Below are 57,671 nucleotides of genomic sequence, written 5' to 3' on the forward strand. Positions count from 1 at the left end.
CGTGCCACACGACCCGCAGGCTGGACGCGCCGTCCACCCGGGCCGCCTCGATCAGCTCGGTCGGCAGCGCCCCCACCAGGTACTGCCGCATGAAGAACGTACCGAAGGCGCTGACCAGGGTCGGCAGGATCACGGTCTGCAGATGGTTCGCCCAGTGCAGGTCCGTCATCCACAGATACAGCGGTACGACGGCCAGCTGCGGCGGGATCATCATGGTGCCGATCGTCAGCAGCAGCAGCGTGGAGGAGAAGCGGAACCGCAGCTTGGCGAAGGCGAACCCGGCCAGCGTGGAGAACAGCACCGTGCCGGCGGTGATCGTGGCCGCGACGAACGTGGTGTTCACCATCGCGGTGCCCATGCCGGCCTGGTCCCAGGCGGTTTCCAGGTTCTTGAACAGGTTGCCGCCGAACCACAGCGGCGGCGGCGTCTGCGCCAGCCGGGTGTTGGTGCGCGAGGCCGCGATCGCCGTCCACACCAGCGGGGCCAGCGAGACCAGCGCGAACACGACGAGCACGACATAGGTGACCGGGCCGGCGTGCAGCTGCTTGCCCGCGCCCATCACCCGGCGCCGTCCCTCGCGCGGGGCGGTCTTGCGCGGCAGAGTCAGGTCACTGGTGGTCATTGAGCCTTCCTCAGCCGACGGGAGACCAGCAGGTTGAGCGCGGCGACGACCAGCAGGAGCAGCAGCATCGTCCAGGCGATCGCGGACGCCTTGCCGAGGTTGCCGATGATGAAGCCCTGGTCGTACATGTACAGGCCGAGGGTCTGGAACTGGTGCTCCGAGCCGCCCTTGGAGCCGCTCACGCCGCCGAACAGCAGCGGCTCGCCGAACAGCTGGGTGGCGCCGATGGTGGAGACGACGACGGTGAACAGGATCGTCGGCCGCAGCATCGGGATCGTCACGTGCCGAAACTGCTGCCAGCGGTTCGCGCCGTCGATCGCCGCCGACTCGTACAGGTCGGCCGGGATCGCCTGCATCGCCGCCAGGTAGATCAGCGCGTTGTAGCCGGTCCACCGCCAGATCACGATGGAGGACACCGCCAGCTGCGAACCCCAGTCGGACTCGTGCCAGTTGACGGGCTTCTGGCCCAGCAGATCGAGGACCCAGTTGACGATGCCGTTCTTCTCCGGGGAGAACAGCAGCGCGAACACCAGCGTCGCGGCGGCCACCGAGGTGGCGTACGGGGTCAGCATCACCACCCGCCACACGGTCGAGCCGCGCAGCCTGAAGTTCAGCAGATGCGCCAGCCAGAGCGCGGCGGCGAGCTGCGGCACGGTGGAGATCAGCCCGATGGTGAAGGTGTTCTCCAGGGCGTTCCAGAAGAACTCCGAGGACAGCAGCTGCTTGTAGTTCTCAAGCCCCGCCCAGCTCTGCCCGTCCAGGTCGGACAGCTGCACATGGTGCAGCGAGTACCAGGCGGTGTACAGCAGCGGCACCAGCGAGAAGGCGCCGAAGATCACGAAGAAGGGGGCGATGAACGCGTACGGCGACGCCTTCATGTCCCAGCGGTACAGCCGGCTGCGCCAGGAACCGGGGCCGCCGGGCGGCGTACCGCGACCGTGAGCGCCCCGGGCCGCGCCCGGCTGGGAGCCGGGCGCGGCCTCGGCGCTCGACGCGGGGTGCGCGAGAGCCTGGTCGGAGCTGGTCACTGGCCGAGCACGTCCTTGACTTCCTTGGTGGCCGCTTCCCAGCCCTGCTCGGGCGTCTTGCCCTTCTGCTCGACCTGGACGATGCCGATGTCACAGATCGCGGTGTCGATCGGCTTGTCCTTCGCGCCGAGCGGCTGCGCCGGGATGGTCTTGGCCGCGTCGGAGAAGATCTGCGTCAGCGGGGCGTTCGAGAAGTACGCCAGGGTGTCGGGCTGCGGCTTCAGGGCCGCGTACGCCGCCGGGGAGGACGGGAAGCTGGCCTGCTTGGCGAAGACCTTCGCCTGCTGCTCGGGCGCGGTCAGCCACTTCGCCAGCTCGATGGCCTCCTTCTGGTGCTTGCCCGCCTTCGGCACGCCGATGAAGGAGCCGCCCCAGTTGCCGGCGGTCGGGGCCGCCGCCACGTCCCACTTGCCGCTGCCGGCCGCGCCGGACTTCTCCTGGATGTAGCCGATCATCCAGGCCGGGCAGGCCACGGTGGCGAAGGTGCCGTTGGCGAACGCCTGGTCCCACGGCTTGTCGAACTGCTTCAGCTTGGCCGACATGTCGCTGGTCGCCACGCCCATGGCGGCGTTCCAGGCCTTCTTCACGCCCGTGGACTTGTCGTAGACGACGTTGCCGTCCTTGTCGTAGTTGCGCTCGGTCTCGCCGCCGAGGACCGCGTTGTAGACGGAGGAGGCGGAGTCGACGAACTTGGTGCCGCTCGGGGCCTTCTTCATGTACTGCTTGCCGAGGTCGACGTACTTGTTCCAGTCGCCCTTCCACAGCGCGGCGAGCTTGGTGCGGTCGGTCTCCAGGCCGGCCTTGGCGAACAGGTCCTTGCGGTAGCAGACCGCCATCGGGCCGATGTCGGTGCCGAGCCCGATGAGCTTGCCGTCCTTGGTGGTGGCCTGGGCGTTCTTCCAGTCCAGCCACTGCGACTTGTCGACCTCCTTGCCGAGGTCGACGAACTTGTCGGCCTGGGTCTGGACGGCCTCGGTGACGTTGCCGATCTCGATGGCCTGGACGTCGTCGGTGCCGGAGCCGGCCTGGAGGCGGGTGAGCACCTTCGGCCAGTAGACGTCGGTCTTGGTGGTGACGTTCTCCTTAATGACGATGTCCGGGTGGAGCTTCATGTACTCGTCGTACAGACCGGCCTGCTTGTAGCCGAAGACGCCGAAGGTGCCGACGGACAGCGTCACCTTGCCCTTGGCGTTCCCCCCTCCGCCGCCGCCGTTGCCGTCGCTCGACGAGTCGTCGTCGTCACTGGCGCAGCCTGCCAGCAGTCCCGTGGTGAGTACGGCGACGGCCGTCAGGGCCGTCAGCCGGTGGGACCGGCGGGTACTCGTGCGCATTGCGTCCTCCTGTTGCCTGACGTGCCGACCCCCCGGCCAACTGCATCGGTTGGGCCCGTTCGTGCTCGCTGCGGCTCGGGCGGGGAACGTGCGGGACGTGTATGTGTCAGGTACTGTGGGAGCGCTCCCACAAGTGATGTGTTGAAGAGTCGTGGGTTCGTGCGGGGGTGTCAAGGGCACGGACACGGAGAAGTGCGTTCAGTTATCGGGCTGTTAACTGGAGTTGAGGATTCCGGCGGAGGTGTCACGGGGCGGTCACCTCCCGTGGCGGGGCTGTTAGATTCCAGGCCAGCGGGACGACGACAGCGGGAGGCGGAGCGCATGGCAGGCCACGGAGCGCGGGGACGGAGCGGGGGCCGGCCCACCCTCGAAGAGGTCGCCGCGCGCGCCGGTGTCGGCCGGGGCACGGTGTCCCGGGTGATCAACGGCTCACCGCGGGTCAGTGACGCCACCCGCGCCGCCGTCGAGGCCGCCGTCGCCGAGCTCGGTTACGTCCCCAACACCGCGGCACGCGCCCTGGCCGCCAACCGCACCGACGCGATCGCCCTCGTCGTCCCCGAGCCGGAGACCCGCTTCTTCGCCGAGCCGTACTTCTCGGACATGCTGCGCGGTGTCGGCGCGGAACTCACCGACACCGAGATGCAGCTCCTGCTGATCTTCGCGGGCAACGACCGCGAGCGGCGGCGGCTCGCCCAGTACCTGGCCGCGCACCGGGTGGACGGCGTCCTGCTGGTCTCCGTGCACGCCGACGATCCGCTGCCCGACCTGCTGGACCAGCTGGAGATCCCCGCGGTGATCAGCGGCCCCCGGTCGGCCGGGGAGACCCTGCCGTCGGTGGACTCGGACAACTACGGCGGCGCCCGGCAGGCCGTGGAGCACCTGCTCTCCCGGGGCCGGACCCGGATCGCCCACATCACCGGCCGCCTCGACGTCTACGGCGCCCAGCGGCGCGTCGACGGCTACCGGGACGCGCTGCGGGACGCGGGCCGGGAGGTCGAGGAACGGCTCATCGAGCCCGGGGACTTCACCGAGGAGGGCGGCCGGCGGGCGATGACGAGCCTGCTCGCCCGGTGCCCCGAACTGGACGCGGTGTTCGCCGGCTCGGATGTGACGGCGGCCGGGGCGCGGCAGGTGCTGCGGGAGGCGGGGCGGCGGATCCCGGAGGACGTGGCGCTCGTCGGGTACGACGACTCGGCGATAGCCCGGCACATGGATCCCCCGCTGACGAGCGTGCGGCAGCCGATCCAGGAGATGGGGCGGCGGATGATCGACCTGCTGCTGACCGAGATCGCGGACCGCCGGCCGGCGGTCTCCCGGGGGCTGGAGCGGCGCCGGGTGGAGCTGCCGGCGGAGCTGGTGGAGCGGGCCTCGTCCTGAGCGGGGCCGGCGGCGGTCGCGGGGGCGGCTACCGCCGCAGCCGCCAGCGGGTCTCGCCGTCGTACTCCTCCTCGGTGGGCTGAAGACCGGCTGCTCGCGCCACGGCCGCCGAGGCGAGGTGAGCGGGGTGGATGTGGGCGACGACGGTACCGATCGACGGCTGCCGGCTCAGCCAGTCCACCAGCCCGCGCGCGGCCTCGGCGGCGTAGCCGTGGCCCTGCCAGGGGGTGCCGACGACCCAGGCGACGGAGGCTTGCGCGGCCGGTGTGTCCACCGTGGCCTGCACGGTGCCGATCAGCCGGTCCTCCGCGCGCAGCCGCAGCACCCAGTTGCACCAGGAGACCGCGGGGTCGGGCGAACCGGCGACGAGACGCTCGTAGCGAGCGCGCAGCGCCTGCCGGTCGAGCGGTGTGCCCCCGATGAAGGTGTGCAGAGCGGGGTCGGACAGCACCGCGGCCATCTCCACCGCGTGCTCGGGGAGCAGCGGTACGAGGTCCAGGCGGCTGGTGCTGAGCGGCTCGGCGTACAGGGCGGCCCCCCGGTGGAAGCGTCGGTGAACGCAATCAGCCGGTGACCTTACGCGAAGGTCACCGGCTGATTACTCAGGGTGAGTGACGGGACTCGAACCCGCGACATCCTGGACCACAACCAGGTGCTCTACCAGCTGAGCTACACCCACCATGACCGGTGCCTGGGATTCTGTCGTTTCCCCGACCGGCCGAGAAAAAGTGTACAGGGTCCGAAGGGGTGCTCGCGCCCGCCTTTCGCGGCGCCCCTCCGTGGGACCCCGTCAGCCCTGCTGAGCAGGCAGTACGTGCTTGGCCGCGATCGTCTTGGCGGTGTCGGAGTCCGGGCCGGGCTGCGGAACGAAGATCGCCTCGCGGTAGTAGCGCAGCTCGGCGATGGACTCGCGGATGTCGGCGAGGGCGCGGTGGTTGCCGTTCTTCTCCGGACTGTTGAAGTACGCCCTCGGGTACCAGCGGCGGGCCAGCTCCTTGACGGAGGAGACGTCGACGATCCGGTAGTGGAGGTAGTCCTCCAGGGTGGGCATGTCACGCAGCAGGAAGCCGCGGTCGGTGCCGACGGAGTTGCCGCACAGGGGCGCCTTGCCGGGCTCCTTCACGTACTCCTTCACATACGCCAGGACCTGTTCCTCGGCGTCCTTCAGCGTCGTGCCGTTCGGGAGCTCCGCGAGCAGCCCGGACGCGGTGTGCATCTGACGCACCACTTCCGGCATCGTCTCCAGGGCGCGGTCCGGCGGACGGATGACGATGTCGACGCCTTCGCCGAGCACGTTGAGCTCGGAGTCGGTGACGAGGGCGGCCACCTCGATGAGCGCGTCGTCGGACAGCGAGAGGCCGGTCATCTCGCAGTCGATCCACACCATGCGATCGTTCATGCGTCTCACCTTACGGCGCGCGGTGCCTGCGGCGCCGGGCCCGTCTTCGTCTGCGGGTGCCTGCGGCGCTGGTGCCGTATTTGTCTGCGGGTGCCTGCGGCGCTGGTGCCGTATTTGTCTGCGGGTGAGTGGGTGGCTGGTCGCGCAGTTCCCCGCGCCCCTTGGGTGGGTACAGCCGCGGGCAGTCGTGCCTCCCGCAGTGCCTTAAGGGCCTGGGAGGTGCCCCCAGGGCGGCGGGCGCGGCGGTGCCCCGTCGCGCCGGGTTGCGCAACCAACCCCCGGCCCGGTGCAACGCCGAGGGGTCCGTGGGGGGCGGCCTCCCCCCACGGACCCCAGGGCTCAGGACCCGCTTCTCTGTCCCGGCAGGGACAGCGCTCCGACCGGTGTGCGGCGGGCCTGCAGCGGTACCGGGTTGTCCGGATGCAGTGCCGGCGCCGGCGCCCCGGGTTGGCCGACCGCGGAGGCCGGCCCGGGCTGCTGGAGAGCCGGCTGCGGCTCACCCTCGCCCGGCCGGTCGCCCTGCGGGCGGCGGGCCCGGTACGCGGCCCGGTACGCCGCCGGAGACGAGCCCAGCTGGCGCCGGAAGTGGCCGCGCAGTGCCACCGGCGAACGGAAGCCGCAGCGCCCCGCGACCTCGTCCACCGAGTAGTCCGACGTCTCCAGCAGGCGCTGGGCCTGCAGCACGCGCTGGGTGATCAGCCACTGCAGCGGCGCGCTCCCGGTCAGCGAGCGGAAGCGGCGGTCGAACGTGCGGCGGCTCATGTACGCGCGCGCGGCCAGCGTCTCCACGTCGAACTGCTCGTGGAGGTGTTCCAGCGCCCAGGCGACGACCTCGGCGAGCGGGTCGGCGCCGATCTCCTCCGGTAAAGACCGGTCGAGCGTAGCGCTCCTGACCGCCGCTGCGGCGCGGTGGGACCACCAGGCGGCGGGCGAGCGCGCCGGCCGCCTCGTTGCCATGGTCCGTGCGCACGATGTGGAGGCACAGGTCGATGCCGGCGGCCGTGCCGGCTGAGGTCAGCACGTCGCCGTCGTCGACGAACAGCTCCCTCGGATCGACGTGCACCGACGGATAGCGCTTGGCCAGCGTCGGCGCGTACATCCAGTGCGTGGTCGCCGGGCGGCCGTCCAGCAGTCCGGCCGCGGCCAGCACGAAGGCGCCGGTGCACAGGCCGACGATGCGGGCACCCTCCTCGTGCGCCCGGCGCAGTGCGTCGAGCGCTTCCTCCGGTGGCGGTGAGGTGATCGAGCGCCAGGCCGGCACGACGACCGTGCCCGCCCGGGAGATCGCCTCCAGGCCATGCGGTGCGGTGAGTTCCAGGCCCCCTGTGGTCCGCAGCGGGCCTTCCTCGCCCGCGCAGACCAGCAGCCGGTAGCGCGGAACGCCGGCGTCCTGGCGGTCAACCCCGAACACCGACAGCGGAATGGAACTCTCGAAGATGGGGCCGCCGCTGAACAGCAGCACCGCGACGATCTCCTTGCGGCGTCGCCCGGAGAGTTTCCGGGCCGCGTTTTCCGGCGCGGCAGTGGAGTCGTGGCTCATCCTGCTAAGCCCCCCTCGGTGGTCGCGGCTCCTCGGTTGTGTCGCTCCTGCACGTTTCCCCTCGGTCCTGCACGAGTCCCCCGCCGTAAGACAAGATCGAATCTACTGTGTCCCGCCAAGCCACGGTGACCGGTTCGCCACCCCGCTGATTGTCGACATGACAACTTGGCGTAAAGCATTCGATCACGAAGCGTTGCACTCGGGGAGGGCGCAGGGAAGTGCGCCTTGTCGCAGTGGCCAATCCACGTAGGGTGCGCGGGGGTGCTGAGACCCTTTCCTTGCAGGTCGAACGGGGGGTGGGGGCGGTCGGGGGTGCTCGTGAGCGGTATCAAGAAGTTGGCTGAAAAGAGACGGGTCCGTGCGCGGAAACCGGTCAGCTGACCGGTGTGTTTCGCTCAGTGTGCGCCGGGGGCGCGGAGTGCCGCCCTCCGCGGTGCGTCCCCGTGCCGGTGCGCTGGTGGCGCCCGCGATGCGCCGGGGGTTCGGGGTCGGCCCGGACCTCCGGGTCCGCCGGCCGGGCCGCGTACCGCTCGGAGCGGCGCAGCAGCAGACGGCAGACGGCGGTGACGGCCGCCAGGCCCAGCGCGGTGCCGGTGGCGCCGCCGAGGGAGGCGCCGTACCAGAGCAGCACCACGGGGACCAGGACGCAGCTGAAGGCCGCCCAGCGGACGACATCGGTCGAGGTGTCCTCGGTGCGGGATGCGGGCATGACGCCTCCTGGAGTCGATCACCTGGTTCAACGCCTGTTCGACCCGTCGGTCACCGTGGGGGAGCGCGGGATGATCGTCTGGTCGACGTCAGCGGATCTCGTGCAAACCGCCTGTACGAGGCAGCAACCATTGCGTTACGGGCGCCGACTCGTGCATGCTCCGGGGAACCCCGCCGCGCAGGCGCGGGATCTGGGCGAAGGAGGCGTGCCGCCGTACCCTTGGGGGTATGGGGTTGGGAAGATGTTTCCCGGACACAGCTCCGCCGCACACTGTCGTCCCCCATAAAGGATCACTACGCCGAGACAGTCATGGCCGGTCACGAATTCTTCGAACCCGCGGACCGCAAGCGGCCGCTCGCCGACCCGTCGGCGATGGAGCCCCTGGCGGCGGAAGAGGCACGCCACCCCTGCGATCCCGCCTTCAAGCACGGCGTGGTCGTCGGCTTCGACGGCTCGATGTCGAGCGAGCGTGCGCTGGCGTACGCGATCGGCATGGCGCAGCGGTCCCGTGCGGGTCTGATCATCGTCCATGTCGCCAACCGGCTGCCGACCACGGTGTGGGCGGGCTGTGAGCCACCGGTCTTCGTGGACGTCCCGGATCACCGCACCGAGGTGCTCGGTCTGGAACTGGCCTGTGCGGACTACCTCGCCGAGGTGCCCTGGATCCTCGTCGAGCGCGGCGGCGACATCTGCCACGAACTGGAAGAGGTCGGGCGGGAGTACGAGGCGGACGCGATCGTCGTGGGCTCCACGCACGGCATCGTCGGCCGGATCTTCGGCTCCGTCGCCGGCCGGCTCGCCAAGCGGGCGAAGCGGCCCGTGATCGTCATTCCCTGACGTTTCCCGTTTCCCGCGCCGGTGTTCACGGCGCGTCAACCTCCCTGTGCGGTGCGTGAAGTTACTCGCGCGTTCCAGGTGTTTGTGCGGTTGTGAAGGGCATATACCGGTCACCGCACAACTGCACATGCATGAAGGGAGCCCGCCGTGGACAACGACGTCTCTGCGGGAAGCGTCAGTACTTCCGTGGTCGGCCGACTCGCCCTCGGAATCACCCTGTTGGCGTTCGGCCTCGGTACGACCGGGGTCATCGACGGCGTGGCGACGTCCGACGCCGTGTCACTGGCCCACTACGTGGGCGGGGTCGCACTGTTCCTCGTCGGGCTGCTGGCCCTGCGCGACGGCGCCGCCGGCGTGGGGTACGTCGCTCTCGGCGCCCTGTGGTTCACCTGGGCCGTCTCGGGGCACGGCTCGGCCAACGCGGCGGGACTCTTCCTGCTGCTGTTCGCCCTGGTGGCGCTCACGTTGACCCTCGCGGGCGGCGACACCCTCGGGCAGGCCGTGCACGGGCTGCTGTTCCTGGCGATGCTCGTGCTGGGCGTGGCGGCCTTCGCCGACAGTTCCGCACTGACCAAGGTCGGCGGCTGGATCGCCGTGGCCTCCGGCGCGGTGGCCTGGTACGCGGCGACGGCGGCGCTGGCCCACTGGCCGACGGCTCTTCCGGGGCGCGCTGCGGGCCGGGGGGTGACGGCCACCGGTTAGCTGCGCCGGCTGGGGAGTTGGGCGGCTCCCCGGCGTTATGAGCGGACCCCTGGTGACGTTTGGCATCACCCAGGGGTCCGTTCTGTTGTTCAGCCTCTGCGGGAGCGTTGTGGCTGGTCGCGCCCACGCGGCGGAGCCGCATATCGATACAGCCCCGCGCTCTCCATGGGGCGCCCTACTCGACCGTTACCGACTTGGCCAGGTTGCGGGGCTTGTCGATGTCGCGGCCCAGGGCCTTGGCCGTGTGGTAGGCCAGGAGTTGGAGGGGGATGCCCATCAGGATCGGGTCGAGTTCGTCCTCGTTCTTCGGGACGACGATCGTGTGGTCGGCCTTCTCCTGCGGCTGGTGGGCGACGGCGACGATGCGGCCGCTGCGGGCCTTGATCTCCTCCATCGCGGCGCGGTTCTTCTCCAGCAGGTCGTCGTCGGGGACGATGGCGACCGTCGGCAGGGCGGGCTCGATCAAGGCCAGCGGGCCGTGCTTGAGCTCGGAGGCGGGGTAGGCCTCGGCGTGGATGTAGGAGACCTCCTTGAGCTTCAGGGAGGCCTCACGGGCCACCGGGTAGCCCCGGACGCGGCCGATGAAGAGCATCGAGCGGGCCTCGGCGAACTCCTCGGCCAGCTTCTTGATCTCGTCCTCGTTCTCCAGCATCTCGGCGATCTGCGCGGGCAGCTTGCGCAGGCCCTCGATGATCCGCTTGCCGTCGCGCACGGAGAGGTCGCGGGTGCGGCCGAGGTGCAGGGCGAGCAGCGCGAAGGCGACCGTGGTGTTGGTGAAGCACTTCGTGGAGACCACGCAGACCTCGGGGCCGGCGTGCACGTAGACGCCGCCGTCGGCCTCGCGGGCGATGGCCGAGCCGACCACGTTGACGACGCCGAGGACGCGGGCGCCCTTGCGCTTGAGCTCCTGGACGGCCGCGAGGACGTCGTAGGTCTCACCGGACTGCGAGACGGCGATGTACAGGGTGTCGGGGTCCACGACCGCGTTGCGGTAGCGGAACTCCGAGGCCGGCTCGGCGTCGGCGGGGATGCGGGCCAGCTCCTCGATCATCTGGGCGCCGATCATGCCCGCGTGGTACGAGGTGCCGCAGCCGAGGATCTTCACGCGGCGGATGCGGCGTGCCTCGCGGGCGTCCAGGTTGAGGCCGCCGAGGTGCACGGTGGAGAAGCGGTCGTCGATGCGGCCGCGCAGCACGCGGTCCACGGCGTCGGCCTGCTCGTGGATCTCCTTGTGCATGTAGGTGTCGTGGCCGCCCATGTCGTAGGAGGCGGCCTCCCACTCCACGGTGGTGGGCTCGGCCGTGGTGCGGGTGCCCTCGGTGGTGTAGGTGCGGAAGTCGTCGGCCTTGAGGGTGGCCATCTCGCCGTCGTCGAGGGTCACTATCTGGCGGGTGTGGGCGACCAGCGCGGCGATGTCGGAGGCGACGAACATCTCCTTCTCGCCGATGCCGAGGACGACCGGCGAGCCGTTGCGGGCGACGACGATACGGTCGTTGAAGTCGGCGTGCATGACGGCGATGCCGTAGGTGCCCTCGACCAGGCGCAGCGCGTCGCGGACCTTGTCTTCGAGCTTGTCGGCCTGCGAGCGGGCGATGAGGTGGACGAGGACCTCGGTGTCCGTCTCGGAGAGGAACTCGACGCCGTCCGCCTCCAGCTTGCGGCGCAGGTCGGAGGCGTTGTCGATGATGCCGTTGTGGACGACGGCGACCTTGCCCTCGGCGTCCAGGTGCGGGTGGGCGTTCACGTCGGAGGGGGCGCCGTGGGTGGCCCAGCGGGTGTGGGCGATGCCGGTGGTGCCCTTGAAACGCGCCGGGACCTTGGCCTCCAGGTCGCGCACCCGGCCCTTGGCCTTGACCATCTTCAGGCCGGCGGTCTTCGGGGAGCTGACCACGATGCCCGCGGAGTCGTAGCCGCGGTACTCCAGCCGCTGCAGACCCTCCAGCAGGAGCGGGGCGACGTCACGCTTCCCGATGTATCCGACGATTCCGCACATATAAAGGTATTCCTCAGCCGTAGACGATGCGGCGCAGCTGCCGGAGCGACAGCTCCGGGGGCGCCACCGCGCGATACTTCAGGTCCGCCGCGATCCGCTCGAAGATCGTCGTGTTCACCAGGCCCTGGGCCTGGAGCTCACGGTGGCGGCGACGGACGAAATCCTCGGTCGTCTCGTCGAAAAACGCGAGCACGTCCTGGATCACCCGCAGTGCCTCGCCCCGGTTCAGGGGCGTGGTCCGCGTCAGATGATCAACGAGTTCGTCGTGCACCCGATGATCCTGGAGTACCGGCAAGGGTTTCGCAAGAATCTTGCCCGATTTCGGGCAAGCGCCTGTTGAAACTCTCATGAGCGGCTGTTCGGCGGCCGTCCATCCGGCGTCCCGATTCCCGTTGCCTGAGCAGACGAGTTTCAGACGTCATGGACATACCTCGTATGGGAGTACCGGACCAGCTCGCCGACCGCATGAGCATGGCCGAACAGCACGAGTACCTGCGGTCGAGGTTCTCCCGCCGCACCATGTTCCGCGGCGGCGCCGTCACCCTGGGCGCCGTGGTGGGTGGCGCGTTCGTGACGGGCGCCACCGCGCAGGCCGCCGTGCCCACGCAGCGCACGGCCCCGGCCGCCGAGACCGTCGACGGCGCCCTGGTCGCGCCCTTCGGCCGCCACCTCGCCTACGGCAACGACCCGCGCACCGAGATGACCATCTCCTGGCAGGTCCCGGTCGCCGTCAAGAAGCCGTTCGTCCGCATCGGCGCGCACCCCTGGGACCTCTCCCGCAAGATCGAGGCCGAGGTCCGCACCCTGTACACCCCGGCCGGCGTCGGCGCGAGCGGCGACCACACCCAGTACTACCTGCACGCCCAGCTCGCCCACCTGCGCCCCGGGCGCACCTACTACTACGGCGTCGGCCACGAGGGCTTCGACCCGGCCGAGTCCCACCTGCTGGGCACCCTGGGCACCTTCACCACCGCCCCCGCCCACAAGGCGCCCTTCACCTTCACCGCCTTCGGCGACCAGGGCGTCAGCTACCACGCCCTGGCCAACGACGCGCTGATCCTCGGCCAGAACCCGGCCTTCCACCTGCACGCCGGCGACATCGCCTACGGCGACCCGTCCGGTGCCGGGAAGACCACCGACGCCGGCTTCGACGCGCGCACCTGGGACCAGTTCCTGTACCAGACCGAGTCGGTCGCCAAGCAGGTCCCGTGGATGGTGTCGTACGGCAACCACGACATGGAGGCCTGGTACTCGCCCAACGGCTACGGCGGCGAGGAGGCCCGCTTCACGCTGCCCGACAACGGGCCGGACAAGAAGAACCTGCCGGGCGTCTACTCCTTCGTCTACGGCAACACCGCGGTCATCTCGCTCGACCCCAACGACGTCTCCTACGAGATCCCGGCCAACCTGGGCATCTCCGGCGGCACGCAGACCACGTGGTTCGAGGGCCGGCTGAAGGAGTTCCGGGCGGCGAAGGACATCGACTTCGTCGTCGTCTTCTTCCACCACTGCGCCTACTGCACCTCCACCGCGCACGCCTCGGAGGGGGGTGTGCGCCAGGAGTGGGTGCCGCTGTTCGAGAAGTACCAGGTCGACCTGGTCATCAACGGCCACAACCACCAGTACGAGCGCACCGACGTCATCAAGGGCGACCAGGTCGCCAAGAAGCTGCCGATCGGCGGTACCGCCTACCCCGAGACCGAGGGCGTGGTGTACGTCACGGCGGGCGCCGCGGGCCGCAGCCTGTACGCGTTCACCGCGCCGGACTCCTACGAGGGCCACGAGCACGAGGTCGACTCCGTCGCCTCCTTCGTCAACCTCAAGGGCGGCAAGCAGAACGAGACCGTCGCCTGGTCCCGGGTGCGCTACCTGAACTACTCCTTCCTGCGCGTGGACGTCGAGCCCGCGCCGACAGGCCGCTGGACCACCCTGAAGGTGCAGGGCATCGCCGAGACCGGCGACCGCATCGACCACTTCACGGTGGCCCGCCGGGCCAAGTAGCCCCGTCGCGCACGCAGGCGGTCCCGGTCACATACGCCTGAGCACCGCCTGCTTGGCCAGCGTGAACTCCTCCGTCGTCAGCACCCCGTCCCGGTGCAGCTCACCGAGTTCGCGCAGCCGCCGCAGCAGGGTGTCGTGGTCGTCCGCCGCGGTCGCGGCCACGGCATCCCGCTGCTGCGGCACCGGCAGCGGCACCGGAGCCGCGGGATGCGGCAGCCGCGCCTGCACCGCCGCCGCGACCAGCGCCATCAGCGGGTCCTTCTTGAACCCCCACAGCTCCACCGCGTTCGGGTCGTACTTCGGCGGCACCTTGGTGGGCGCGTTGCGCACCGTGAAGCGCAGACAGCCGTTCTCCAGCCCCACCGCCGGCAGCCACTCCACGGCCTCGATCTCCCCGAGGGCCAGCGTGCGCGTCCCGGCGGCGGCCTTCGCGTCCTCCGTCTTCCAGTTCCACTCCAGGCGGACGCACTCCCCGTCGAAGTTCGCCGTGCCGTCCCCGGCGGCCACCGACAGCGGCACGGACGGGCCCGGCAGCAGGTACTCGGTCACCGGCGTGGACGGCACCTCGTCCAGCAGCAGCGCGTTGCGCACCTCGTCCGTGAAGTACTCGGCCACGCCGTACCGGTCGGACTCCACCACCAGCTGGTACGGATCGTGCGGCTCGGTCAGCCGGCCCCCGGTCGCCTGCAGCAGCGGGTCGGCGCCGTCCCGCAGCCGCAGCCTGAGCCGTCCCGCCTTCCTGCCCTGCTCGAACGACACCCCCGCCAACGCCCCCAGCGGCACCACGAGTTCGCCCAGCTCCCTGCGCAGCAGGCTGACGGACTTGTCCCGCCCGGGCGTCAGCCGCAGGGCGTCCCCGTCGAACGCCCACGTACCGTCCTTCTGGATGATTTCCGCCATGCGGGGATTGTTTCACCGGATCTGCGGGACAGTGGTCTCAACCACTTTCGAAGGGAGCGCATGTGACACGGCACCACAGCACGACTCCCCGACACCGCACCCGGGCCACCCGCACGGCCCGCCTTCTGGGCGCTCTGCTGCTGACGGCGGCGGGCGCCCTCACCGTCGGCGCGGCGGCCCCGCAGGCACCGGCCGCCAGAGCCACGCCCCTGGACCAGGTCGTCCCGGCGCCCGCGTCGGTCACCGCGAGCGGACAGCCGTACCGCATCACCAGCGGCACCTTCCTGCGCGTCGACGACGACCCGGCGGCCGAGCGGGTCGCCGCCTACCTCGCCGACGTCCTGCGGCCCTCCACCGGCTACCCGCTGCCGATCGTCCACGAGGGCACCAGCGGCATCGTCCTGCACCTCACCCCCGGCCAGTACGGCGCCGAGGGCTACCGGCTGCGCAGCGGGCCCGGTGGCGTCACCCTCACCGCCGGCACACCGGCCGGCCTCTTCCACGGCGTGCAGACGCTGCGTCAGCTGCTGCCCGCCGCCGTCGAGAAGGACACCGTGCAGCCCGGCCCCTGGCTGGTCGCCGGCGGCACCGTCACCGACACCCCGCGCTACGGCTACCGCGGCGCCATGCTCGACGTCTCCCGGCACTTCTTCACCGTCGACCAGGTCAAGCGGTACATCGACGAACTCGCCCTGTACAAGATCAACACCCTGCATCTGCACCTCAGCGACGACCAGGGCTGGCGCATCGCTGTCGACTCCTGGCCCCGTCTGGCCACCTACGGCGGCTCCACCCAGGTCGGCGGCGGCCCCGGCGGCCACTACACCAAGGCCGACTACCAGGACATCGTCCGCTACGCCGCCTCCCGCTACCTCCAGGTCGTCCCCGAGATCGACATGCCCGGCCACACCAACGCGGCCCTCGCCTCGTACGCCGAACTGAACTGCGACGGCACCGCGCCCCCGCTGTACACCGGCACCAGCGTCGGCTTCAGCTCCCTGTGCGTGCCCAAGGACGTCACCTACACCTTCGTCGAGGACGTCATCCGCGAGCTGGCCGCGCTCACCCCGGGCCGCTACCTCCACATCGGCGGCGACGAGGCGCACTCCACCAGCCACGAGGACTACGTGGCCTTCATGAACCGCGTCCAGCCGATCGTCGCCGAGTACGGCAAGACCGTCATCGGCTGGCACCAGCTCACCGGCGCCACCCCCGCACCCGGCGCCCTCGCCCAGTACTGGGGCCTGGACTCCACCAGCGCCGCCGAGAAGGCCCAGGTGGCGCAGGCCGCGCAGAACGGCACCGGGCTGATCCTCTCGCCCGCCGACCGGCTCTACCTCGACATGAAGTACGACAGCAAGACCAAGCTCGGCCTGTCCTGGGCCGGCTACGTCGAGGTGAGGAAGTCCTACGACTGGGACCCGGCCGCCTACCTGCCCGGCGCCCCCGCCACGGCCGTCAAGGGCGTCGAGGCGCCGATGTGGACGGAGACCCTCACCAAGTCCGCCGACATCGAGTACATGGCCTTCCCGCGCGTCGCCGGCGTCGCCGAACTGGGCTGGTCCCCGCAGGCCACCCACGACTGGGACGCCTACCGGACGCGCCTGGCCGCCCAGGGCCCCCGCTGGGACGCCCTCGGCATCGGCTACTACAAGTCGCCCCAGGTCCCGTGGCCGGCGTCCTGACACAGCCCGACGGGCGCCCCGGTGGACCGTACACCGGGGCGCCCGCCCGTCCTCGAAGCCGTCAGAACCCGGCGATCGGGTTCTTCAGTGTGCCGACCAGCTGAAGCGCCCCCGAAGGGTCCGCCAGGTCGACCATCTGCCGGTTGTCGCGCAGCTGGAGCCGGTTCAGGCAGGACAGCGCGAACTCCGGTGCGAACATGTCGTACTGCCGGAACCGGTCGGCCAGCTCCGGATGCGCCTGCTGGTACTCACGGGTGACCTCGGCGACCGTGCGCCAGAAGCCGTCCTCCGTGAGCACCCCCTCGGCGGCGAGGAGGGCCGCCAGGAAGCGGAAGAAGCAGTCGAAGACGTCCGTGAAGATCGACAGCAGCTTCTTGTCCTCGGGGACCTCCACCCGGATGCGCGCCACCTCCGGCGGCAGCACCGCGTCCGGGTCCATCACCGCGATCTCCTCGGCGATGTCCTTGTAGATCGCCCGCTGCACCACACCGTCGCGCAGCACCAGGATCGTGTTCTCCCCGTGCGGCATGAACACCAGGTCGTAGGCGTAGAAACTGTGCAGCAGCGGCGTGTAGTACGCCTCCAGATAGCGCCTGAGCCACTCGGCCGGCGCCAGCCCCGACCGCTCGATCAGCGCCGCCGCGAACCCCCGGCCCTCGTGGTCGACGTGCAGCAGCGAGGCCATCGTCGCCGGCTGCTCACCGTCCTGCAGGGACGGCACCGGGGACTCCCGCCACAGCGCGGCCAGCATCTTGCGGTACGGCGAGTACCGGTCGGTCGCCTTCTCGTACTCCAGATGCCGGTAGCCCACGGCCGCCCGCTCCCGGATGATCGACAGGCCCGACGCCTTCAGCACCGGGTCGTTCTCGATCAGCTGCGCCAGCCAGTCGTTGATGGCCGGGGTCGCCTCCATGTACGCGGCCGACAGGCCCCGCATGAAGCCCATGTTGAGCACCGACAGAGCGGTCTTGACGTAGTGCTTCTGAGGATGCGAGGCGTTGAAGAAGGTCCGTATGGACTGCTGCGCCAGGTACTCGTCGTCGCCCTCGCCCAGACACACCAGGTGCTTGCGGGCGACCTCGGCGGCGAAGGTGACGGTGAGCTTGTTCCACCACTGCCACGGGTGGACCGGGATCAGCAGATAGTCGGCGGGATCGAGGCCCTGCCCGGTGAGAGTGGTGCGGAAACGGTCCAGCGTGGCCTCGCCCAGCTCCTGGCGCAGGAACGACTCGTACTCGATGCCGACGCCCGCCGTGAACGCCGCCCGCGACCGGTGCGCCGCCAGCCACACCAGCCGCGTCGGGCTCGCCGTCTCCGGGGCGTACGACAGGTACTCGTGGACGCCGAAGCCGAGCCGCCCGTTGTTGGCGACGAAGCAGGGGTGGCCCTCGGTCATCCCGGTCTCGATCGCCTGGAAGTCGCTGCGCGCCAGCTCGGCGGCGCTCACCCGCGGCTTGGTGAGCTTGTAGCAGGTGCCGGAGAGCGTGGAGGAGATCTCCTCCAGATACACCGGCAGGATCTCGTCGCTCAGCCCCAGCGACTCCTTCAGCTCGATGAAGAAGTCCAGCGCGGCGAGGGGCAGTTCACCGCCGTCACGGTGCCGGGTGATCGAGCCGGCGTCCACCTCCCAGTGGTCCAGGGCGCGGCGGACGGCGGTGAAGCGGTACCGGGTCAGCCCGTCGTCGCTGCGGACGACGTACCCGTCCCCGTCGGGCTCGGGCGTGATCAGGCGCTCGTGCGCGAACTCGGCGAGCGCCTTGCGCACCAGCAGCCGGTTGGCGGTCTCCCAGCGCTCGGGCGTCAGATGGGCCACGGCGTCGGCGAGGGTCATGCGGCCACCGCCTTCTCGAACTGCTCCCGCGTGCAGAAGCTGAGCAGCGCCCGCTTCTCCGGCTTGTCGATCTCCCGCTCCGGGACGAAGCCCACGGCCGCGTTCAGCGCGTGCACGGCGGTGTTGCGCACATCCGGCTCGACGACTACGCGCCGGGTCGCGGGGTCCTCGAAGAGGTGGGCCATGATCGCGGTGATGACGGCCCGGGTGAACCCGTGCACCGGTGTGTCGGTCGGCGGCGTGAGGAAGTGCATGCCCACGTCCCCCGGCTGCGCCTCGTACAGCCCGACCAGCTCCCGCCGGGCGGGGTCGTACTTCTCCATCAGGAAGACGGGCACACCGTCCCGCAGCCCGAGCAGCGCGTGATGGTGCTCGTCGGCGGCGATCTCCATATAGGCCCGCTCGACGTCCTGGAGTTTCGCTTCCTGCATCATCCAGAAGGCCGCCTTGGGGTGCGTGACCCAGGAGTGCAGCAGCTCGGCGTCCTTCAGCGGGTCGAGGGGGCGGAACGTGAAGGTCATGCGGCGAACTCCTGGAAGGCGATGGTCTTCTCCACCGGGTAGTACTCGGTGCCGAGCAGCTCCCGGATGATGTAGCTGTTGCGGTAGGCGCCCATGCCCAGGTCGGGGCTGGTGATGCTGTGGGTGTGCACGCCGGCGTTCTGCAGGAAGACGCCTCGGCCGGTGACGTCGACGGCGTAGTTGCGGGCGACGTCGAAGCAGCCCTGGGAGTCGTAGACCAGCCGGTCGCGGATGGGCTTGAGGAACTCGGGCTCGACGTACTTGTAGCCGGTGGCGAGGATCAGGCCCTCGGAGGCGATCTCGAAGTCCTTGCCCTGCTCCTCCTGGCGGAAGGTGAGGGTGTAGGTGCCGTTGTCGTAACTCGCCCGAGTCAGGGCCGAGTTGGTGAGCAGCCGGGTCGGTACCGGGCCGGCCAGGTTCTTCTGGTAGAGCAGGTCGAAGATCTCGTTGATCAGGTCGCCGTCGATGCCCTTGTACAGGCCCTTCTGCTCGGCGGTGAGCCGGTGGCGGGTGGCCTCGGGCAGGGCGTGGTAGTAGTCGACGTACTCCGGGCTGGTCATCTCCAGCGTGAGCTTGGTGTACTCAAGCGGGAAGAAGCGCGGGGAGCGGGTGACCCAGTTCAGCCGGTAGCCGTGGACGTCGATCTCGCCGAGCAGGTCGTGGTAGATCTCGGCGGCGGACTGCCCGGAGCCGACCAGGGTGATCGACTCCTTGCGCTGGAGTTCGGCTCTGTGCTGCACATAGCGGGAGTTGTGGATGAAGTCGCCGCCCAGCCCCCGGCACGCCTCGGGGATGTACGGCGGGGTGCCGGTGCCGAGGACCAGGTGGCGGGCGCGGAACGTGTCACCGGTGTGGGTGTGGACGACGTAGAGCTCGTCCTCGTACGTCACCTCGGTGACCGTCGTGCCGAACCGGACGCTGCTCAGCTTGTTCGCGGCCCAGCGGCAGTAGGCGTCGTACTCGACACGCAGGGGGTAGAAGTTCTCCCGGATGTAGAAGGAGTACAGCCGGCCCTGCTCCTTGAGGTAGTTCAGGAAGGAGTACGGGGAGGTCGGGTCGGCCAGGGTGACCAGGTCCGACATGAACGGCGTCTGGAGGTGGGCGCCGTCCAGGAACATGCCCGCGTGCCACTCGAAGTCCGGCTTGGACTCCAGGAAGAGCCCGTCCAGCTCGGCGATGGGCTCGGTCAGGCAGGCCAGGCCGAGGTTGAAGGGGCCGAGCCCGATGCCCACGAAGTCGTACGTGCGGCGGGATTCAGCAAGCGCGGTCAAGGGACTCTCCCAGGTACTGCTCGGCGTGGCCGGCGATCAGGTCGAGGACGGCGGCGATGTCGCGGGCCGTGGTCTCGGGGTTGAGCAGGGTGAACTTCAGGTAGTGGCGGCCCGCGACCTTGGTTCCCGCGACGATGGCGTCACCGGAGGCGAACAGGGCCTTGCGGGCGTGGAGGTTGGCGCGGTCGATCTCGGCGGGGTCGGTGACGGCGGCCGGGATGTAGCGGAAGACCAGGGTGGACAGGGCCGGTTCGACGACGACGTCGTAGCGCGGGTCGCCGGCCAGCAGCCGGAACCCCTCCTGCGCCAGGTCGCACACCTCGTCGAAGAGCTTCCCCACGCCGTCGGCGCCCATCACACGCAGCGTCAGCCACAGCTTCAGCGCGTCGAAGCGGCGGGTGGTCTGCAGGGACTTGTCGACCTGGTTGGGGATGCGCTCGGCGACCATGCGGCGCGGGTTGAGGTAGTCGGCGTGGTAGGTGGCGTGCCGCAGGGTGGAGGCGTCGCGGACCAGGACGGCGGAGGAACTCACCGGCTGGAAGAAGGACTTGTGGTAGTCGACGGTGACCGAGTCGGCGCGCTCGATGCCGGTGAGCAGCGCGCGCCGGGTGGGGGAGACCAGCAGTCCGCAGCCGTAGGCGGCGTCGACGTGCATCCAGGTGCCGTACTGGGCGGCGAGTTCGGCGATCTCGGGCAGCGGGTCGATGGAGCCGAAGTCGGTGGTGCCGGCGGTGGCGACGACGGCCATCGGCACCAGGCCGTCCTCGCGGCAGCGCTGGAGTTCGCGGGCGAGGGCGACGGTCCGCATCCGCTTGTCGTGGTCGACGGGGATGCCGAGGACGGCGTCCGGGCCGAGGCCGAGGAGTTTGGCGGACTTCTTCACGCTGAAGTGGCTGACCTCGGAGGCGAAGATCCGCAGCCGGTCGGGGGAGTCCGTCTTCGCCTCCTCCCGGGCCAGCAGCAGCGCCTGGAGGTTGGACTGGCTGCCGCCGGAGGTGAACACGCCGTCGGCGGCCGGTCCGAGGCCGATGCGCTCGGCGGTCCAGTCGATGATCCGGCGTTCGATGAGGGTGCCGCCGGCGGACTGGTCCCAGGTGTCGAGGGAGGAGTTGACGGCGGACAGGACGGCCTCGCCGAGCACGGCCGGGATGACGACCGGGCAGTTGAGGTGGGCGAGGTAGCGGGGGTGGTGGAAGTAGACGGCGTCACGGAGGTAGACCTCCTCCAGCTCGTCCAGGGCGGCGGTGGTGTCGAGCAGTGGCTCGTCCAGGTCGATGCCCTCGATGCGGGGGGCGAGGTCGTCCACGGTGACGCCGGTGAACGGACGGTCGGTGGTGGCGAGTTTGGCGGCCACCCGCTCGACTCCTTCGGTCACGGAGCGGCGGTAGTGCTCCGCGGTGAGGTCATTGAGCAGGTGCGAGCGCATGTGGGGGTCCTCCGGTGGGGACAGTCCGTGCGGGGGGTAGAAGCTTAGGTTAGCCTAACCTAAGTTGATCAACGTGGGACATGCCTCTGCCGTGACCGGTGTCACGTCAAGGGGTTACTCCGCCGCGCGGAGCTGTTCCTCGGTCATGCCCTGCCGCCAGTACCCGACGAACGTCACCCGCCGCCGGTCGACGCCGCGTTCGCCGACGAAGTGCCGGCGCAGCTCCTTCACCCGTCCGGACTCACCGGCGATCCACACGTACGGCCGCGTGGAGGAGGGCAGGGGAGTGGCCCGTACGGCGTCGACGGCCGTGGGGGACCCGTCGTGCCGTACGAGCCACGTGATCTCCGCGTCCGCCTCCGTGACCACGTCCTGGATGTCACCGGCGTGCGGCACCTCCAGCCAGGCACGCACACGGGCGCCGGCCGGCAGGGATTCGAGGATGGCCGTCGCCGCAGGGACGGCGGTCTCGTCGCCCCACATCAGGATGAGGCCGGTGTCCTCGGGCGGCCGGAAGCGGATGGCGCGGTTGTCGGCGATCGCCGGGCCGAGCAGCAGCACCCGGTCGCCGGGCACGGCCCGCGCCGCCCAGCGGGACGCCGGGCCGGCGGGGGTGGCCGCGCCGGGCTCGACGCCGTGCAGCGCGAAGTCGATGTCGATCTCGGTGGTCCGGCCCCAGGCGTCCTGGCGCAGGGAGCGCAGGGTGTACGACCGCATCACGGCCCGTACGTCGTCGGGGAGTTCCCGCCAGCCCTGCCACCAGCCGTCGCCCAGCTCGATCGGCACGACGGGTTCCGGCTGCCCCGGGTGCGGCAGGAACAACGACAGCGACTGGTCACGCCCGAGGGACTGGAAGGCGTCGAGGTCGGCCCCCGCGAAGGAGACCCGGACCAGAGACGGCCCGAGCCGCCTCGTCCGTACGACCTGAAGGGAGAAGAAACGGAACGGGGCGGCTACGGCCGTCGTCATCGGTACTCCTGAGAGGGGTTCAGGAACGGGACGGGGATCAGCTGACCTTCTTGGCCTTCTCGATGGCCTCGGCCAGCTGCTCAAGCAGGGGCGCGCACTTGTCGTAGGAGAGGATCGGCTCGGGATTGCGGGAGATGACCTGTCCGGCCTTCACCGCGGGGAGCTTCTTCCAGGTCGCCTCGGAGATGTCCGCCGGCTGGATCGCCGAGGTGCGGTTGTCCATCATGATGATGTCCGCCGGGTACTTGTCGACGTTCTCCCAGCTCAGCGACTCGAACCAGCCGCCGCCCTGCTTCTTGGCGCTCTCCGGCGGCTCGACGAAGTTCACGCCGAGGGCCTTGAAGTACTCCAGGTCGATGGAGAGGTTGGTGCCGGAGACGTAGAACAGGTCCTGGCTCGCGGAGCCGGCCAGCACCTTGATGTCCGGCTTGGCCTTGGCCGCCGCGCGCAGCCGGGCCGCCGCGTCCTCGAACCGCTTCTTGGCCCGCGTGACCTTGGCGGCGCTCACGTCCCCGCCGAGGGACCTGGCCAGCTCCAGCATCCGCGCGAGCGGCTCGGTCAGCTGACGGTCGTAGACGGAGATGCCGACGCTCGGGGCGCCGACGGCCTCGATCTTCTTCTTCGACTCCTCCGGGACGTACCAGAGGGTGCCGACGTTGTCGAACATCGTGGAGACGAGCAGGTCCGGCTGGAGCGCCGCGTACTTCTCGATGTTGAACTGGCCCCACTCGTTGCCGAGGACCGTCACCTTGTTCACGTCCAGGTCGCCGGCCTGCACGTCGGCCTTGCCGTCCTTGGTCTTGGTGGGGCCGAAGACGCCCTTCACCTCGACGCCGTAGTCGTGCAGCGCGGCGGCGACGCCGGTGAACGCGACGATGCTCGACGGCACCTTGTCGGCCTTCGCGCTCTGGGCGCGGTCGTCCTTGAAGGTCCAGGGACCGGACTTGGCGGCGGCGGTCCCGTTGCCCGAGTCCCCGGCTTTCGCGTCGTCGTCACCGCAGGCCGCGAGTACGGCACCGAGGCCGATGACGCCGCCCGCGGCCAGGATGCCGCGGCGGGTGAGATGGGTGGCACGGGCGTTGGACATGGGTATGACTGCTTTCGAACGGGGCGAAGCGCCCGCCGGACAGGTTCGAAGGTAGGTTAGCCTAACCTCAGTTCCTGTCCAGAGGGCGCCCCGGCGCGCTCAGCCCGTCAGACCCGGCTCCTCAGCTCACCAGCCCCAACTCCCGTGCGATCAGCATCCGCTGGACCTCGCTCGTGCCCTCGCCGATCTCCAGGATCTTGGAGTCCCGCCACATCCGGGCCACCGGGTACTCGTTCATGAAGCCGTAGCCGCCGTGGATCTGCGTGGCGTCGCGGGCGTTGTCCACCGCGATCGTGGAGGAGTACAGCTTGGCCAGTGCCGCCTCCTTCTTGAACGGCTCGCCGGACACCAGCCGCGCCGCCGCGTCGCGCCACGCCAGGCGTGCGGTGTGGGCCCGCATCTCCATGTCGGCGATCTTGAACTGGATGGCCTGGTTGGCGCCGATCGGCTTGCCGAACGCGTGCCGCTCCTTGGCGTACTTCACCGACTCGTCCACGCAGCCCTGCGCCAGCCCCGTCGCCAGCGCGGCGATGGCGATGCGGCCCTCGTCGAGGATGCGCAGGAACTGCGCGTAGCCGCGGCCCTCCTCGCCCAGCAGGTTGGCGGCGGGCACCCGGACGTCGGCGAACGACAGCTCACGCGTGTCGGAGGCGTTCCAGCCGACCTTCGAGTACGGTGCCGCGACGGTGAAGCCGGGCGTGCCGGACGGGACGATGATCGCGGAGATCCGCGGCCGGCCGTCCGGCTTGCGGCCGGTGACGGCGGTGACCGTGACCAGGCCGGTGACGTCCGTGCCGGAGTTGGTGATGAAGCACTTGGTGCCGTTGATCACCCACTCGTTGGTGTCGGGGTCGAGCCGGGCCGTCGTCCGCGTGGCGCCGGCGTCGCTGCCGCCGTCCGGCTCGGTCAGACCGAACGCGCCCAGGATCTCGCCGGAACACAGCCGGGGCAGCCACTCGCGCTTCTGCTCCTCGGTGCCGAACAGATGGATCGGCATCGCACCCAGCGACACCCCCGCCTCCAGGGTGATCGCCACGGACGAGTCCACCCGGGCCAGCTCCTCCAGCGCCACGCCCAGCGCGAGGTAGTCGCCGCCCATACCGCCGTACTCCTCCGGGAACGGCAGCCCGAACAGCCCCATGCGGCCCATCTCCCGCACGATCTCGTACGGGAACTCGTGCCGCTCGTAGAAGTCGCCGATCTTGGGCGCCACCACGTCGTGCGCGAACTCCTCGACGGTGCGGCGGAGTTCTTCGAGTTCGGGGGAGAGTCGGTAGTCCATGATCACTGGTCCTTGTGGGAGAGAGCGCGGACGGTACGGGAGGGGCTCGGGCGGCCCAGCTGTTCGGCCATCCACACGCTCGTGGCGACGAGACGGCCGAGGTCGACCCCGGTGTCGATGCCGAGGCCGTGCAGCATCCACACCAGGTCCTCGGTGGCGAGATTGCCGGTGGCGGACTTGGCGTACGGGCAGCCGCCCAGGCCGCCCGCGGAGGCGTCGACGGTGGTGACGCCGTGCTGCAGCGCGGCCAGGGTGTTGGCGAGGGCCTGGCCGTAGGTGTCGTGGAAGTGGACGCCCAGCGTCTGCGGGCCCACGCCCGCCTCGCCCAGCGCCGTCAGCAGGGCGGTGACGTGACCCGGGGTGGCCACCCCGATGGTGTCGCCGAGGCTCAGCTCGTCGCAGCCCATGTCGAGCAGCGCCCGGCAGGCCCGGACGACCTGGTCCATGGGGACCGGGCCCTCCCAGGGGTCGCCGAAGCACATCGACAGATAGCCGCGCACATGGACGCCCTCCGCCTTCGCCCGCGACACCACCGGTGCGAACATCGCCAGCGCCTCGTCCACCGTGCGGTTGAGGTTGGCCTTGGCGAACGCCTCGGTGGCGCTGGCGAACACGGCGACCCGGCGGGCGCCGAGCGCGAGCGCCCGGTCCAGGCCGCGCTCGTTGGGCACCAGCACCGGCAGGTCCACGGGCAGGTCGCTCACCAGGGGGAAGAGCTGCTCGGCGTCGGCGAGCTGGGGCACCCACTTGGGGTGCACGAAGCTGGTCGCCTCGATGGTGGTCAGGCCCGCGCCGGCCAGGCGGCGGACGAACTCCGCCTTCACCTCGGTCGGCACGGCCGCCTTCTCGTTCTGCAGCCCGTCGCGCGCCCCCACCTCGTGGATGCGCACCCGCGCGGGCAGGCCGGCGGCCGGGACGGTCATGGGCAGCCCTGGGACGGTCATTCCGCCTCCTCGTGCTCCTCGTGCGGGGTGATCACGGCCAGCACCTGGTCCATGGCGACCGTCGTGCCCGGCGTGACGTCCAGCTCGGCGACCGTGCCGGCGTGCGGGGCGGAGATGACGTGCTCCATCTTCATCGCCTCCACCACCAGCAGGCTCTGCCCCGCGGCCACCTCGTCGCCGACGGCTACCTTCACCACCGTCACCGTGCCGGGCATCGGCGCGGTCAGCGAGTCGGCGCCCGCGTGCCCGGCGCGGCTGAGGGACGCGGCGACCGGGTCGTGGTCGCGCACGTGCCAGGCGTCGCCGTCCCGGCCCAGCCAGTCGGCGGCGCGGTGGAAGGTGTGCCGGACGCCGTCGAGGGTGACGGTGACCGTGTCGTCGGTGACGGTGTGGGTGCCGCGCGGGGTGACCTCCACGGGGTCGGTGACCCGCAGCGGGAAGGAGACCGGCTGCGGCGTGCCGCCCAGCCGCCAGCCGCTCGGCACCGAGAAGGGGTCCACCCAGCCGGTCGGGGAGGGCCGCAGTGCCTCCAGGCGTACGGCCGCGGCGGCCTCGTACACCTCCTCCGGTACGCCGGTGGGGACCAGCTCGTCCACCACCCGCTCCACCAGCCCGGTGTCCAGCTCCCCGGAGACGACCGCCGGGTGGGCCAGCAGTCGGCGCAGGAAGCCCGCGTTGGTCTGCACGCCCAGCGTCACCGTCTCCGCCAGGGCCGCGCGCAGCTTCCTGAGCGCACTCGCCCGGTCGGGGCCGTAGGCGATGACCTTGGAGAGCATCGGGTCGTACAGGCTGCCGACCTCGGTGCCCTCGCTCAGCCCGGAGTCGGTACGCAGGCCGTCGCCCTCCGGCTCGCGCAGCAACAGCACCGTGCCGCCCGAGGGAAGGAAGCCGCGCGCCGGGTCCTCGGCGCAGATACGGGCCTCGATGGCGTGCCCGGTGAGGCGGACGTCCTCCTGCCGAAAGCCCAGCTTCTCGCCCGCCGCCACCCGCAGCTGCCACTCCACCAGGTCCAGGCCGGTGATCAGCTCGGTGACCGGGTGCTCCACCTGCAGGCGGGTGTTCATCTCCATGAAGTAGTACTGCGAGGGGTCGCCGCCGGGGACGATGAACTCCACCGTGCCGGCGCCCCGGTAGCCGCAGGAGCGGGCCGCCTGGGCCGCCGCCTCGCCCATCGACGCGCGCGTGGCCTCGTCGAGGAGCACGCTGGGCGCCTCCTCGATGATCTTCTGGTGGCGGCGCTGGAGCGAGCACTCGCGCTCGCCCAGGTGCACGACGTTGCCGTGCCCGTCGGCCAGCACCTGGATCTCGATGTGCCGGGGCCGGTCGATCCACCGCTCCACGAGCAGCGTGTCGTCGCCGAAGGAGGCGCGGGCCTCGCGGCGGGCGGCGGCGATCTCGTCGGTGAGCTTCGCGGCGTCCCGGACCAGCCGCATGCCCTTGCCGCCACCGCCGGCGCTCGGCTTCAGCAGCACCGGCATGCCGATCGCGCGGGCGGCCTCGGCGAGCTGCTCGTCGCTCAGCCCGCTGCCGCTGGAGCCGGGCACGACCGGCACTCCGGCCGCCTGCACGGTCTCCTTGGCGCGGATCTTGTCGCCCATCAGCGCGATGGCGTCGGCCGGCGGGCCGATGAAGACGATCCCCGCCTTCTCACAGGCGCGCGCGAAGGCGGCGTTCTCGGCGAGGAACCCGTAACCGGGGTGGACGGCCTGCGCGCCGGTCCGGGCCGCCGCGTCCAGCAGGGCCTCGATGGACAGATAGCTCTCGGTCGCGGGCGGCGGACCGATCCGTACGGCCGTGTCGGCCTCCCGGACGTGCCGGGCGTCCGCGTCGGCGTCGGAGAAGACGGCCACCGAGCGCACGCCCATCGACCGCAGCGTGCGGATGACGCGGACGGCGATCTCGCCCCGGTTGGCCACGAGTACGGTGTCGAACACGGGTCCCCTCCTCACATCCGGAAGACGCCGAACTGGGGGTCACCCAGGGGCGCGTTGGCGCAGGCGGTCAGGGCGAGCCCGAGTACCTGACGGGTGTCCAGCGGGTCGATGACGCCGTCGTCCCACAGCCGGGCGGTGGCGTAGTAGGCGTTGCCCTGACGCTCGTACTGCGCGCGGATGGGCGCCTTGAAGGTCTCCTCGTCCTCGGTGGGCCAGTCCTCGCCGCGCGCCTCCATCTGGTCCCGCTTGACGGTGGCGAGCACGGAGGCGGCCTGCTCGCCGCCCATCACGGAGATCTTGGCGTTGGGCCACATCCACAGGAAGCGGGGCGAATAGGCCCGGCCGCACATGGAGTAGTTGCCCGCGCCGTACGACCCGCCGACGACGACGGTCAGCTTCGGCACGCGCGTGCAGGCCACCGCCGTCACCATCTTCGCGCCGTGCTTGGCGATGCCGCCGGCCTCGTAGTCCTTGCCGACCATGAAGCCCGAGATGTTCTGCAGGAACACCAGCGGGATGCCGCGCTGGTCGCACAGCTCGATGAAGTGCGCGCCCTTCTGGGCGGACTCGGAGAACAGGATGCCGTTGTTGGCGACGATCCCGACCGGGTGACCCATGATCCGGGCGAAGCCGGTGACCAGGGTCTGCCCGAACTCGCTCTTGAACTCGGCGAACCGCGACCCGTCGACGACACGGGCGATGATCTCGCGGACGTCGTAGGGGGTGCGGGAGTCCACGGGCACGGCGCCGTAGAGCCCGAAGGGATCGACCTTGGGCTCGGCGGCGGGCTGGACCTCCCAGGGCAGCGACGTGCGGGCCGGGAGCGTGGCGACGATGTTGCGCACGATCCGCAGCGCGTGCGCGTCGTCCTCCGCGAGGTGGTCGGTGACGCCGGAGACCCGGGAGTGCACCTCGCCGCCACCCAGCTCCTCGGCGGTGACGACCTCGCCGGTGGCGGCCTTCACCAGGGGCGGGCCGCCGAGGAAGATGGTCCCCTGACCGCGGACGATGACGGCCTCGTCGCTCATCGCGGGCACGTACGCGCCGCCGGCCGTGCACGACCCGAGCACGGCCGCGATCTGCGGAATCCCGGCGCCGGACATCCGGGCCTGGTTGTAGAAGATCCGCCCGAAGTGGTCGCGGTCGGGGAAGACCTCGTCCTGCATCGGCAGGAAGGCACCGCCGGAGTCCACGAGATAGACGCAGGGCAGCCGGTTGTCGAGCGCCACCTCCTGCGCCCGCAGGTGCTTCTTCACGGTCATCGGGTAGTACGTGCCGCCCTTGACGGTGGCGTCGTTGGCGACGATCACGCACTCGCGGCCACTGACCCGCCCGATGCCGGCGATCACGCCGGCCGCCGGGGCCTGCCCGTCGTACATCCCGTCGGCGGCCAGCGGCGCCAGCTCCAGGAACGGCGAGCCCGGATCCAGCAGCGTGTCCACCCGGTCCCGCGGCAGCAGCTTGCCGCGCGCGGTGTGCCGTTCCCGCGCCTTCTCACCCCCGCCCAGGCGGGCGGCGGCCAGCTTGCCGCGCAGCTCCTCGACGAGAGCGCGGTGCGCCTCCTCGTTGGCCTGCCAGGCCTCCGACGCGGGGTCGGCCGCGCTCGTCAGCTCCGGTGCCTCTTGCATCCTTGCGGTCCCCTCACCCAGCGGTGACTGTTAATGAGCGTTAACCATCTCCTCCAGGTTAACGACCGCTAACCTGCCTGTCTAGAATTACGTGCATGGCCACCAGAACCGACGCCCCGACCCGCCGCGAGCAGATCCTCAAGGAGGCTGCCCGGCTGTTCGCCGAACGCGGCTTCCACGGGGTCGGCGTCGACGAGATAGGCGCGGCGGTCGGCATCAGCGGACCCGGGCTCTACCGCCACTTCCCCGGCAAGGACGCGATGCTCGCCGAGCTGCTCGTCGGCATCAGCGGCCGGCTGCTGACCGGGGCGAAGCGCCGGGTGGCGGAGGCGGACGGGGTCCCGGCGGCCGAGCTGCTGGACTCCCTCATCGAGGGCCACATCGACTTCGCCCTGGACGACCGCCCCCTGATCACCCTGCACGACCGCGAGCTGGACCGCCTGCGCGACAGCGACCGCAAGCTGGTCCGCCAGCTCCAGCGCCAGTACGTCGAGCTGTGGGTGGAGGTCGTCCGCGAGGTCTACCCGGGCCTGGCGGAACCGACGGCCCGCTCCGCCGTGCACTCGGTCTTCGGCCTGCTGAACTCCACCCCCCACCTGGGCCGCGGCGGCACCCTGCCCGGCCGCGGCGTGACGGCGGAACTGCTGCACCGGATGGCGCGGGGGGCCTTCGGGGCGGCGGAATCGTCCTAGCGGAGGTCGTGCGCCCTATCGGCGACAGCCGTGGCCGCGGGGCACGGGGAGGCGAGAGTCAGAGAGTGACCAGCCGCACCAGCACCACCCCCACCGTGGCCCCCGCGAGCACCGCCCCCAGCACCGTGAACAGTCTGTCGACCGTCGGGGTGTCCCAGCCCTGGATGATGAAGCGGCTCGGCTTCGTCGGGTCGTAGCGGACCACGACCGTGGCGCCCACGCCGTAGCGCGGGGCGACCGTGCCGCGGCCGAAGCGGGACGCGTGGGTGCACTCGCGGCCGTCCTGGGTCGTCCAGGACGCGACCGGGTGGTGGTACCTGGCGCCTTCGTCGTCCCGTCTGACCTCGTGGCGGACGATGCGGGCCCGGGCCGTGACGCCCCTGCGGCGGAGCGTTTCCGCGCGGCGGAGTCCGTGGACGCCGAAGGCGAGGAAGCCCGCGCCGACCGTCAGCGGGATGAGGGCGAAGAGCCATTCCAGTTGCATGCCCTGTGCGACGCGTGGGCGGGGATGACGGTTGCCGGGCGCCGGTTCGGGACCGGGCGTGACGAGCGTTACCACCTCCCCCCTCTGGACGCGTTTCCCTACTCGCCGGTACCGTGGGAGATGAGCAAGCGCTTAGACAGTCGACGGTACGTGGAGGTGGCGCCGTGCGCCGTACGGTGTTCAATGAGGATCACGAGGCGTTCCGGGAGACCCTCCGCGCCTTTATCGAGGCCGAGGTCGTCCCCGTCTACGACGAGTGGTTCGCCGCCGGTCAGGCGCCGCGTGACTTCTACTACAAGCTCGGTGAGCTGGGCATCTTCGGCATCAACGTGCCCGAGGAGTACGGCGGCGCGGGCCTGGACAGCCACAAGTTCGAGGCCGTCCTGTACGAGGAGACCGCCCGCGCGGGCGTCCAGTTCGGCGGCTCCGGCGTGCACGTGCTGCTCGCCCTGCCGTACATCAAGATGCTGGCCACGGACGAGCAGAAGAAGCGCTACCTGCCGAAGTTCGTCACCGGCGAGGAGATGTGGGCCATCGCCATGACCGAGCCGGGCACCGGTTCGGACCTGGCGGGCATGAAGTCCACCGCCAAGCTGAGCGAGGACGGCACGCACTACATCCTCAACGGCGCCAAGACCTTCATCACCGGTGGCGTGCACGCCGACCGCGTCATCGTCTGCGCCCGCACCGCCGCGCCGACCGCCGAGGACCGCCGTCACGGCATCTCGCTGTTCGCCGTCGACACCAAGTCCGAGGGCTACTCGATCGGCCGCAAGCTCGACAAGCTCGGCCTGCGCACGTCCGACACCGCCGAGCTGGCGTTCGTCGACGTCAAGGTGCCCGTCGAGGACCTGCTCGGCGAGGAGAACAAGGGCTTCTACTACCTCGGCCACAACCTCGCCTCCGAGCGCTGGGGCATCGCCTTCGGCGCCTACGCGCAGGCCAAGGCCGCCGTCCGGTTCGCCAAGCAGTACGTGCAGGAGCGCACCGTCTTCGGCAAGCCCGTCGCGCACTTCCAGAACACCAAGTTCGAGCTGGCCGCCTGCCAGGCCGAGGTGGACGCCGCCGAGGCCGTCGCCGACCGCGCGACCGAGGCGCTGGACGCCGGCGAGCTGACCCCCGCCGAGGCCGCCTCCGCCAAGCTGTTCTGCACCGAGGTCGCCCACCGCGTCATCGACCGCTGCCTCCAGCTGCACGGCGGCTACGGCTACATGAACGAGTACCCGATCGCCCGCCTGTACGCGGACAACCGCGTCAACCGCATCTACGGCGGCACCAGCGAGATCATGAAGACGATCATCGCGAAGGACATGGGCCTGTAGGACGCCGGAAATCACTGGCCGGTACAACTACTCCATGAGCCAGGCACTCCAGGATCTCCTCGATCTGCTCGACCTTGAGCAGATCGAGGAGAACATCTTCCGCGGCCAGTCCCGCTCCGCAGTCGTCCCGCGCGTCTTCGGCGGGCAGGTCGCGGCGCAGGCGCTGGTCGCCGCCGGGCGGACGGTCCCCGCCGACCGGCTCGCCCACTCGCTCCACGCGTACTTCCTGCGCATGGGCGACCCCGGCGCACGCATCGTCTACAGCGTCGAGCGCATCCGCGACGGCCGTTCCTTCACCACCCGCCGGGTGGTGGCCGTCCAGCACGGCCGGCCGATCTTCTCCCTCTCCGCGTCCTTCCAGACGTACGAGGAGGGACTCGACCACCAGGCCCCGATGCCGCCCGCGCCCGACCCGGCGTCGCTGCCCACCTCGCAGGAGCGGCTGCGCGGGTACGAGCACCTCGCCCCGGAGGTCGTCGAACGCTTCCTCGAAGCGCGTGAGGCGATCGACCTGCGGTACGTGGACGAGCCGCCCTACGGCCGCTTCGGCGTGCCGCGCGAGCCGCACTCGCAGGTGTGGTTCCGCACCAACGGCAAGCTCGACGACGACCCCCTGCTGCACGTCGTCCTCGCCACCTACGTCTCCGACATGACCCTCCTCGACTCCGTGCTCCTCGCCCACGGGCGCGGCGGCTGGGCCGTCGGGGACGTCGTCGGCGCCTCGCTGGACCACGCCATGTGGTTCCACCGGCCCTTCCGCGCCGACGAGTGGCTGCTGTACGACCAGGAGTCCCCGTCGGCCTCCGGCGGGCGGGGCCTCGGCCAGGCCCGGATCTACACCGAGGACGGACGGCTGGCCATCTCGGTGATCCAGGAAGGCGTGGTCCGCGTCCCCCGGGAACGCTGAAGCATCTCCTGGGAACACTGAAGGCTCTCCTGGGAACACTGAGGGGCATGGCCCCAGCACAGCAGCAGTCGGAAGCCGAGCGTCCCGGCGGCGAGTCCACGGTCACCGTGATCGTCGCCGCCCTCGCCAATCTCGGGATCGCCCTGGCGAAAGCGGTCGCCGGCGTGATCAGCGGCTCCAGCGCGATGCTGTCCGAAGCCGCGCACTCCGTCGCCGACACGGTCACCGAGGTGCTGCTGCTCACCGCCCTCAAGCGGAGCGAGAAGCCCGCCGACGAGGAGCATCCGCTGGGGTACGGGCCCGAGCGGTACATCTGGGCGCTGCTCGCCGCCGTCGCCACGTTCGTCGGCGGCGCCGTCTTCTCCCTCTACGACGGCGTCCACACCCTCCTCGCGGGCGAGGACCTCGGCGACCCGCTCGTGTCCTACCTCGTGCTGGCCGTGGCCTTCCTGCTGGAGGGCTTCTCGCTGCGGACGGGGGTGCGGCAGGCGCGCGGGGAGGCGGCCCGGCTCGGCGTGCCGTTCCGGCACTATCTGCGGCGCACCCCGGACACCGCCGTGAAGGCCGTCGTGCTGGAGGACTCCGCCGCGCTGATCGGCCTCGTGCTGGCCGCCGGCGGGCTGCTCGGCGGGCAGCTCACCGGGTCCGGCGTGTGGGACGCGGTCGCCTCCCTCGCCATCGGCGTGCTGCTGCTGTACGTCGCCTGGGTGCTGGGCCGCTCCAACGCCGAGCTGCTCATCGGGCGGCCGCTGCCGAAGCCGACGCGGGAGCGCATCCGGGCCGAGCTGCTGGCCGTGGAGGAGATCGAGGCCGTACTGGAGCTGACCACCCTCGTGCAGGGGCCGCGCGAGGCCCTGGTCGCGGCGAAGGTCGACTTCCGGGACGTGTCCACGGCCGGGCAGATCGAGCGGGCCTGTGAGCAGGCCGAGCAGCGGCTGCGGGAGCTGCTCCCGGCGATCGGGCGGGTCTACCTGGACCCGACGCCGGGGAGGCGGGTGCGGGGCGAGGGGCTCATGCCAGGCCGGCCTGGTCCAGCAGATACGCCGTCATCGGGTCGTAGTGGCGCGGGCTGACCACGTGGTCGTCGAGCGGCACCGCCACCTGCAGGGTGCCCTCCGCCTCGGCGAGGAAGAGCGCCGGGTCGTTGCAATCGGCGTAGCCGACGGAGTCCACGCCGTGCTGCCCGGCGTAGCCCGCCCAGCCGTGGTCGGCGACGACCAGGTCGGGCAGCGGACGGCCCTCGCGCTCCAGGCCGGTCAGGATCGCCCGCATCGGCTCGCCCGAGTGGGTGTGCCACAGCGACGCCCCGTGCTCCAGCACCGCCACGTCCGCGAACTGCATGACGTAGCCCTCCTCGGTGCTCAGCCCGTCGGGGATGACGACGATCTCGCAGCCCGCCGCCCGCAGCGCGGCGGCCGTGGCGCGGTGCACGTCGAGCAGGCCGCCGGGGTGCCCGGTGGCGAACAGGACGCGCTGGCCGCTGTCGGCCGCCTTGCGCAGCCGTCCCGCCATGCGCTCCAGCGCGTCGACGGTCAGCTCCGGGTCGATGGTGTCCTGGCCGTAGCGGTGCTCGGGGTCGTCGCTGACGCCGACCCGCTCCGCCATCACCGCGAGCACGTCCTGCTCGTCGCTCCAGCGCTCGCCGAGCTCCAGGCCGAGCCAGTAGTGCCGGTTGCCGTTCGCCAGCTCCCGGTAGTGCGAGAGGTTGTTCTCGCGGGGGGTGGCGACGTCGCCCGCGATACGGGTGCGGACGAGGTGGGCGACGAGTTCGGCGCGGCTGGGTGTCCCGGGTATCGGCATGGTCACCATTGTGAGGCAGATCGCTGAGCGGGCCGACGACGTTCCGGCCGCTGGGACGCGCGTCACGTACCACCGGGCACCGGGGCCCCGCACCAACCCACGCCTGCGGTTCCGCCCCACCCGAGGCCGGCGCCCCGGGCCCCTCACGCCGGTGGTCCCGCCCACCCCACGCCGTCCTCCGGCGCCACCCACACCCGGCCGCCCCGACCCGCCCGAGGGCGGCGCCCCGGCCCCTCACGCCGGCGGTTCCGCCCCACCCCACGCCGGCGCCCCCGCGCCACCCCACACAGGGGGTTCCGCCGCTCCACCCGACGCCGGCCTCCCCGGCCCCCTCGCGCCGAGGTCCCCGCACCCCCACGCCGGCGCCCCCGGCCCCCTCACACCTGCTTCAACGCCAGCCACAGCTCCATCCGTACGTCCGTGTCGTCCAGGTCGGTCTCCAGCAGGGCCGCGCAGCGGGCGATGCGCTGGCGGACCGTGTTGCGGTGCACGGACAGGGCCACGGCGGTGCGGTCCCAGCTGCCGTGCAGGGACAGCCAGGTGCGCAGGGTCTCGGTGAGCGCGGGGGTGAGCGGGGCCAGCAGCGCGCGGGCGTGCGCGGCGGCCTCCTCCGCGGGCAGCAGGTCGGTCAGCGCGGGGCGGCTGCCGTGCCGGACGAGCGCGGCGCGGCCGGCGCGGGCGCGGGCCAGGGCGCGGGCCGCCTGGCGGTCGGCGGCCACCCAGTCGGCCGGGCCGGCGGGCGCGCTCACGCCGAGCGTCCAGCCGGGCTGTTCCGCGATCTCGTGCTGGGCGGGTACCAGCAGGCGTACGACGTCGTCGGCCAGGTCGACCAGCGGGGTGCCGAGGGCCGCGCCGAGCGCGGAGGCGGCCACCGGGTCCGGGGCCTGGGTGCCGGGGTGGGCGTGCACGACGACGGCCCGCCCTGTGCCCAGCAGCGGCGCCACCTCCTCGGGCGCCGCGCCCAGCAGCAGCCGGACCAGGGCGGAGGAGCGGGCGGCGCCGGTGCCGCTCTGGTGCTCGCCGGTGAGCAGGGTGAGCAGGACGGCGGCGAGCGAGGCGATGGTGTGGTCGGCGGGGTCGCGCTGCGGGGCGGCGACACCGAGCGCGAAGCCCTGGCCGGCGCCGAGGGCGTAGGCGGCGAGATGGACGCCGGCGGCGGTGTCGGTGGCGGTGGTGGTGGCCCGGCGGGTGACCACGGCGGCCAGCTCGGTCAGCGCGCCCATGGCCTCCTCGGGCTGCTCCCGGCCCGCCTCGGCGATCCGGGCGCCCTCCGGGCCGTACAGCACGGCCCGGCCCGCGACCCGCTGGGCGAGCTGGCGCAGCACCGACGGCACCGGGTCGGGGCGGGCCGCGGCGGCGGCGAGGGACTGCTGGGCCTCGGTCACCCGGCGCAGCTCGGCGAGGCGGGCCTGCGCCATCAGCTGCCACACCGCGCGGGCGACCCCGGAGAACGTGGTCTGCGGCGGGACCTCCAGCAGCGGCAGCCCGTGCGCCTCGCACGCCTCGACCAGGGCGCGCGGCACGGTGTCGTGCACGGGCGCCACGCCGAAGCCGAGGGCGGCGCTGCCCGCGGCGACGATCCGGGAGACGTAGTCGTCGAAGTAGGTGCCGGTGCCGGCGGCCTCCGGGATGTGCACGCCGGCGGTCAGCAGCAGCTCGCCGCCGAGCAGGTACGGGTAGGGGTCGGCCATCTCGGACGTGTGCGCCCAGCGGATGGCGATACCCGCATCGCGGGGCCCGGCGATCTGCCGCAGGGCCAGGTCCTCACGGGCCAGGAGCGACGTGAGGGGAACGGGTGGCGTAGGGGGAACCGCCTGCTCCGGCATGGTGTGCACTCCCTCCACCCCCGGGCCGTCCGAATGGAGGAAACGTACACTTCGCAGTCTCTTTTCGGCCACCTAGTGTCGGTCCAGAACCGGCAGCCGCGGGTACGGGCGGATGTCCCCGCGAACCGCTGCCGACTCTTCCGAGAACTTCACGACACGCCACCGAGAACGGTGGAAGGAGGCCCCATGGCCGTCGACTACACAGTCATCGTCCTGTACTTGGCCGGCATGCTGGCCATGGGCTGGTGGGGCATGCGCCGCGCCAAGTCGAAGAGCGAGTTCCTGGTGGCGGGCCGCCGCCTGGGGCCCGCGATGTACTCCGGCACGATGGCGGCCATCGTCCTCGGCGGCGCCTCCACCATCGGCGGTGTGGGCCTCGGCTACCAGTACGGCCTCTCCGGCGCCTGGATGGTCTTCACCATCGGCCTCGGCCTGCTCGCCCTGTCGGTCTTCTTCTCGGCGCGCATCGCCCGGCTGAAGGTCTACACCGTCTCCGAGATGCTCGACCTGCGCTACGGCGGCCGGGCCGGCGTGATCTCGGGCGTGGTGATGTGGGCGTACACCCTGATGCTCGCGGTGACCTCCACCATCGCCTACGCCACGATCTTCGACGTCCTGTTCGACATGAACCGGACGGTCGCGATCATCCTCGGCGGCGCGATCGTCGTCGCCTACTCCACGCTCGGCGGCATGTGGTCCATCACGCTCACCGACATGGTGCAGTTCGTCGTGAAGACCATCGGCGTGCTGCTCCTGCTGCTGCCCATCGCGGTGGTCAAGGCGGGCGGCTTCTCCGAGATGAAGGCCAAGCTGCCGACCTCGTACTTCGACCCGCTGGGCATCGGCGGCGAGACGATCTTCACCTATGTGCTGATCTACACCTTCGGCATGCTGATCGGCCAGGACATCTGGCAGCGCGTGTTCACCGCCCGCAGTGACAGGACGGCTCGCTACGGCGGCACCGTCGCCGGCACCTACTGCCTGGTCTACGCCCTGGCCGGCGCCGTCATCGGCACCGCCGCCAAGGTCATGTACCCCAAGCTGGGCAGCCCGGACGACGCCTTCGCCACCATCGTCAAGGACGAGCTCCCGATCGGTGTGCGCGGGCTGGTGCTGGCCGCCGCCCTCGCCGCGGTGATGTCGACCTCCTCCGGCGCGCTGATCGCCTGCGCCACCGTCGCCAACAACGACATCTGGTCCCGGCTGCGGGGCATCGTCAAGCCGTCCGGCGAGGAGCACGACGAGGTCAAGGGCAACCGCGCCTTCATCCTGATCATGGGCATCGCCGTGATCTGCACTGCCATCGCCCTCAACAACGTCGTCGAGGCGCTGACCGTGGCCTACAACCTGCTCGTCGGCGGCCTGCTGGTGCCGATCCTCGGCGGACTGCTGTGGAAGCGCGGCACCGTCCAGGGCGCGCTCGCCGCGGTGATCGTCGGCGGTCTCGCCGTCATCGGGCTGATGGCCGGCTACGGCATCCTCGCCAACGAGCCCGTCTACTACGGCCTGCTGGCCTCCCTCGCCGCCTACGTCGTCGTCTCCCTCGCGACGAAGCCCACCGACGCGGCCGTCCTGGCAGCCTGGCGCGAGCGCCTGGCCGGCCGGACCCCCGAACCCCTGTCCGAACCGGTCCCGGCTCCCCAGTAGAGTCGACAGGACCAAGCAGTACATACGCGAAGAAGCGTAGGAAAGAAGGCAGTTCCCATGAGCAGCAACGAGACGCCCCGCGGCCCCGTCGACTCGTCCCGCATCCCGCGGTACGCCGGTCCCGCGACCTTCGCCCGGCTGCCCCGCCTCGACGAGGTCGGCCGCGCCGACGTCGCCGTCGTGGGCGTGCCGTTCGACTCCGGCGTCTCGTACCGGCCGGGCGCCCGCTTCGGCGGCAACGCCATCCGCGAGGCGTCCCGGCTGCTGCGCCCCTACAACCCCGCGCAGGACGCCTCCCCGTTCGCCCTCGCGCAGGTGGCCGACGGCGGCGACATCGCGGTGAACCCCTTCAACATCAACGAGGCCGTGGAGACCGTCGAGGCCGCCGCCGATGAGCTGCTCGGCACCGGCGCCCGTCTGATGACCCTCGGCGGCGACCACACCATCGCCCTGCCGCTGCTGCGTTCGGTGGCGAAGAAGCACGGCCCGGTCGCCCTGCTCCACTTCGACGCCCACCTGGACACCTGGGACACCTACTTCGGCGCCGAGTACACCCACGGCACCCCGTTCCGCCGCGCGGTGGAGGAGGGCATCCTCGACACCGAGGCGCTCTCCCACGTCGGCACCCGCGGCCCGCTGTACGGCAAGCAGGACCTCACCGACGACGAGAAGATGGGCTTCGGCATCGTCACCTCGGCGGACATCTACCGCCGTGGCGCCGACGAGGTGGCCGACCAGCTGCGCCAGCGCATCGGCGACCGCCCGCTGTACATCTCCATCGACATCGACTGCCTCGACCCGGCCCACGCCCCCGGCACCGGCACCCCCGAGGCGGGCGGCATGACCTCCCGCGAGCTGCTGGAGATCCTGCGCGGCCTGGCCTCCTGCAACCTGGTCTCCGCGGACGTCGTCGAGGTGGCCCCCGCCTACGACCACGCCGAGATCACCTCGGTGGCGGCCTCCCACACGGCGTACGAACTGACCACCATCATGAGCCGCCAGATCGCGGCCGCCCGCAAGGAGAACGAGGGCAAGTGACCCACGACCACGACCTGGAGCTCCGTCCGACCGCCGCCCAGACGGAGGCCGCACTGAACCCGCCCGCCGGGCGCAACGGCGGAGACCTGGTCGTGGAGACACTGGCCGGGCTCGGCGCGACGACCGTCTTCGGCCTGCCCGGCCAGCACGCCCTCGGCATGTTCGACGCCCTGCGCCGCTCCGACCTGCGCTACCTGGGCCTGCGCGTGGAGAACAACGCGGGCTTCGCGGCCGACGCCTACGGCCGCGTCACCGGCGAGGCGGCCCCGCTGCTGCTGTCGACCGGCCCGGGAGCCCTCACCTCCCTGGCCGCGCTGCAGGAGGCGGCGGCCGCCTCGGCCCCCGTCCTGGCCATCAGCAGCCAGATCCCGACGGCGGGCCTGGGCGGCGGCCGCCACGGCTATCTGCACGAACTGCCCGACCAGGCCGCCTCCTTCCGCGGCGTCGTGAAGTCCGTGCACACCGTCCGCACCCAGTCGCAGATCCCCTCAGCGATCGCCGCGGCCTGGAAGTCGGCGCTGAGCGCCCCGCACGGCCCGGTCTGGGTGGAGATCCCGCAGGACGTGCTGCTCGCCGAGACCCACCTGCCGGTGGTGACGGCCCTGGACGCCACCCCGGACGAGCTTCTCCCGCGTCCCGAACTGACCGCCGTGGCCGCCGACCTGCTCTCCCGCGCCGAGCGCCCCGCGATCATCGCGGGCGGGGGAGTGGTCCGCGCGGACGCCTCCGGCAAGCTGCTGCAGCTCGCCGAGAAGCTCCAGGCGCCCGTCGTCACCACCTTCGGCGGCAAGGGCGCCTTCCCCTGGGAGCACCCGCTGTCCCTGCAGTCCTGGCTGGAGGACCGGCACACCACCGACCTCCTGGAGGACGCCGACGTCCTGCTGGTCGTCGGCTCGGGGCTCGGTGAACTCTCCTCGAACTACCACACGTTCAAGCCGCGCGGCCGCGTGATCCAGATCGAGGCCGACCTCGGCAAGCTGGAGTCCAACCACCCCGCCCTCGGCATCCACGCCGACGCCCGCCTCGCCCTGCAGGCCCTGCTGGAGACGGTGACCGAGCGCCCCGACCCGACCGCCCCCGAGCGCGTCCGGGAGCTGCTGGCCAAGGTCCGCGCGCGCATCGACGCCCAGGACCTGACCCTGGAGCAGCAGGTGCTCGCCTCGGTGCGCCGCGCGCTGCCGGCCGACGCGCCCTCCTTCTGGGACATGACGATCCTCGCCTACTGGGCGTGGTCCGCCTTCGACGCCAAGGCCCCCAACGCCATGCACTCCGCACAGGGCGCCGGCGGCCTCGGCTACGGCTTCCCGGCGGCCCTCGGCGCGGCGGCGGCCGACCCGACCCGCCCGGTCCTGGCCGTCTCCGGCGACGGCGGCGCCCTGTACTCCATCGCCGAGCTGGCCACGGCCCGCCAGTACGACCTGAACGTCACCTGGCTGATCGTCGACGACGGCGGCTACGGCATCCTGCGCGAGTACATGACGGACGCCTTCGGCCAGGCCACGGCGACCGAGCTGACCCGCCCGGACTACGTGGCGCTCGCGGAGTCCTTCGGGGTGCCCGGGGTGCGCACCTCCCCGGAGAGCCTGGAGACCGACCTGGCGAAGGCGCTCGCGACGCCGGGCCCCTCGGTGGTCGTACTCCCGGCCCTGCTGCGGATGTTCGCGCCGACGCACCTGAACTGAGGGCTGTTCGGCCGCCCCTGAGTCACCGCCCCGTCCGTCCGTACAACCATTCGGGCGAATTCATGCGTCAACTGGGGCATGAATCAGGGGATATCAAGGCGCACCCGCCTGCTGGCCGCCGCCGTGGGCGCGGGCGTACTCGTTCCGGCCGTGCTCGCGGCCACGCCCGCGGCCGCCGCCGCACCGGCCGTCAGCTGTACGTCGGCCAAGGCCGGTCTCGCCGCCAAGCTGCAGAAGGACATCACCGGCGCGCTCGCCGGCCGCAAGGGCACGGTGGCGATCGGCCTCTACGACCGTTCGACCAACACGACCTGCACACTCAGGGGGACCAGCAGCTTCGACTCGGCGAGCACCGTGAAGGTCACCGTCCTCGCGGCGCTGCTGTGGGACCACAAGAAGCACAACCAGTATCTGACCGACCGTGAGGTCACCCTCACCAAGGCCATGATCACCCGGTCGGACAACGACGCGACGAGCGCGCTGTGGAAGCAGCTCGGCATGACGAAGATCAAGGGCTTCCTGGCCGCCGCCGGCATGACGAAGACCACGCCGGGCACCGGCGGCTACTGGGGCCTGACCCAGGTCAACGTCACCGACGAGCAGAAGCTGCTGAAGCTGGTGACCGCGAAGAACAGCGTGCTGAGCGACAACTCCCGCGCCTACATCCTGAAGCTGATGGGACAGGTCGTCTCCTCGCAGCGCTGGGGCACGCCCGCCGGGGCGCCCTCCTCGGTCGCCGTCCACGTCAAGAACGGCTGGCTGCAGCGCGCCACACACGGCTGGCGGGTGCACAGCCTGGGCACCTTCAACGGCGCCGGCCACGACTACATGATCACGGTGCTGACCCAGGACAACAGCACCATGAACTACGGCGTGACCACCATCCAGAACGTCGCCAAGGCCATCCACAAGGACCTGGTGCCGACCGCCACGTCCCGCTACACGCCCACCGGCCAGCCGCGTGAGGCGTTCGTCGCGGTCCCGCCGCAGGGCTGACGTTCCACACGGCGGTCTCCCGCCGGTCACCGCGCCCGCCGCGCGGTGACCGGCTGTGACCGCGGCCGCACGGGTCGCCCCCGGCCGTTTGTTGCGGCGGGATGAAATCGGCGCCCGGCGGCGTTGGTGCCTTCCGGTAGAGCAGGACCACTGGGAGGCACGGAGTGACACCGCAACGGGGATGGGCACGGCGGCTGTGGGGCTATGCCTGGCGCTATCCCAAGGACGTCGTCCTGGCCCTCGGGTCCTCGCTGGCGGGCATGGCCGTGATGGCCGTCGTCCCGCTGATCACCAAGGTGATCATCGATGACGTGATCGGCGACCACAGCCGCCGTATGGCCCCCTGGGCCGGTGTGCTGATCGCCGCCGCGGTCGTCGTCTACCTCCTCACCTACATCCGCCGCTACTACGGCGGCCGGCTCGCCCTCGACGTCCAGCACGACCTGCGGACGGCGATGTTCTCCACGATCACCAAACTGGACGGCCGGCGGCAGGACGAGCTGTCCACCGGGCAGGTCGTCGGACGGGCCACCAGCGACCTCCAGCTGATCCAGGGCCTGCTGTTCATGCTGCCGATGACCATCGGCAACGTCCTGCTGTTCGTGATCTCCCTGGTGGTCATGGCCTGGCTGTCGCCGCCGCTGACCCTGGTCGCGCTGGCCGTCGCCCCGGCCCTGTACTGGATCGCCAAGCGCAGCCGGTCCAGGCTGCACCCGGCCACCTGGTACGCGCAGGCGCAGGCCGCCGCCGTGGCCGGCGTGGTCGACGGCGCGGTCAGCGGGGTCCGCGTGGTCAAGGGCTTCGGCCAGGAGGAACAGGAGACCGGCAAGCTGCGCGAGGTCGGCCGCCGGCTGTACGCGGGACGGCTGCGCACCATCCGCCTGAACAGCAGGTACACCCCGGCCCTCCAGGCCGTCCCGGCGCTCGGCCAGGTCGCCATGCTGGCCCTCGGCGGCTGGCTCGCCGTGCGCGGGCACATCACCCTCGGCACCTTCGTCGCCTTCTCCACCTACCTCGCCCAGCTCGTCGGCCCGGTCCGCATGCTCGCCATGGTCCTCACCGTCGGCCAGCAGGCCCGCGCCGGCACCGAACGCGTCCTGGAGCTGATCGACACCGAGCCGACCCTGAAGGACGGCACCAAGGAGCTGCCCGCCGACGCGCCGGCGACCGTCGAGTTCGACGACGTGTCCTTCGGGTACGACCACGAGCGCCCCGTCCTGCAGGGGCTCAGCTTCGAGATCCGGCCGGGAGAGACCCTCGCCGTCGTCGGCTCCTCCGGCTCCGGCAAGTCCACCCTCTCCCTGCTCCTGCCGCGCTTCTACGACGTCACCCACGGCGCCGTCCTGGTCGGCGGCCACGACGTGCGCGAGCTGACCACCGAGTCGCTGCGGGCCGCGATCGGGCTGGTCCCCGAGGACTCCTTCCTGTTCTCCGACACCGTCCGCGCCAACATCGCCTACGGCCGCCCCGACGCGACCGACGAGGAGATCGAGGCCGCCGCGCGCGCCGCGCAGGCCGACCGGTTCATCAAGGAGCTTCCCGACGGCTACGCCACGACCGTCGGCGAGCACGGACTGACCCTGTCCGGCGGCCAGCGCCAGCGCATCGCCCTCGCCCGCGCCCTGCTCACCGACCCGCGGCTGCTCGTCCTCGACGACGCGACCTCCGCCGTCGACGCCCGCGTCGAGCACGAGATCCACGAGGCGCTCAAGGAGGTCATGCGGGGCCGCACCACCCTGCTGATCGCCCACCGCCGCTCCACCCTGAACCTCGCCGACCGCATCGCCGTCCTCGACGGCGGCCGCCTCGCCGACCTCGGCACCCACGAGGAGCTGCAGGAACGCTGCGCCCTCTACCGCAGGCTGCTCACCGACCCCGACGAGCTGGGCGGTGTCTCCCCCGGCCACACCCAGCCCGCCGCGCCCGCCGAGGACACCTCGGTGCGCGACGAGCTGGACGCCGAGTTCGACGCCGAGCGCGGCATCACACCCCGGCTGTGGGCGGGCGAGCGCGAACCCAGGGACGCGGCGATGGCGGGCACCCCGGCCACCCCGGAGCTGCTCAAGCAGGTCGAGGCGCTGCCCCCGGCCACCGACACCCCCGGCATCGACGAGGCCGCCGCGGTCCGCCCCGAGGACTCCTACGGCCTGCGCCGCCTGCTGCGCGGCTTCGGGCTGCCCCTGCTGGTCTCCCTCGCCCTGGTCGCCGTGGACGCCGGGGTCGGGCTGCTGCTGCCGGTGCTGATCCGGCACGGCATCGACAGCGGCGTCTCCCGGATGGCACTGGGGGCCGTCTGGTCGGCGTCGCTGCTGGCGCTGCTCGCGGTGGTCGTGCAGTGGGCGGCCCAGGTCGGCGAGACCCGCATGACCGGCCGCACCGGCGAACGCGTCCTGTACGCGCTGCGCCTGAAGATCTTCGCCCAGCTCCAGCGGCTCGGCCTGGACTACTACGAGCGCGAGCTGACCGGCCGGATCATGACCAGGATGACGACGGACGTCGACGCGCTGTCCACCTTCCTCCAGACCGGCCTGGTCACCGCCTTCGTCTCGGTCGTCACCTTCTTCGGCATCATGGCCGCGCTGCTGGTGATCGACCTCCAGCTCGCGCTGGTCGTCTTCGCCACCCTGCCGCCGCTGATCGTCGCCACGTACTTCTTCCGCCGGGCCAGCGTGAAGGCGTACGAGCTGGCCCGGGAGCGGGTGTCGGTGGTCAACGCCGACCTCCAGGAGTCGGTGGCGGGCCTGCGGATCGTGCAGGCGTTTAGGCGCGAGCGGGACGGCGGACGGCGCTTCCGCGAGCGCAGCGACAGCTACCGGCAGGCCCGCATCCGGGGCCAGTGGCTGATCTCCGTGTACTTCCCGTTCGTGCAGCTGCTGTCCTCGGCCGCCGCGGCGGCGGTGCTGATCGTCGGCGCCGGCCGGGTGGAGGCGGCGACGCTCACCACCGGCGGGCTGGTGGCGTACCTGCTGTACATCGACCTGTTCTTCGCGCCGGTGCAGCAGCTGTCCCAGGTCTTCGACGGCTACCAGCAGGCGACGGTGTCGCTGGGCCGCATCCAGGAGCTGCTGCGCGAGCCGACGTCGACGAAGTCGGCGGACGAACCGCTGGAGGTGATCTCCCTGCGCGGCGAGATCGCCTTCGAGAACGTCCACTTCGCGTACGGCGACGACGAGGAGGCCCTCGGCGGGATCGACCTGCGCATCCCCGCCGGGCAGACGGTTGCCTTCGTCGGCGAGACCGGCGCCGGCAAGTCGACCCTGGTGAAGCTGGTGGCGCGGTTCTACGACCCGACCGGCGGCCGGGTGACGGTCGACGGCACGGACCTGCGCGAGCTGGACCTCACCTCGTACCGCCACCGGCTGGGTGTCGTCCCGCAGGAGGCGTACCTCTTCCCCGGCACCATCCGCGACGCCATCGCCTACGGGCGGCCCGGCGCCACCGACGCGGAGGTGGAGGCGGCGGCGCGGGCGGTCGGCGCGCACGACATGATCGCCACGCTGGAGGGCGGCTATCTGCACGAGGTCGCCGAGCGCGGCCGCAACCTGTCCGCCGGGCAGCGGCAGCTGATCGCGCTGGCCCGCGCGGAGCTGGTCGACCCGGACATCCTGCTGCTCGACGAGGCGACGGCCGCGCTGGACCTGGCCACCGAGGCCCAGGTCAACCAGGCCACGGACCGCCTCGCGGGCCGCCGCACCACCCTGGTCGTGGCCCACCGCCTGACCACGGCCGCCCGGGCCGACCGGGTGGTGGTGATGGACAACGGCCGCGTCGCGGAGGACGGCACCCACGACCAACTCCTGTCCCGGAACGGCCGCTACGCCGAACTCTGGCGCACCTTCATCGGCGAACCCGAACCGGAGAAGCCGGTGGGCGCACCCCGCTGAGGCCGCCCCGACCCCGGCCCGGGCAGCACCCGCCCACTGACGGTCCCACAGCCGCGCCCAGCCCGGGTTGCCGGGCCGGCCGGCGGCCTCCGCCCCGGCCCGGCCGACGGTCCCCGGGTCCCTTGACCGCTCGCCAGTCAGCCGGACCCGCCGACACTCGGCAACCCCGCGTTCCGCTGACAGCGCGTCAGCCCGGGTTCGCCGGTCTTCCGGGGGTACCGCCGGTGGCGCGGCTGTCTGCGTGGGGCAGGGCTGCCCCGCAGCCGGTGGCGGCAGCCGCGTCGGGCCGGTCAGCCGCCTGGTCCGCTGACGGCGCGACAGCCCGCCTCCTCGGGCCCGGCAGCACACGCTGCCGGGACGACCGGCCGCCGGCATGCGGCGGCCCTCGCAAACCCCGCGTCGCGCTGACGGCGCGGCAGGTGCCCCGTAGCCCGGCGGTGGCCGCTGCAGCCCGCTCCTCGCCCGGTCGGCGTTGCGCCGCGTTCCGTTGACGGTCGTGCAACCACCCGACACATGTCCTGCGTCCGTACACCCGTACGCTTCTTGTCGCATGGACGTAGGGAGGGTCGACTGTGGACTGGGGTGCGCTACGTCGGCGGACGGCGGTCGGGATGGCCGCGCTCGCCGCGTCCGGAGTGCTGGCGCTCGCCGCGCCGGGCAGTGCGCAGGCCGCCGCGCCCACGCAGTGCGCCGGCCGCAAGGTGGCGACGCTGCCCTTCTCCACCGGAAGCGTGCAGGTCTTCCGCAGCGGCGGCTACGTCTGCGCCGTCACCCTGCCCACGCGCCCCGGCCCCCGGCAGGTCATGTCCGTCAGCGTGCAGGCGCGCGGCGGACGGCCGGTCGTCGACCGGGGCCGCTTCACCCGACGCGCCGGCCCCGTCACCGTGCACGCCGGGCACCGGTGTGTGCGGGTGATCGGCTCGGTGGGCGGCGGATCGCGCGACTCCGGCTGGATTCTGTGCTGAAGACACCTCCCACACCAACCACCCCTGGTGGAAACGATGTTGCTCCGATAGCTTCCGGCGCACATCTGACTCACAGGGAGGGTGCATGCGCAAGGCGCTCAGATGGCTGCTGGCGTTCACCGTGTTCATAGGCACGCTGAGCACGGCGGGAGCGGCCACCGCCGCCGACGCTTCCGGCAGCCAGGACATCAAGGACCGGCTGCTCTCCATACCGGGCATGAGCCTGATAGAGGAGAAGCCGTACCCCGGCTACCGGTACTTCGTCCTCAACTTCACCCAGCCGGTCGACCACCGGCACCCCGAGGCCGGCACGTTCCAGCAGCGCATCACCGTGCTGCACAAGGACGTCAGCCGTCCGACGGTCTTCTACACCAGCGGCTACAACGTCTCGACGAACCCGTCCCGCCGCGAACCCACCCAGATCGTGGACGGCAACCAGGTCTCCCTGGAATACCGCTACTTCACCCCGTCCCGCCCCGCCCCGGCCGACTGGTCCAAGCTGGACATCTGGCAGGCCGCCAGCGACCAGCACCGCGTCTTCCAGGCGCTGAAGCCGCTCTACACCCACAACTGGATCGCCACCGGCGGCTCCAAGGGCGGCATGACCGCCACCTACTACGAGCGCTTCTACCCGCGTGACATGGACGGCGTCGTCGCCTACGTCGCCCCCAACGACGTGGTGAACGACGAGGACTCGGCCTACGACCGCTTCTTCGCCTCCGTCGGCACCAAGGAGTGCCGCGACAAGCTGAACGCGGTGCAGCGCGAGGCGCTCGTGCGCCGTGAACCGCTGGAGCGCAAGTACGCCGCGTACGCCGCCGACAACGGCTACACCTTCACCACCATCGGCTCCCTGGACCGCGCCTACGAGGCCGTCGTCCTGGACTACGTATGGGGCTTCTGGCAGTACAGCCTGCTCGCCGACTGCGACAAGATCCCCGCGAACGCCGCCACCGCGACCGACGACGAGATCTGGAACTCGGTCGACGAGATCTCCGGCTTCTCCGCCTACACCGACCAGGGCCTGCAGACGTACACGCCGTACTACTACCAGGCCGGCACCCAGCTCGGTGCGCCCACCATCGGCTTCCCGCACATCGAGAAGCAGTACATCCGCTACGGCTACCAGCCGCCGCGCAACTTCGTCCCGCGCGAGATCCCGATGCGCTTCCAGCCGTGGGCGATGCGCGACGTCGACACCTGGGTGCGGCACAACGCCCGGCACATGCTGTTCGTGTACGGCCAGAACGACCCGTGGGGCAGCGAGCGCTTCCGCGTCGACAAGGGCGCGAAGGACTCCTACGTCCTCACCGCGCCCGGCCTGAACCACGGCGCCAACGTGGCCGGCCTGGTGCCCGCCCAGAAGGAGCTGGCCACCGCCCGCATCCTCGACTGGGCGGGCCTCGGGCAGCAGGCGTCCGCGGCCAGGCCGCTGGCGAAGTTCGACAGCCGGCTGGACGTGCGGGACGTGGAGCGCGAGCCGGCCCTGCGGCCGTAGCTCACATCCGGCGGGCGCAGCCGACCGGCTGATCCCCGCCGAGCTGTACGTACAGGGCCGTGGACGCCGGGCACAGCGACCGGGCGGCCACGGCCCGCACCACCTGGTACTGCGGCTTGCGGCGGCCGCTGCCGTCGCAGGCCGTCTCCCGGACCTGGCCGTCGCCGACGCCGTAGACGCAGTCGCCGACGACGGTGCGCGGCCCGCCCCCGCCGCCCGGGTCTCCCGGGTGCGGGGGCTGGAGATTGCGCATACAGGCGTAGCCCTGCGGGATCACCCCGTCGCCGTCCTCGTCGGACGCGGGCCGCTGCTCGCTGATGTGCAGCACGAAGTCGGTGGCCGGCGGGCAGGCAGGGCCGCCGGACGCCGCGCCGTCGTACCGGGCGACGACCCGCGCGGCCGCCCGCTCACCGCCGCAGGGCACCTCGGTGAAGCTGGTCGTGCCGAACGAACTGCACTCGCCGACGCCCAGGAACTGCGCGCCGTGTCCGACGGAGGACCCGACGGGCGTCGGCGGCCGCCCGCCCTGCAGCCCGTTACCACCGCCGCTGCCGGTCTGCTGCCGGCAGCCGGCCGCCAGCACCGCGGCCAGCAGCGCGCACCCCACCTCCACGGACCATCTCGCACGCATCCCCATCCCCCCGGCCGCCCCGCGTCCAGCGTGACCCGTGGGCGCGGGCGCACGCCAGACGCGCGGGGTGTTTTGGGTCGGTTGGGGGTGGTGCGCCGGGGGGCGAACGTAGCGTTAGTACGACAAACCATGCCCGATCGGATACAGCACCTGCGCCGGATCGTCCGCCCGCATCACCGGCACCGGCAGCGTCCCGCGCGGATCGACCCGGCCGGCGATCACCCGGGCGGCGGCGCGCAGTTCCACGTCGGTCCACGAGTAGGACGCCAGATACGCCCGTACGTCCGGAAGCTGGGCCACGTCGTACGGGTTGCGCACGGCGACGGCCACCACGGGCCGGCCCGTCTCCAGCAGCCGCCGCACCAGCGTGCGCTGGCTGCTGCTTGCGGTGACGTTGTACGTCCCGACGACGACGGCATCCGCGTCCGCCGCGGCCGCCACGGCCCGGTCGATGGTCGCCGCGGAGGGCGCCGTACCGGTGGACAGGGCCGTCGCGGTGAAGCCCAGCTCGGTCAGCGCGGCGGCGAGGACCCTGGTGGGCGGTCCGGTGGTGCCCGACGGGGAGGCCGGATCGGCGCCCACGACCAGGACCTTCTTGTGCTCCCGCCGGTTCAGCGGCAGCAGATGCCCCTCGTTCACCAGCAGGGTCGTGGTCCGCTCCGCGATCCGGTCGGCCGCCGCGAGATGCTCGGGCGTGCCCACCGTGCGCTCCACACCGTCGGGCGTCACATACGGGTCGTCGAACAGCCCGAGGCGGGCCTTGAGCCGCAGAATGCGCAGGATCGATTCATCGAGCCGTTCCTCGGTGAGTTCCCCGGTGCGTACGGCGGTGAGGACCGCGTTCCACGCCACGTCCAGGTTGGGCGGGTTGAGCAGCTGGTCCACGCCCGCCTTCAGCGCGAGCACCGGCACCCGGTCGTCGCCGTACTTGGTGCGCACGCCCTCCATGCCGAGGGAGTCGGTGACCACGACCCCGTCGTAGCCCAGCTCCTCGCGCAGGATGCCGGTGAGGATCGGGCGGGAGAGCGTGGCCGGGTCGCCGGACGGGTCCAGCGCCGGGAACTGGATGTGCGCCGTCATGATCGAGTCGATGCCGGCCCGTATCGCCGCCCGGAACGGCACCGCGTCCAGCGTCTGCCACTGCTCGCGGCTGTGCGTGATGACCGGGAAGCCGTAGTGGCTGTCGGTGGCGGTGTCGCCGTGCCCGGGGAAGTGCTTGGCGGTCGCCGCGACACCCGCGTGCTGGTACCCGGTGACCTCGGCGGCGACCAGCCCCGCCACCGCGTCCGGGTCGGCGCCGAAGGAGCGCACGCCGATGACCGGGTTGGCGGGGTTGACGTTGACGTCGGCGACGGGGGAGTAGTCCTGCCGGATGCCGAGTGCGCGCAGCTCCGTGCCGGAGATCCGGCCGAGGGTGCGCGCGTCGGAGCGGGAGCCGCCGGCGCCGACGGCCATCGCGCCGGGGAAGAGCGTGGCCGGCTTGCCGACGCGGCAGACGATGCCGTGCTCCTGGTCCGTGGAGATGAGCACGGGCAGCCCGCGCGGCAGGTCCAGGGACGCCTGCTGGATGCCGTTGGACAGTGCGGCGATCTGCTGCGGGTCGCGGGTGTTGTGCGCCCACACGAAGTAGATCACCCCGCCCACGCGGTACTTCTCGACCAGCTCGGCGGCCGTGCGGACCCCGATCTCCTTGAGGTTGGCGTCGATGTCGGCCTGGTCGGGTGCGGTGGCCGAGTGGCCGTAGACGCGCATGACGAAGAGCTGGCCGACCTTCTCCTCCAGGGTCATCCGGGAGACGAGGGCGCGTAGTCTGCGGTCGTCGTGCGGGGCGGCGGCGGCCGTCGTGGCGGGGCCGACGGTGAGGGCGGCGGTCAGGGCGGCCGTCGCGGCGAGGACGGTGCGTCTGGCGGGTCGTGCGGTGTTTCCCGTGCTGTCCGTGCTGGTGTGGTGCACGTGCGCTCCTTCCGGAGGGGGAACCGCTGAAGGAAACTTCCGAGAGGCCACCAATATCCGGGAAGTTTCTGCCAGTCAAGACAGTGCGCAGGCGCTCGCTCCCCGCCCGCGCGGTGCTCAACCGGGCGGATGCGCCGCCGCGTTCGGCCACCGCTCCTGCAGCGCGCGCACGGTCTCCGCGATCGCCGGGCGGCGCGCGGCCCCCGTGCGCCACAGCGCGTACAGCCGCCGTACCGGCAGCGGATCGAGCGGCACCTCCACCACGCCCTCGGGCAGCGGGCCGCGTCCCAGCCGCGGGATCAGCGCGATGCCCAGCCCGGCGGCGACGAGCGCGACCAGGGTGGGGTTCTCGTCGGCCTGGTGGACGACCTCCGGCTCGTGCCCGGCCGCGCGCAGCGTGCGCAGCAGCCAGTCGTGGCAGACCCGGCCGGGCGGCTGGCAGATCCAGCGCTGCCCGCCCAGCTCGGCCCGCCGCACCGCCGTCCGGCCGGCGAACGGATGGGCCGCCGGCACCAGCAGATCGCACAGGTCGTCCCCGATCACCGCCTGTTCCACGCCGGCCGGCGCGGGCAGCGGCGCGATGTCCCAGTCGTGCGCCACGGCCAGGTCGACCGCGCCCCGGGCTACCAGGTCCACCGACAGATGCGGGTCGACCTCGCTGAGCCGGGCGTCCAGCGCGGGATGCCGGGCCGCCAGCTCGGCCAGTACGCCGGGCAGCAGCCCGCGCGCGGCCGACGGGAACGCGGCGATCGTCAGCCGTCCCGCCGGCACCCCGCGCCGCTCCTCCAGCTCCGTCTCGGCCCGCTCCACCACGGCCAGCAACTCCCGGGCCACACCGGCCAGATGCAGCGCCTCGGCGGTGAGCCGCACCCCCCGCCCGTCCCGCTCCAGCAGCACCGCGCCCGTCTCCCGCTCCAGCTTCCCGATCTGCTGCGACACGGCCGACGGCGTGTAGCCCAGCGCGGCGGCGGCCGCGGCGACACTGCCGTGGACATGGACGGCGTGCAGGGCGCGCAGCCGGTGCAGATCGAGCACGGGGCCCTCCTCTCATAAGCACTGCTTCATCCAACCGTGCAGGAATCATCGCTGGTGCTAAAGGGTGCCGGGCCGTGATCCTCGACGCATGCGACCTGCACATCTGGCCCTCGCCGTCCTCGTCGCGGCGGTCTGGGGCGTGAACTTCACCGTCATCGAGATCGGCCTCGGCCACTTCCCGCCGCTGCTGTTCTCCGCCCTGCGCTTCCTGGCGGCGGCGGTCCCCGCCGTGCTGTTCGTCGGCCGCCCCAAGGTGGCCTGGCGGTGGATCGTCGCCGTCGGACTCGTCCTCGGGGTGGCCAAGTTCGGGCTGCTGTTCGTCGGCATGGACGCCGGCATGCCGGCCGGCCTGTCCTCGCTGGTCCTGCAGATCCAGGCGGTGTTCACGGCCCTGATCGCCGCAGCCGTGCTCGGCGAACGCCCCACCGGCGTGCGGGCCTTGGGCATGCTGGTGGCCGTGTCCGGCATCGCGGTGGCGGCCGTCGACGAGGGCGCCTCGGGCCCGCTCGGCGCCTTCGCCCTCGTCATCGCGGCGGCCCTGTGCTGGGGCCTGTCCAACGTCCTCACCCGCAAGGCCGCCCCGCCCGACGCGCTGAACTTCATGGTGTGGGTGAGCACGGTCCCCGTCCTGCCCCTCCTCGCCCTCTCCCTCCTCCTGGAGGGCCCGTCCCGGGACTACGACGCCCTGCGCGCCCTGGACTGGCAGGGCGCCGGCACGGTGGTGTACGTCGCCTGGGTCACGACGGTGTTCGGCTTCGGCGCCTGGGGCTGGCTGCTGCGCCGCCACCCGGCGTCCACGGTCGCCCCCTTCTCCCTGCTGGTGCCGGTGTTCGGCATGACGTCGGCGGCCCTGTTCCTGGGCGAGCCGGTGACCTGGCTGCGGTGGTGCGCGGCGGCGCTGCTGGTGGGCGGGGTGGCTCTCACGTCCCTGGCACCGGCGCGGCGGCGGACCCCCGGCTATTTCGGTCGACGCCGGCCACCGGCTGAGGAAGACTCACCGGTCGTCGGGAGCGCGGCACGATCATGAGGGGGACGAAGCGTGAGCTTCAAGCTGGAAGGACCGGTTCTTGAGGGGACGCTGGTGCGCCTGGAGCCGCTGGAGCACCGGCACGCCGCCGGGCTGGCGGAGGCGGCCGAGGAGAACCGGGACACCTACGCCTTCACCTGGGTGCCGCGCAGCCACGAAGTGGACGCGTACATCGACACCCAGCTGGCCCGCGCGGCGTCCGGCTGGCTGGCTCCGTACGTGCAGGTGCACCGCGCCACGGGGCGGGTGGTCGGCGCCACCGGCTACCTGGACCCGCGCAGCTGGCTGTCCGAGGACGGACTCGACGCCGTCGAGATCGGCTTCACCTGGCTCGCGGCCTCGGCACAGGGCACGGGCGTGAACGCCGAGGCCAAGCTGCTGCTCCTGCGCCACGCCTTCGAGGAGTGGGACGTGTCCCGCGTGGACCTGAAGACCGACGCCCGCAACGCCCGCTCCCGCGCGGCGATCGCCGCGGCCGGCGCCCGCTTCGAGGGCGTCCTGCGCAACTGGTCCCGCTCCTGGGCCCCGGGCGAGGAGGGCCGCCTGCGCGACTCCGCGATCTTCTCGATCACGGCGGAGGAATGGCCGGCCTCCCGCACACGCCTGGAACACCGGATCGCGCGCTACACGAGGTGAGACCTGGCGGGGCCCACGTACTACTGGGCCGCCGACTCCACCAGCCCCCGGTCCCGTCGCTCAGGCCGACTCGCTCAGCAACCGGCTCAGACGCTCCCGCCCCGCGTCCAGCAGCTCCGGCAGCGGTGCCGCCGACTCGTACCAGCGCTTCTCGTACTCCCAGCACAGCCAGCCGTCCCAGCCGTGCCGGGAGAGCACCTCCACGACCTCGGCCAGCGGCAGCACCCCCGCGCCCAGCGCCAGCGGAGTGGTGTCGTCGGCCGAAGCGATGTCCTTGACCTGCACATAGCCCAGGTGCGGGGCGAGCGCGGCGTATGTCTGGGACGGCTGCTCGCCGCCCAGCCAGGTGTGCATCACGTCCCACAGCGCACCCACGCTGCCGTGCCCCACGGGGCCGAGCACCCGGATCGCGTCGGCGCCGGTGCGGTGCGAGTCGTGGGTCTCCAGCAGGATCCGCACCCCCAGCGCGGAGGCGTCCTTCGCGGCCGTGCCGAGCCGCCGCGCGGCCGTCGCGTCGGCCTCCTCGCGCGACTGCTCACCGCCGCCGGGAAAGACCCGCACGAAGGGCGCCCCGAGGTCATGGGCCAGCTGCAGCAGGGCGCGGATCTCCTCCAGTACGGGCCCGTCGTCGCCCGGCGCGGCCACGCGCGTGTACCCGGCGACCCCGAGCACCTCCACACCGGCCGCCTTGAACAAGGCGGCGGCATCGGCCCGTTCGGCGGGGGAGAGGCCCGGATGCACCGGCTCCTCGGGATGGGCGCGCAGCTCGACGCCGTGATAGCCGTGCGCGGTGGCCAGCCGCAGCACGTCGGGAAGAGGCAGACCGGGCACACCGAGAGTGGAGAACGCCAGCTTCATGCCCAGGACCCTACTCGCAGCCCGCCGCTTCAAACGTCAAGGCAGGTCCAGCCGCCAGTCCTGCCCCACCAGATCCTTCCCGAAGGACCGGTGCGGCTTCTCAGAGGTGAGCACGAACCCGTGCCGCTGGTAGATCCGCCGGGCAGCGGACAGAACATCGTTCGTCCACAACACAACGGACCGGTACCCCACACCACGAGCGAAATCGACGACCGCCGTCACCAGGCGGTCGCCGATGCCGAGGCCGCGGGCCTCCGGTTCGACCAGCAGCAGCCGCAGCCGGGCCGTGTCCGGGGCGTCGTCGCGCACGCACATCACGCAGCCCACCGGGCGCCCGTCCAGCTCGGCGATCCACACCCGCTCCACCAGCGGGTCATGGTCCTCGGCGAACTGGGCGACGATCCGCGCCACGAGCCCCTCGTACTCCCCGTCCCACCCGTACTCGGCGGCGTACACGGCCGCGTTGCGCTGCACGATCCAGCCCAGATCACCGGGCCGGGGCCCGCGCAGCACGACGTCCTCGGCCGAGGGCGCCCGCCGCTCCCCGAGAACGGACCGGATCGTACGCATCGCCTCCGCCAGCCGGGGCCGGTCGTCCGCCGGCACGGTGGCCAGCAGCGCGCCGACGGTCTGACGGGCCCGCTCGTCGAGCAGCCCGGCGGCGTCCCGGCCGCGCTCGGTGAGCACCACCCGGCGCCGCCGCGTGTCCGTCTCGGAGGGCACCCGCTCGACCAGCCCGTCCCGCTCGAACCGGTTCAGGATCCGACTGAGGTACCCGGCGTCCAACGCCAGTTGGGCCCGCAGATCGGCGGCGTCCGTCCGCGGCGCGTGGGCCAGCTCGTACAGGACACGCGTCTCCGTGAGGGTGTACGGGGCGTACAGGTGGCGGCCGTAGTCGAGGGCGCCGATGAGGTGGGTGTAGAAGCGGTTGAAGGAGCGAATGTCCTGAACGGTCATGGCCGACCCCGATGCTGAAAACAATCTCTGACTCAGTCAGAGAAAACCGTGCACCCAGCCTAGGCCGCCGCCCCACCCCCGGCTACTCCTGTGCCACGGCCCGGTACACGCACACCTCCGCACCCGTCTTGGCGCTGACCGTCGACACCAGCTGGAACGGCCGCCGCACCCCGTCCGCCGGAAAGATCGACATACCGCCCCCCAGCAGCACCGGCATCCGCATCAGGATCAGCTCGTCGAGCAGCCCCTCGGTCAGCAGCGAGCGCACCAGCCGCGGGCTGCCGGCGATCAGCAGGTCACCTCCCGGCGTGGCCCGCAGATCCTCGATCCGGTCCATGGCCTCCCCGGCCGGGATCAGCCTCATGTTCGGCCAGGGCAGATCGGACTCGACCAGCGTCCCGGACACCACGTACGCCCGAACGGCGTTCATCCGGTCGGCGAAGATCTCCCCGGCCCGCTCCGGCCACAACGTGGCCATGGTCTGCCAGGTCCGCTCCCCGCACAGCAGCGCGTCCGCCTTGGCGAGCGCCCCCTCGAACGCGCCGCCGACGACCTCCGGATCGACATACGGCAACGACCAGCCGCCGTGCGCGAAGTCGTCGTCGGTGTCCTCCGGCTCGCCGGGCGCCTGCACGACACCGTCAAGACTGATGAACTCGCTGGCCACGGTGCGCATGGAACCCACTCCGCTCCTCGCTCGGTGACACCGGCACCCCCTCCGATCATCGCGGAAGACCCGGCCCCCCGCCCGCAAGAGGGGGCCACGAATTCCGACAGCACGACGGCGAGGCACCCGCGCACGGCGGGAAGGGGCCGGGGTGGGGGGTGTCCGCCCGCAGCGGCCGGCACCGCCGACAGCCACCGTGTCGGGGACAGTGGGCCGGACCGAGGACGGACACCCCCCACCCCGGCGCCGACTCACGAACCGGCCGTAGGCGCAACGCACGCCACGACGCAACAGCAACGGGCCGCCGCAGGCATATAGGGGCGCGGGGAACTGCGCGACCAGCCACGACGCAACAGCAACAGGCCGCCGCAGGCATTCCAGGGGCGCGGGGAACTGCGCGACCAGCCACAACGCAACAGCAACAGGCCGCCGCAGGGTAACGCGGGGAACTGCGCGACCAGCCACAACGCACCAGCAACGGGCCGCCGCAGGCCCCCGGAACAAACGCCACAGGCAAGGTCACCCCACCCGAGGCCCCCCACAAGACCCCCGAACCATCAACTCCCCCCGAACCGTGGCGATCCCCCCAGGCGGAGCCTCCTCCCGCCCCATGGCAATCCGCCCGGCCCGAGCCCCCGCCTCAGCCAACGGCAACCGCACGGTCGTCAACGAAGGCACCGCGTCGACACTGAACGGCAGATCATCGAACCCGGCCACAGACACATCAGCAGGAATCCGCAGCCCGGACTCCCGCAGCGCCGCACACGCCCCCAACGCGACGGAGTCGTTCGCCGCCACGACAGCCGTCAACGAGGGATCCCGCCGCAGCAGCTCCAACGTGGCCTCGTACCCCGACTGCCGGTCGTAGCGCCCGTGCACGGTCCACTCGGGCAGCTCCTCGATCCCCGCCGCGGCCAGCGCCTCCCGGTGCCCCTCCAGCCGGTGCCGCGTCGTCGTCCGCTCCTCGGGCCCGGCGATGTACCCGAGCCGCCGGTGCCCGAGCCCGATCAGATGCTCGGTGAGCCGCCGCGCCCCGCCCCGGTTGTCGAAGGTCAGCGCGATCACCCCGGCGTCCTCCACCGGCGGCCGCCCGCACAGCACGACCTTCGTCCCCGCGTCCACCAGCTTGCGCAGCTTCGCCGCCATGGCGGCACGGTGCGCCGGGTCCTCCAGGGCTCCGCCGGTCAGCACCACGGCCGCGGCCCGCTGCCGCTGGAGCAGCGTGAGGTAGGTCAGCTCCCGCTCCGGTGACCCCCCGGTGTTGCACACGACGGCGAGTCTCTCGCCCCCCGCGCGCCCCCCAGGCCCGCCGATCTCCCCCTGGATGGCACCGGCCATGATCCCGAAGAACGGGTCGGCGATGTCGTTGACCAGGATGCCGACCAGGTCGGAGGTGGCCGCGGCCAGCGAGCTGGCGGGCCCGTTGAGGACGTAGTCCAGCTCGTCCACGGCCTTGAGCACCCGCTCCCGGGTGGATGCCGCCACCGGGTAGTTCCCGTTCAGCACGCGCGACACCGTCGCGGGGGAGACCTGCGCGCGGGCCGCCACGTCCGCCAGGGTCACCGTCATCTCGTCGTCCTCCGGTCGCGCATCTCGTCGTACGCCCTCGTACACACCCGGGCCCACGCCCACGGTTCCGAGCAGACATTAGGCCACCCGGCGGCGTTGTTCGCCCCCTCGAACAACTCGTCTTGTGCACGGCCTTGTACAGACCACTGCTCAGCGGCTAGTTTCTCACGTATAGAAAGCGCTTACTGCACGCCTTGCCGGACCGAGGGCACGACGGCCCGGCCGGCCGGAGAACCGGGCGCCGCCGCGCCCACGAAGGGACAGACGTGACACGCAAGACGGCGCGTATCGCCATGAACGGCGTGACCGGGCGCATGGGCTACCGCCAGCACCTCGTCCGCTCGATCCTGGCCATCCGCGAGCAGGGCGGCCTCGACCTCGGCGACGGCACCGTGCTGTGGCCCGAGCCGGTCCTCCTCGGCCGCCGCGAGCACGCGCTGAAGGCGCTCGCCGAGCAGCACGGCCTGGACCACTGGTCGACGGACCTGGACGCCGTACTGGCGGACGACACGGTCGACATCTACTTCGACGCCCAGGTCACCTCCGCCCGCGAGGAGGCCATCAGGAAGGCGATCGCCGC

Annotated in this window: 48 protein-coding genes, 1 tRNA gene and 1 pseudogene (2 of these 50 running past the window's edge); 19 read left to right on the plus strand and 31 right to left on the minus strand. The window is 71.6% G+C overall.

Annotation, left to right across the window (positions count from 1 at the left end; all coding sequences use genetic code 11):
- The 3 genes in view from C3489_RS06600 to C3489_RS06610 are tightly spaced (each overlapping or abutting the next) and all read right to left on the minus strand, a layout consistent with a single transcriptional unit that may run on beyond the window.
- A protein-coding gene (locus C3489_RS06600; RefSeq protein ID WP_103780804.1) for a carbohydrate ABC transporter permease crosses the window boundary here: on the minus strand, positions 1-622 show its 5' portion. The gene continues 272 nt to the left of window position 1, outside the view; 622 of the gene's 894 nt are visible here — the first part of the coding sequence; its start codon is at positions 620-622; the stop codon falls past the left edge of the window.
- Positions 619-1,650: a carbohydrate ABC transporter permease gene (locus C3489_RS06605; protein WP_103780805.1), complete on the minus strand. Its 1,032-nt coding sequence runs from the start codon at positions 1,648-1,650 to the stop codon at positions 619-621. Before C3489_RS06605 ends, C3489_RS06600 begins: the two co-directional genes overlap by 4 nt.
- A complete protein-coding gene (locus C3489_RS06610; protein WP_103780806.1) occupies positions 1,647-2,981 on the minus strand; it encodes an ABC transporter substrate-binding protein in 1,335 nt (444 codons plus the stop codon). The genes C3489_RS06605 and C3489_RS06610 overlap by 4 nt, the downstream gene beginning before the upstream one ends.
- Positions 2,982-3,302: 321 nt before the next feature.
- On the opposite strand from C3489_RS06610, the gene C3489_RS06615 reads away from it, so the two are divergent.
- Positions 3,303-4,358, plus strand: a complete 1,056-nt coding sequence (locus C3489_RS06615) for a LacI family DNA-binding transcriptional regulator (protein WP_103780807.1) — start codon at positions 3,303-3,305, stop codon at positions 4,356-4,358.
- Positions 4,359-4,386: 28 nt separating this feature from the next.
- Here C3489_RS06615 and C3489_RS06620 read toward each other — a convergent pair whose 3' ends face one another.
- The 5 genes and pseudogenes from C3489_RS06620 to C3489_RS06640 form a co-directional block, all read right to left on the minus strand.
- Positions 4,387-4,887, minus strand: a complete 501-nt coding sequence (locus C3489_RS06620) for a GNAT family N-acetyltransferase (protein WP_181139535.1) — start codon at positions 4,885-4,887, stop codon at positions 4,387-4,389.
- Between the two features lie 77 nt (positions 4,888-4,964).
- Positions 4,965-5,037: transfer RNA gene (locus C3489_RS06625), tRNA-His, on the minus strand.
- Positions 5,038-5,148: 111 nt separating this feature from the next.
- Complete coding sequence (gene orn, locus C3489_RS06630; protein ID WP_103780809.1) at positions 5,149-5,757, minus strand: oligoribonuclease; 609 nt, start codon at positions 5,755-5,757, stop codon at positions 5,149-5,151.
- Positions 5,758-6,096: 339 nt separating this feature from the next.
- Positions 6,097-7,297, minus strand: a pseudogene (locus tag C3489_RS06635) (helix-turn-helix domain-containing protein).
- 373 nt (positions 7,298-7,670) lie between these two features.
- Entirely contained in the window at positions 7,671-8,006 is a 336-nt protein-coding gene (locus C3489_RS06640) for a hypothetical protein (protein WP_103780810.1), read from the minus strand.
- Between the two features lie 309 nt (positions 8,007-8,315).
- Between C3489_RS06640 and C3489_RS06645 the strand changes: the two genes are divergently transcribed.
- Together C3489_RS06645 and C3489_RS06650 are read left to right on the plus strand one after the other, a co-directional pair.
- A complete protein-coding gene (locus C3489_RS06645; RefSeq protein WP_103780811.1) occupies positions 8,316-8,843 on the plus strand; it encodes a universal stress protein in 528 nt (175 codons plus the stop codon).
- A gap of 147 nt (positions 8,844-8,990) precedes the next feature.
- Positions 8,991-9,545, plus strand: coding sequence for a hypothetical protein (locus tag C3489_RS06650; RefSeq protein WP_103780812.1), 555 nt, complete (start codon positions 8,991-8,993; stop codon positions 9,543-9,545).
- A 175-nt stretch (positions 9,546-9,720) separates the two neighbouring features.
- On the opposite strand, the gene glmS is transcribed toward C3489_RS06650, so the two are convergent.
- Together glmS and C3489_RS06660 are read right to left on the minus strand one after the other, a co-directional pair.
- The gene (gene glmS / locus C3489_RS06655; protein ID WP_103780813.1) at positions 9,721-11,538 is read right to left on the minus strand and encodes a glutamine--fructose-6-phosphate transaminase (isomerizing); all 1,818 of its coding nucleotides are present in this window, start codon (positions 11,536-11,538) and stop codon (positions 9,721-9,723) included.
- A 13-nt stretch (positions 11,539-11,551) separates the two neighbouring features.
- A complete protein-coding gene (locus tag C3489_RS06660; RefSeq protein ID WP_103780814.1) occupies positions 11,552-11,809 on the minus strand; it encodes a hypothetical protein in 258 nt (85 codons plus the stop codon).
- A 164-nt stretch (positions 11,810-11,973) separates the two neighbouring features.
- Here C3489_RS06660 and C3489_RS06665 point away from each other — a divergent pair, with 164 nt between their 5' ends.
- Positions 11,974-13,539: a metallophosphoesterase family protein gene (locus C3489_RS06665; protein ID WP_103780815.1), complete on the plus strand. Its 1,566-nt coding sequence runs from the start codon at positions 11,974-11,976 to the stop codon at positions 13,537-13,539.
- A gap of 27 nt (positions 13,540-13,566) precedes the next feature.
- On the opposite strand, the gene C3489_RS06670 is transcribed toward C3489_RS06665, so the two are convergent.
- On the minus strand, positions 13,567-14,439 hold the full coding sequence (locus C3489_RS06670; protein WP_103780816.1) for a DUF4429 domain-containing protein: 873 nt from the start codon (positions 14,437-14,439) through the stop codon (positions 13,567-13,569).
- Positions 14,440-14,501: 62 nt separating this feature from the next.
- On the opposite strand from C3489_RS06670, the gene C3489_RS06675 reads away from it, so the two are divergent.
- Positions 14,502-16,124: a beta-N-acetylhexosaminidase gene (locus C3489_RS06675; RefSeq protein ID WP_103780817.1), complete on the plus strand. Its 1,623-nt coding sequence runs from the start codon at positions 14,502-14,504 to the stop codon at positions 16,122-16,124.
- A 61-nt stretch (positions 16,125-16,185) separates the two neighbouring features.
- Here C3489_RS06675 and C3489_RS06680 read toward each other — a convergent pair whose 3' ends face one another.
- From C3489_RS06680 to C3489_RS06725, 10 genes are all read right to left on the minus strand, one after another.
- On the minus strand, positions 16,186-17,955 hold the full coding sequence (locus C3489_RS06680; RefSeq protein ID WP_103780818.1) for an IucA/IucC family siderophore biosynthesis protein: 1,770 nt from the start codon (positions 17,953-17,955) through the stop codon (positions 16,186-16,188).
- A complete protein-coding gene (locus C3489_RS06685) occupies positions 17,952-18,476 on the minus strand; it encodes a GNAT family N-acetyltransferase (RefSeq protein ID WP_103780819.1) in 525 nt (174 codons plus the stop codon). Before C3489_RS06685 ends, C3489_RS06680 begins: the two co-directional genes overlap by 4 nt.
- Positions 18,473-19,747, minus strand: a complete 1,275-nt coding sequence (locus C3489_RS06690; RefSeq protein ID WP_103780820.1) for a lysine N(6)-hydroxylase/L-ornithine N(5)-oxygenase family protein — start codon at positions 19,745-19,747, stop codon at positions 18,473-18,475. The genes C3489_RS06685 and C3489_RS06690 overlap by 4 nt, the downstream gene beginning before the upstream one ends.
- Entirely contained in the window at positions 19,731-21,173 is a 1,443-nt protein-coding gene (desA, locus tag C3489_RS06695) for a lysine decarboxylase DesA (RefSeq protein ID WP_103780821.1), read from the minus strand. Before desA ends, C3489_RS06690 begins: the two co-directional genes overlap by 17 nt.
- Before the next feature lie 114 nt (positions 21,174-21,287).
- Positions 21,288-22,142: a siderophore-interacting protein gene (locus C3489_RS06700; RefSeq protein WP_103780822.1), complete on the minus strand. Its 855-nt coding sequence runs from the start codon at positions 22,140-22,142 to the stop codon at positions 21,288-21,290.
- A gap of 37 nt (positions 22,143-22,179) precedes the next feature.
- Complete coding sequence (locus C3489_RS06705) at positions 22,180-23,229, minus strand: ABC transporter substrate-binding protein (RefSeq protein WP_103780823.1); 1,050 nt, start codon at positions 23,227-23,229, stop codon at positions 22,180-22,182.
- Between the two features lie 121 nt (positions 23,230-23,350).
- On the minus strand, positions 23,351-24,511 hold the full coding sequence (locus C3489_RS06710; RefSeq protein ID WP_103780824.1) for an acyl-CoA dehydrogenase family protein: 1,161 nt from the start codon (positions 24,509-24,511) through the stop codon (positions 23,351-23,353).
- Between the two features lie 2 nt (positions 24,512-24,513).
- The gene (locus C3489_RS06715) at positions 24,514-25,455 is read right to left on the minus strand and encodes a hydroxymethylglutaryl-CoA lyase (protein WP_103780825.1); all 942 of its coding nucleotides are present in this window, start codon (positions 25,453-25,455) and stop codon (positions 24,514-24,516) included.
- Positions 25,452-27,389, minus strand: a complete 1,938-nt coding sequence (locus tag C3489_RS06720) for an acetyl/propionyl/methylcrotonyl-CoA carboxylase subunit alpha (protein WP_103780826.1) — start codon at positions 27,387-27,389, stop codon at positions 25,452-25,454. The genes C3489_RS06715 and C3489_RS06720 overlap by 4 nt, the downstream gene beginning before the upstream one ends.
- Before the next feature lie 11 nt (positions 27,390-27,400).
- A complete protein-coding gene (locus C3489_RS06725) occupies positions 27,401-29,017 on the minus strand; it encodes a carboxyl transferase domain-containing protein (protein ID WP_103780827.1) in 1,617 nt (538 codons plus the stop codon).
- 95 nt (positions 29,018-29,112) lie between these two features.
- Here C3489_RS06725 and C3489_RS06730 point away from each other — a divergent pair, with 95 nt between their 5' ends.
- A complete protein-coding gene (locus C3489_RS06730) occupies positions 29,113-29,709 on the plus strand; it encodes a TetR/AcrR family transcriptional regulator (protein WP_103780828.1) in 597 nt (198 codons plus the stop codon).
- Positions 29,710-29,767: 58 nt separating this feature from the next.
- Here C3489_RS06730 and C3489_RS06735 read toward each other — a convergent pair whose 3' ends face one another.
- A complete protein-coding gene (locus C3489_RS06735) occupies positions 29,768-30,193 on the minus strand; it encodes a DUF3592 domain-containing protein (protein WP_103780829.1) in 426 nt (141 codons plus the stop codon).
- Between the two features lie 164 nt (positions 30,194-30,357).
- Here C3489_RS06735 and C3489_RS06740 point away from each other — a divergent pair, with 164 nt between their 5' ends.
- Genes C3489_RS06740 through C3489_RS06750 form a run of 3 tightly spaced genes read left to right on the plus strand, consistent with a single transcriptional unit; the run spans position 30,358 to position 33,495 of the window.
- Positions 30,358-31,515 (plus strand): acyl-CoA dehydrogenase family protein, encoded by a 1,158-nt coding sequence (locus C3489_RS06740; protein ID WP_103780830.1) that lies wholly within the window; start codon positions 30,358-30,360, stop codon positions 31,513-31,515.
- A gap of 34 nt (positions 31,516-31,549) precedes the next feature.
- Positions 31,550-32,422, plus strand: a complete 873-nt coding sequence (locus C3489_RS06745) for an acyl-CoA thioesterase II (protein WP_103780831.1) — start codon at positions 31,550-31,552, stop codon at positions 32,420-32,422.
- Positions 32,423-32,469: 47 nt separating this feature from the next.
- Positions 32,470-33,495 carry a cation diffusion facilitator family transporter gene (locus C3489_RS06750; RefSeq protein WP_103780832.1) on the plus strand — a complete coding sequence of 342 codons (1,026 nt, stop codon included), beginning with the start codon at positions 32,470-32,472 and terminating at the stop codon, positions 33,493-33,495.
- On the opposite strand, the gene C3489_RS06755 is transcribed toward C3489_RS06750, so the two are convergent.
- Together C3489_RS06755 and C3489_RS06760 are read right to left on the minus strand one after the other, a co-directional pair.
- On the minus strand, positions 33,434-34,222 hold the full coding sequence (locus C3489_RS06755; protein ID WP_103780889.1) for a phosphatase: 789 nt from the start codon (positions 34,220-34,222) through the stop codon (positions 33,434-33,436). The genes C3489_RS06750 and C3489_RS06755 overlap by 62 nt on opposite strands.
- A 377-nt stretch (positions 34,223-34,599) precedes the next feature.
- Positions 34,600-36,048, minus strand: coding sequence for a PucR family transcriptional regulator (locus C3489_RS06760; protein WP_181139524.1), 1,449 nt, complete (start codon positions 36,046-36,048; stop codon positions 34,600-34,602).
- A 186-nt stretch (positions 36,049-36,234) separates the two neighbouring features.
- On the opposite strand from C3489_RS06760, the gene C3489_RS06765 reads away from it, so the two are divergent.
- From C3489_RS06765 to C3489_RS06795, 7 genes are all read left to right on the plus strand, one after another.
- Positions 36,235-37,695, plus strand: a complete 1,461-nt coding sequence (locus C3489_RS06765; RefSeq protein ID WP_103780834.1) for a sodium:solute symporter — start codon at positions 36,235-36,237, stop codon at positions 37,693-37,695.
- Between the two features lie 57 nt (positions 37,696-37,752).
- Positions 37,753-38,733 carry an agmatinase gene (speB, locus tag C3489_RS06770; RefSeq protein ID WP_103780835.1) on the plus strand — a complete coding sequence of 327 codons (981 nt, stop codon included), beginning with the start codon at positions 37,753-37,755 and terminating at the stop codon, positions 38,731-38,733.
- Positions 38,730-40,415, plus strand: a complete 1,686-nt coding sequence (locus C3489_RS06775; protein WP_103780836.1) for a thiamine pyrophosphate-binding protein — start codon at positions 38,730-38,732, stop codon at positions 40,413-40,415. The genes speB and C3489_RS06775 overlap by 4 nt, the downstream gene beginning before the upstream one ends.
- 78 nt (positions 40,416-40,493) lie before the next feature.
- Entirely contained in the window at positions 40,494-41,411 is a 918-nt protein-coding gene (locus tag C3489_RS06780) for a serine hydrolase (RefSeq protein WP_103780837.1), read from the plus strand.
- Between the two features lie 164 nt (positions 41,412-41,575).
- Positions 41,576-45,295, plus strand: coding sequence for an ABC transporter ATP-binding protein (locus C3489_RS06785; protein ID WP_103780838.1), 3,720 nt, complete (start codon positions 41,576-41,578; stop codon positions 45,293-45,295).
- Positions 45,296-45,867: 572 nt separating this feature from the next.
- Positions 45,868-46,260 carry a hypothetical protein gene (locus C3489_RS06790; RefSeq protein ID WP_103780839.1) on the plus strand — a complete coding sequence of 131 codons (393 nt, stop codon included), beginning with the start codon at positions 45,868-45,870 and terminating at the stop codon, positions 46,258-46,260.
- Between the two features lie 85 nt (positions 46,261-46,345).
- Positions 46,346-47,758, plus strand: coding sequence for a S28 family serine protease (locus tag C3489_RS06795; protein WP_103780840.1), 1,413 nt, complete (start codon positions 46,346-46,348; stop codon positions 47,756-47,758).
- A gap of 1 nt (position 47,759) precedes the next feature.
- Here the strand turns inward: C3489_RS06795 and C3489_RS06800 are convergent, their stop codons facing one another.
- The 3 genes from C3489_RS06800 to C3489_RS06810 form a co-directional block, all read right to left on the minus strand.
- Complete coding sequence (locus C3489_RS06800; protein WP_181139526.1) at positions 47,760-48,389, minus strand: hypothetical protein; 630 nt, start codon at positions 48,387-48,389, stop codon at positions 47,760-47,762.
- Positions 48,390-48,503: 114 nt separating this feature from the next.
- The gene (locus tag C3489_RS06805; RefSeq protein ID WP_103780841.1) at positions 48,504-50,342 is read right to left on the minus strand and encodes a glycoside hydrolase family 3 protein; all 1,839 of its coding nucleotides are present in this window, start codon (positions 50,340-50,342) and stop codon (positions 48,504-48,506) included.
- A 117-nt stretch (positions 50,343-50,459) separates the two neighbouring features.
- The gene (locus C3489_RS06810; protein WP_103780842.1) at positions 50,460-51,377 is read right to left on the minus strand and encodes a LysR family transcriptional regulator; all 918 of its coding nucleotides are present in this window, start codon (positions 51,375-51,377) and stop codon (positions 50,460-50,462) included.
- An 88-nt stretch (positions 51,378-51,465) separates the two neighbouring features.
- Between C3489_RS06810 and C3489_RS06815 the strand changes: the two genes are divergently transcribed.
- Complete coding sequence (locus C3489_RS06815; protein ID WP_103780843.1) at positions 51,466-52,404, plus strand: EamA family transporter; 939 nt, start codon at positions 51,466-51,468, stop codon at positions 52,402-52,404.
- Between the two features lie 12 nt (positions 52,405-52,416).
- Positions 52,417-53,040, plus strand: a complete 624-nt coding sequence (locus tag C3489_RS06820; protein WP_103780844.1) for a GNAT family N-acetyltransferase — start codon at positions 52,417-52,419, stop codon at positions 53,038-53,040.
- Positions 53,041-53,100: 60 nt separating this feature from the next.
- Here the strand turns inward: C3489_RS06820 and C3489_RS06825 are convergent, their stop codons facing one another.
- The 4 genes from C3489_RS06825 to C3489_RS06845 form a co-directional block, all read right to left on the minus strand.
- A complete protein-coding gene (locus C3489_RS06825; RefSeq protein ID WP_181139527.1) occupies positions 53,101-53,898 on the minus strand; it encodes a sugar phosphate isomerase/epimerase in 798 nt (265 codons plus the stop codon).
- Positions 53,899-53,934: 36 nt separating this feature from the next.
- On the minus strand, positions 53,935-54,855 hold the full coding sequence (locus C3489_RS06830; protein WP_103780845.1) for a bifunctional helix-turn-helix transcriptional regulator/GNAT family N-acetyltransferase: 921 nt from the start codon (positions 54,853-54,855) through the stop codon (positions 53,935-53,937).
- A gap of 82 nt (positions 54,856-54,937) precedes the next feature.
- Complete coding sequence (locus tag C3489_RS06835; RefSeq protein ID WP_103780846.1) at positions 54,938-55,531, minus strand: dihydrofolate reductase family protein; 594 nt, start codon at positions 55,529-55,531, stop codon at positions 54,938-54,940.
- Positions 55,532-56,041: 510 nt separating this feature from the next.
- Positions 56,042-57,091, minus strand: coding sequence for a LacI family DNA-binding transcriptional regulator (locus C3489_RS06845; RefSeq protein WP_103780848.1), 1,050 nt, complete (start codon positions 57,089-57,091; stop codon positions 56,042-56,044).
- Between the two features lie 266 nt (positions 57,092-57,357).
- On the opposite strand from C3489_RS06845, the gene C3489_RS06850 reads away from it, so the two are divergent.
- On the plus strand, positions 57,358-57,671 hold the 5' portion of the coding sequence (locus tag C3489_RS06850) for a Gfo/Idh/MocA family protein (RefSeq protein ID WP_103780849.1). It continues 838 nt past the right edge of the window; the window shows 314 of its 1,152 coding nt (coding positions 1-314); the start codon lies at positions 57,358-57,360; the stop codon falls past the right edge of the window.

The organism is Streptomyces sp. Ru71, from assembly GCF_002920535.1.
Lineage (GTDB): Bacteria > Actinomycetota > Actinomycetes > Streptomycetales > Streptomycetaceae > Streptomyces.

Bases quoted from the DNA above. Each gene is read 5' to 3' on its own strand.
- C3489_RS06610 (WP_103780806.1), bottom strand. From the start codon at position 2,981: ATGCGCACGAGTACCCGCCGGTCCCACCGGCTGACGGCCCTGACGGCC.
- C3489_RS06615 (WP_103780807.1), top strand. From the start codon at position 3,303: ATGGCAGGCCACGGAGCGCGGGGACGGAGCGGGGGCCGGCCCACCCTC.
- orn (WP_103780809.1), bottom strand. From the start codon at position 5,757: ATGAACGATCGCATGGTGTGGATCGACTGCGAGATGACCGGCCTCTCG.
- C3489_RS06640 (WP_103780810.1), bottom strand. From the start codon at position 8,006: ATGCCCGCATCCCGCACCGAGGACACCTCGACCGATGTCGTCCGCTGG.
- C3489_RS06645 (WP_103780811.1), top strand. From the start codon at position 8,316: ATGGCCGGTCACGAATTCTTCGAACCCGCGGACCGCAAGCGGCCGCTC.
- glmS (WP_103780813.1), bottom strand. From the start codon at position 11,538: ATGTGCGGAATCGTCGGATACATCGGGAAGCGTGACGTCGCCCCGCTC.
- C3489_RS06665 (WP_103780815.1), top strand. From the start codon at position 11,974: ATGGGAGTACCGGACCAGCTCGCCGACCGCATGAGCATGGCCGAACAG.
- C3489_RS06670 (WP_103780816.1), bottom strand. From the start codon at position 14,439: ATGGCGGAAATCATCCAGAAGGACGGTACGTGGGCGTTCGACGGGGAC.
- C3489_RS06680 (WP_103780818.1), bottom strand. From the start codon at position 17,955: ATGACCCTCGCCGACGCCGTGGCCCATCTGACGCCCGAGCGCTGGGAG.
- C3489_RS06685 (WP_103780819.1), bottom strand. From the start codon at position 18,476: ATGACCTTCACGTTCCGCCCCCTCGACCCGCTGAAGGACGCCGAGCTG.
- desA (WP_103780821.1), bottom strand. From the start codon at position 21,173: ATGCGCTCGCACCTGCTCAATGACCTCACCGCGGAGCACTACCGCCGC.
- C3489_RS06700 (WP_103780822.1), bottom strand. From the start codon at position 22,142: ATGACGACGGCCGTAGCCGCCCCGTTCCGTTTCTTCTCCCTTCAGGTC.
- C3489_RS06705 (WP_103780823.1), bottom strand. From the start codon at position 23,229: ATGTCCAACGCCCGTGCCACCCATCTCACCCGCCGCGGCATCCTGGCC.
- C3489_RS06710 (WP_103780824.1), bottom strand. From the start codon at position 24,511: ATGGACTACCGACTCTCCCCCGAACTCGAAGAACTCCGCCGCACCGTC.
- C3489_RS06715 (WP_103780825.1), bottom strand. From the start codon at position 25,455: ATGACCGTCCCAGGGCTGCCCATGACCGTCCCGGCCGCCGGCCTGCCC.
- C3489_RS06725 (WP_103780827.1), bottom strand. From the start codon at position 29,017: ATGCAAGAGGCACCGGAGCTGACGAGCGCGGCCGACCCCGCGTCGGAG.
- C3489_RS06730 (WP_103780828.1), top strand. From the start codon at position 29,113: ATGGCCACCAGAACCGACGCCCCGACCCGCCGCGAGCAGATCCTCAAG.
- C3489_RS06735 (WP_103780829.1), bottom strand. From the start codon at position 30,193: ATGCAACTGGAATGGCTCTTCGCCCTCATCCCGCTGACGGTCGGCGCG.
- C3489_RS06745 (WP_103780831.1), top strand. From the start codon at position 31,550: ATGAGCCAGGCACTCCAGGATCTCCTCGATCTGCTCGACCTTGAGCAG.
- C3489_RS06750 (WP_103780832.1), top strand. From the start codon at position 32,470: ATGGCCCCAGCACAGCAGCAGTCGGAAGCCGAGCGTCCCGGCGGCGAG.
- C3489_RS06755 (WP_103780889.1), bottom strand. From the start codon at position 34,222: ATGCCGATACCCGGGACACCCAGCCGCGCCGAACTCGTCGCCCACCTC.
- C3489_RS06760 (WP_181139524.1), bottom strand. From the start codon at position 36,048: ATGCCGGAGCAGGCGGTTCCCCCTACGCCACCCGTTCCCCTCACGTCG.
- C3489_RS06765 (WP_103780834.1), top strand. From the start codon at position 36,235: ATGGCCGTCGACTACACAGTCATCGTCCTGTACTTGGCCGGCATGCTG.
- speB (WP_103780835.1), top strand. From the start codon at position 37,753: ATGAGCAGCAACGAGACGCCCCGCGGCCCCGTCGACTCGTCCCGCATC.
- C3489_RS06780 (WP_103780837.1), top strand. From the start codon at position 40,494: ATGAATCAGGGGATATCAAGGCGCACCCGCCTGCTGGCCGCCGCCGTG.
- C3489_RS06795 (WP_103780840.1), top strand. From the start codon at position 46,346: ATGCGCAAGGCGCTCAGATGGCTGCTGGCGTTCACCGTGTTCATAGGC.
- C3489_RS06800 (WP_181139526.1), bottom strand. From the start codon at position 48,389: ATGCGTGCGAGATGGTCCGTGGAGGTGGGGTGCGCGCTGCTGGCCGCG.
- C3489_RS06815 (WP_103780843.1), top strand. From the start codon at position 51,466: ATGCGACCTGCACATCTGGCCCTCGCCGTCCTCGTCGCGGCGGTCTGG.
- C3489_RS06825 (WP_181139527.1), bottom strand. From the start codon at position 53,898: ATGAAGCTGGCGTTCTCCACTCTCGGTGTGCCCGGTCTGCCTCTTCCC.
- C3489_RS06830 (WP_103780845.1), bottom strand. From the start codon at position 54,855: ATGACCGTTCAGGACATTCGCTCCTTCAACCGCTTCTACACCCACCTC.
- C3489_RS06835 (WP_103780846.1), bottom strand. From the start codon at position 55,531: ATGCGCACCGTGGCCAGCGAGTTCATCAGTCTTGACGGTGTCGTGCAG.
- C3489_RS06845 (WP_103780848.1), bottom strand. From the start codon at position 57,091: ATGACGGTGACCCTGGCGGACGTGGCGGCCCGCGCGCAGGTCTCCCCC.